Source organism: Desulfosalsimonas sp., assembly GCF_055149105.1.
This window is the reverse complement of the sequence record NZ_JBSRLA010000020.1, coordinates 1-50225: the sequence shown is the minus strand read 5'-3', so window position 1 is coordinate 50225 and position 50225 is coordinate 1. Positions and strand designations below refer to the sequence as shown.

Here is a 50225-nt window from a genome sequence, read left to right as displayed (position 1 = left end):
TAAAAAGTCTTTTTTACAGGCAGTGTTAAGTTTTAAGTGATTAAGTATTAAGTAAAATCAATAAGTTGTCTCTTTAGTGGTTGACGGTGATATCCGTTTTAGGACTTTTTACGGCACCATCAGACCTTAAATCCGGTGAAAATTTTTATGAAAAACCGTTTGATTGCAATTGCCTGGTTCAGTTTTGTGGGTATTACCTCGGTAATCTTTTTTCTGGCCGCACTTGTCATCAAGGTCACCACCGTGGCCTTTGACCGGCGGCTGGTGATTCTCCAGCAGTTTACCTGCTTTTGGGGCGCGCTTTACACCTGGATTATCCCGGCATGGAAAATCCGCATCCAGGGCCGGGAGCACATCGACTCCAAAAAGGCCCGGGTGGTGGTTTCCAACCATCAGTCCCTGCTCGACATCCTGGTGCTGTTCAATCTGTTTTGCCACTTCAAGTTTGTGTCCAAAAGCGAAATTTTCAAGGTTCCTCTGATCGGCTGGAACATGCGGTTTAACCGCTATATTGAATTAAAACGCGGAGACAAGCGAAGCATTGCAAAAATGATGCAGGACTGCAAGAAAGCCCTGGACGAAGGAAGTTCCGTGCTGATTTTCCCGGAAGGCACCCGGTCGCCTGACGGCAATGTCCGAAATTTCAAGTCTGGCGCTTTTATCCTGGCTACAGAGCATCAGGCCCCGATTCAGCCCATCGTGATCTCAGGCACCAACAAGGCCCTGCCAAAGCACAGCATCAACTTTCACGGGAGATGCGACATCCGGGTGCGGATCTTGCCCGAAATCCCGTATGAACAATTCAGCCACCTGACCTCTGAGGAAACCGCCCTGATGGTGCGCGAAAAAATCATCCAAGAACTGGAAGATATAGAAAAACAGCAGACAGCCGACAGCTAGGCCGCGGCGGCCTGCACCAAATCCTGCCATTGTTTTTCCATTAATGCGGCCAGGGCGCCGTCTTCAACTTCATAGTATTTTTCAAGCCGCTGAATCTGGCCCTCAGAGGCTACCCGAACGCCTTTTTCCATTTCACTGTAGCGCGACTGTGGAATGCCCACAGCCTGTGCCACCTGCCCTGTGCTCACCTGTTTTTTCTGCCGCAGTTCCTTGAGTTCATCTCCAAATACAGGCATGGATGGATCTCCTTTTTCTTGTGTTCTGATTTTTCATCAACGCATGTTGCATAATTTTATAGGAAAAACAAGCCGAAGAAATCAAGGGGAAAAGATTTTGCATACCGTCTTTTCTCTTTCCGGCAGGACTGACAGTCTCGCAAAAACCTTTCAAATCATCCCATGTTTCTCAGGAAGAAAGCCTCTCGGCCGGGGCCAAAGAAATGATCAGTAACCTTTGTAAACGTCTTTCTTGACAGCCGCCCCCTGTGCCGGTAAATTGGCAAAACCGCCGTAACAGCAATCCCCGCAGTTCCTGGCGTTTGGCAGGAAACGGGATTTTTATGAAGCCGGACAGGATTTTATGAAATCTGAAGACACCGACAGAATCTGTGAAGTGAAATTCACCGTCCCGTTCCATGACCTGGACCCCATGGAAGTGGTATGGCACGGGAATTACTTCAAATACTTTGACATCACCCGCGATGCCCTGTTCCGGAAACTGGGCGTGGACTTATACCGGGTCTACAACGATACCCAACACATTTTCCCCATCATCCGCACCAGCATCAAGCACGTGTTTCCCCTGCGGTTCCGCGACGAGTTTGTCTGCCGGGCCAAACTCACGGCAGTGGACTACAAAATCGGCGTGGACTTTATCATCCGCCTCACAGAAGACAACCGGGTCATTGCCAAAGGCAAAAGCCAGCAGGCAGCCGTCAAGATCCCGGAGATGGAAACCCTGTTTAAAATTCCGGATCCCATCCGGCACGCACTCGGATTTGAATAACATGACAGCAGAATTTCACCAGGCCCTTTTAACCGGCTATGAGCGGCTGGCCGCATGGTCGGCGGTCCTTGACCGGATCAACGTATTTCCGGTGGCAGACGGGGATACGGGCCGAAACCTCATGATCACCCTGGCCCCCCTCAGAAATATTTCCGCCCGGGGCCCGGAAAAAACCGGACACCAGATTCTGTTTGCCGCAAGGGGCAATTCCGGCAACATTGCAGCCCGTTTTGTCAATGATCTTCTGGCCGCAAACGGCTTAAAAACCCTTTACCAGTGTGCCCAAACCGGTGCGCAAAACGCCCGCAGCGCAATTTCCAGACCCCGGGCCGGCACCATGCTCACCGTTATTGATGCTTTTGCCGAAACCATAGCCGCCCTGCCCGACCCGAAAAACCCCAAAAACGGCCTTAAAACCGTCACAGATGCCATGCAGTCCGCAGTTGACAGCAGCACCGGCCAGATCCGGGAGCTGAGCGCCGCCAAGGTTGTGGATGCCGGCGCCCTTGGCATGTTCGTGTTTCTGGAAGGCTTTTTTACCGATTTTTGCGGACAAGGCCGCCCCTTTCTCCCCATCCACGAAATCTTTGCCGGCCGGCTCAAAATTGATCCGGATTATGCCGCATCCGCGGAAAACGGCTTTTGCGTGGATGCAGTGGTGGAGGTAAACGAGAACTCCGGCACACAAGGCCCGGCAGCCGCAGAAGACCACGACAGTCTGACGGTTTTTCACTCCGGCGGGTACGCCAAAATTCACCTGCACACCGCAGACCGCTCTGCCGCGCGAAAACAGCTCGGCCAGATGGGCCGCATTGTTTCCTGGAACGAAGACGACATGGCCGAGCAGGCCGCGGCCTTCAGGCTGCCGGCCGCCGCAGGGCCGGTGCACGTTGTCACGGATGCGGCCGGCTCCATATCCCGGCACCTGGCCGGCCTGCTGGGCATCACCCTTCTGGAAAGCTATGTCACCGTGGGCGACCGCTGCATCCCGGAAACATGCATGGACCCGGAGGAACTTTACCAGGCCATGCGCCGGGGCGTGCGGGCTTCAACCTCCCAGGCCTCGGATTTTGAGCGCCATCAGCATTACGCCCGGCTTCTGTCCCAGCACGACCGGGTGGTTTACCTGTGCGTGGGCTCGGTCTACACCGGCAATTACCAAGCAGCCATGGACTGGAAAGCGGAAAACGACCCGGAAGACCGGTTTTGGATCATTGACACCGGCGCTGCCTCGGGCCGCCTGGCGGCCATAGCCGCGGCCACGGCCCGGTATGCAGCCGGCGCTCAAAGCGCAGACCAGGTGATCGCATTTGCCCGTAACATTGTTGAGCGCTGCGGGGAATACATCTTTCTCGACGAGCTCAAATACCTGGCCGCAGGGGGCCGAATGTCGAAAACCGGGGCCTTTTTCGGCGACATGCTCCACATGAAACCGGTGATCAGCCCCCTTTCCCACGGGGCGGTAAAAGTCGGCATCGTGCGAAACGCCGAAGCCCAGATCAAATTTGCCGAACAAAAGCTGCCGCAGGACGTAAACCACGCCAAAGCCCCGTTTTTGCTGCTGGAATATTCCGATAACCGGCAATGGGTGGCCGGCCCGGTCAAAGAACGCATGGCCGGGATTTTTCCAGAAGCTGAAATCCTGCTCCAGCCCATGTCCATGACCTCCGGGGTCCACATCGGCCCGGGCGCCTGGGCCGTGGCCTGGTGCTGGGACAACCCGCGGAAACATGACTCCCAAGACCCCCTGCATGTCCATGAATCCTGAATCCGGCCCCAAAACAAGTCCGGCGCAAAAGCGGCCGCAAAAGCACCGGTTTGCCATCGTAATCCCGGTCTACAATCACGGTGCAGCCCTAGAAGCGGTCATATCCCGGGCAAAGGGGCTTGGTGCAGATATTATCGTGGTAAACGACGGATCAACAGATGACACCGCTGCCCGGCTCAGGCGGATTTCAGATATCTCCGTGATCACCCATGACCGCAACGCCGGCAAGGGCGCGGCCCTTCAAACCGGCCTGGCAGAGGCGGCGCAAATGGCCGACTATGCCGTGACCATAGACGCAGACGGCCAGCATGACCCGGCAGACGCCCCGGACCTGATGGCGGCTGCGACCGATTCCGGCCGCGCTCTGATCGTGGGCTGCCGCACGGGAATGGAACAATCCCATATCCGATACGGCTCCCGGATGGGCCGCCGGTTTTCCAACTTCTGGGTTTGGGTATGCGGCGGCCCCAAACTCTCGGATTCCCAGAGCGGATTCCGGGCCTATCCCCTGCCCGGGGCCCTGCACTGGGGGGCGGTGTGCAACCGGTTTGACTTTGAGGTGGAGATCCTGGTGCGGGCCCGCCGCCATGGTGTTGCCGTAATTGAAGTACCGGTAAACGTCCATTACCTGCCGGCTGACCAGCGCATCTCCCATTTCCGCCCGGGCCTGGATTTTCTTCGCAATGCAGGGATTTTTACCCGGCTTTTGGGACAGCGGTTTGTTGGTTTTCTAAGAAAATCGGCAAGGAGCGGCGGCCATTGACACAAACCAGGGTTACAAAAAAATCCATGCTGGCCCGGGGCCTCCTTCTTGCCTTGGTTGCCGGGGCAATGGCATTTTTCGCCTTTTCTGCCTCGGGCCTCCGGATTGAAACCAACATCCTGCATTCCCTGCCCACAGGCAACCCGGTCATGGCAGACAGCCATGAAGTCATTTTAAACCACCCCTACCAAAACCGGGTATTGATCGACCTGGGCCTTAAACCCGCAGACCCGGAGCTGCTTTCTGAGGCCGCAGGGCGGCTGGAGGCGCATCTGGAGGCCACCGGGCTTTTTAATTCCGTGGGTATCAAAGACGCCGGACAGATTTTTTCCGCCCTGGATCTTTATGCGGCACAGCATCTGCCGGCGCTGCTCACGGCCCGGGACCTTGAAAGAAAAGTAACCCCTTTGCTGGAAAAAGGGGTGCTGGAAAAACGGGTCAGGCAAAACCTGTCCCGGCTATACACCATGGAAAGCACCGGCCGGGCCCGGGCCATTGTGGCCGATCCAGCGGGCCTGCGCGATGTGGTCCTGGAAAAAACCCGGGCCCTGATGCCGGCGGAAAACATCGAATTTCAAAAGGGCCGGCTGTTTTCCAGGGACCTGGACCATGTATTAATTATAGCCGATCCAGGCCGGGCGGCAACCGGATCAGAAGCCGCCAGAGAGATCGCCACGGCCATTGACCAGGCCAGGCAGGCGCTGGCCAAAGACTTTGACACCCGGGGCGCGGACCTGACACTGACCGCAGCCGGCGCCTACCGGGCGGTGATCGATAATGAAACCGCGGCCAAAAGCGACGCCAGACAGGCGGTGTTTCTTTCCGCCCTGGGCATTGCCGCGCTGCTCATGCTGGCCTTTCCCAGGCCCGCAATCGGGCTTTTGGCATTTGTGCCCGCAGTGTTCGGCACCCTGGCCGCCCTGGTGGTATACGCCCTGTTCCACGAATCCATCACCATCATGGCCCTGGGTTTCGGCGGGGCCATCGTGGCCATTACGGTTGACCACGGCATTTCCTATCTGCTGTTTGCAGACCGGCCCCATGAAACAACCGGCAGACACGCCTCCAGGGAAGTGTGGGCAGTGGCCCTTGCAGCGGCGCTGACCTCGGCGGGGGCCTTTTTTCTGCTGGTTTTCAGCGGATTTCCCATACTGGCGGAAATCGGGCAGTTTGCCGCTTTGGGCATTTTGTTTTCCTTTTTGTTCGTGCATACCGGCTTTCCCCTGCTCATGCCCGGGCTTAAAGGCGCCCGGAGAAAGCACCGGCTGCTGCTGCAAACCGCGGTGGACCATGCAGTGCTGTCCGGCAAAAAGCCCAAGCTGGTTTTCGCCCTTCTGGCAGCCGGAATTCTGGCCTTTTTTGCCCGGCCCGATTTCTGCGTGGATATTTCCGCCATCAATACCGTGAGCAAAGACACCCTTGCCGCAGAACAGCAGATCGCAGACACCTGGGGAAACCAAATGCATAACCGGGTCCATGTCATGGCCCGGGCGGAAAACAAAGAAAAACTCCAGCAGGCAAGCGACCGGCTTGCCGCCGAAATCGAAGACCAGATGGCTGAAAACCGCATTTCAGAGGCCTTTTTGCCCTCCATGCTGTTTCCCGGCCCAAAGCGCTGCCGCACCAACATCAATGCATGGCAACAATTCTGGCAGGATGCCGGGCAAAAGCAAGTGGTTTCCCGCATCATGGATCAGGCCGCGGCCCTGGGGATGAACCCGGAAAATTTTGCAGACGTGTATAAAAGCCAAACCACGGACTGCGCCTCAGGGCAAATGCACTTTGACAAACGTTTTTTTGATTTTCTGGGCATTCATTCCGAAAAGACCGGAGACGGGCGCATCCTGTTTGCCTCCCTTGTGCCCGGAGAAAATTATGATCCGGCCCGGTTTTTTGACACGATTTCATCGGGCCGGCCGGAAATCTCCGTGCTGGACACCAATTATTACTCACAAAACCTGGGCATGCTGCTGTCGGATACCTTTGTGCGGATGTTTGCCATTGTGGCCGCGGGCGTGGCCGTGCTGCTGGTGATATTTTTTGCCGATCTCACCCTTGCGGCGGTCTCGCTTCTGCCACTGGGCTTTGCCATGGTCTGCACCCTGGGGCTTTTGCACCTGCTGGGCCAGCCGTTAAACATCCCCGGCCTGATGCTCTCTGTGGTGGTTTTCGGCATGGGCCTGGATTATTCCCTTTATTTCGTCCGGGCCTACCAGCGCTACGGCACAGCAGCCCATCCGCATTTCGCCCACATCCGAATGACCGTGTTTCTGGCCGCGGCCTCCACCTTTATTGGATTTGCCGCCCTGGCCGCAGGAGAACACCTGCTCATGAAAAGCCTGGGCCTGATTCTGGCCCCTGCGGTGCTGTTTGTGGCCGCCGGAACCTTCTGCCTGCTGCCGGCCATTCTGGATTTCCTATTTCAGCCCGCAGTCCCGGGCCAGGGTGTTGCAGCGCCAGGCTCTGCAGAGCACAAAAAACGCCTGGCCCGCATCTACCGGCACACCGAGGCCTATCCCCGGATTTTTGCCGCAGTCAAGCGCCGGATGGATCCCATGTTTGCCGAACTTCCCGGTTTTCTGGACAGGCCGGCCGCGGTTTTGGATATCGGGTGCGGCTACGGCATCACCGCCGGATGGCTGCTGGCCATGGACCCCGAAATCCGGATCCACGGCATGGACCCGGATGCTGAACGGGTTCGGTTTGCCCGCCGCATCACGGCTGATCAGGGAGCCATATGGCAGGCCGCGGCCCCGGACCTGCCGGCGACGGACCATCCTGCAGACACCGCGCTGATGATCGACATGCTCCATTACCTATCAGATGACGCTGCCGCCCAAACCCTGGCCGCGGCAAAAGACCGCCTTGAACCGGGCGGCCGGCTGATCATGCGCGCGGCCGTGCTCAGAGATTCAAAACCTTCCTTTCTGCGGCGGGTTGAAATCCTTCGCTTAAAAATCCGGAAAATTCAACGCCATGACCGAACCGAGGCCCAAATCCGGGATCTGTTGACATCTACGGGCTTTGAAATCCGCCATGTGCAGGACTCGGGCCGGGGCCGCGAGGAAAAATGGTTTGTGGCCAGAAAACCCCAAAGTTATGGTGAAACCCGATGATCCGCCTGTTTTACCAAATCCTGGTATATTGCTCTGAAAAATACGGGCTTTGGGTTTTTTATGCAGCCGTGCGCACCATTGCAGCCGGCTATTTTCTGTTTTTCCCGCCACGGGTGGCCGTGAGCGTTCGCTTTTACAGAACCCTTTTTCCCGGCCGGCCGGCATGGTATCATATCTGGTGTGTGTGGCGGCAGTTTCACAGCTTTACCCATCTTTACGTGGACCGCTACCTGCTGGAACACAAAAACCGCATCACCTACACCACCCACGGCCTGGAGCATCTAAAGGCCTGCATAAAAGCCGGCACCGGCGGGATTTTGCTCATGAGCCACGTGGGCAACTGGGAGGTGGCCGCCCGGCTGCTAAAAGAGCAGGGCGTGCCCCTGCTTCTGGTCATGGGAGAAAAACAGAACGAGCAGATCGAGGGCACACAGAAACAAAGCCTGCGAAAAAGCGGGGTAAGGGTGATTGCCGGCCAAAACCGTCAGGGTTCGCCCATGGAAATCATCGAGGCAATGGCATATTTGCGAAAGGGCTGGATTCTGTCCATGGCCGGAGACAGGTTCCGGGACCCGGGCCAGGCATATGTGGAGACCATTTTTTTCAACCGCCCGGTGCGGCTGCCCAGGGCCCCCTTTGCACTGGCCGCAGCCACCAGAACACCGATTTACGTATTTTTTGCCGTTCGCACGGGCGCGCATCATTACAGCTTTATCATTCACCCGCCCATTTCGCCGGCCCGGAAAAAAGGCCCGGGCCGCGACCGGCAGATAGCTGATGCCGTCCGGCAATACACCCGCCTGCTGGAGCAGGCGGTACTGGCACACCCCTGCCAGTGGCATCATTTTGAACCCTTTATTCGCTAAGGGTTGGTCACAAAATAAGTTGGGCAAATTTGGCGCCGGAATTTTTTCCGTCTTCGAGGCGCGAGAAGGGAGAATAGCAAGCTATTTGACCGACGCAGCAACAAAGAAGACGGGAAAAAGAACAAGCCAACTGTTCAAGTTATTTTGTGACCAACCCTAAGGACCCGGTATTTTGACAGGCATTTACATCACCGGCATTGCAATGATCACGCCCATGGGAGACACCCGGCAGACCATGGCCGCACTGGAAAAAAACCGGATTTGTGCCGCCCCCCTGACCCTGTTTGCCCATCCAGACCCGCCAGTGGCCGGGCAGGTAAGCATGGACCTGCCTGTCATTGATGAGGGCCGGACCCACACGCTCACAGATGCCGCGGTCAGACAGATCATGGCCCAATGTCCGGGCGATGTGCCAGACGCGCTGGTCATGGGCGTGACCACCGGCGGAATGCCCGAATCCGAAGTATTGATCAAAAACCATGTCACAGACCCCCGGGCCTATGCCGGCCACGGTCTGGACACGGTGGCCCGGCATGCGGCCGGGGTCTGCGGATGCACCGGACCGGTGTTGACAGTCTCCACTGCCTGCTCCTCCGGGACTGCGGCCATTGCCCTGGCCGCCCGGATGATTGGCTGCGGCATGGCCCAAACCGTGCTGGCCGGGGGCGCTGATGCCCTGTGCCGGCTGACCTGCCACGGATTTGCCTCCCTGCAGTTAATCGACCCGGAGGGCGCCCGGCCCTTTGACGCGCACAGAAAAGGCATGCACCTTTCCGAGGCCGCGGCCCTGGTGCTGCTCAAAGGCGGTCAAACGTCCCCGGAAAACGCAATTGCCCGGGTCCTGGGCGCCGGCCTTTCCTGTGACGCCCACCACGCCACGTCCCCGCACCCGGAAGGCCTGGGCGCGGCCCGGGCCATGGAAGCCGCCTTAAAAGATGCCGGGATAGGCCCTGCAGACATTGACTACATCAATTTACACGGCACCGGCACCATCGGCAATGACGCAGCCGAAGCCCGGGCCGTGCATACGGTATTCGGAGACAACCCGCCGGCACTGTCCTCTGTCAAGGGCGCTTTGGGCCACAGCCTTGCAACGGCCGGGGCCATGGAGGCGGGCATCTGCGCCCGGGCCGCGGCAGACGGCTTTCTGCCCGCAAACGCCGGCATGCGCACCCCGGACCCGGATCTCGACATCCAGCCCCTGACCCGGCCGGAGCACAGAAAAATCAAAACCGTGCTGTCCAATTCCTTCGGGTTCGGGGGCAACAATGCCGCCCTGGTCATTGGCGGCATTCAAAACAAAAACACGGGCAAAGCCGGAAAGCACGGGCATTGCACAGAACCTCCCCATGTCACAGGCGTTTTAACCGGCATGTGCATCACCGGTGCAGGCGGCACAGAGGCCAGTCTGCAGGCATTTTACAACAATCTTTCCTGCGCCGGGATATTGTCCAACACAGATCTGTCTGCTGACCTGGATACAAAAGCCGTCCGGCGGTTAAAGCGGCTTTCCAGAATGGCGGTAAACCTGGCCGGCCAGGCGGTATCCCGCACAAATATGGAAAATCAGATTTCAGACCTGTTTTTCGGCACCGGCTGGGGGGCTCTTACAGAAACCCATGCTTTTCTCACCCGGCTGTTTGCCAACCAGGAGCGGCTTTCCAGCCCCATGGATTTTGCCGGATCCGTACACAACGCCCCTGCCGGCCAGGCCGCACTCATGCTCGGGGCCAGGGGTGCAAACATGACACTCACAGGACAGGACGACGCCTTTGAACAGGCTTTGATCGCAGCCCGGCTCATGGGAAACAACCATGCCCCGTGTCTGGTCATGGGCGCAGACGAAGCCCATGATCCGCTGGTCCGCCGGTTTGATCCGTCAGCCGCCCTGGCCGGCACTCCGGCCGACGGCGGGGGCGGACTGATGCTCACATCCGCCAACACCGGCATCGGCATTGGTCCTGTATTTGTCCTTGGCGGCGATGATCCGGACAAAACCGCCGGCACCCTGGTAAAAAAACTGGGCGGTGCAAAAGCCGTTTCAGCAAGAATCGGCGTGATCTTTGCCGGCATTCCCGCAGCCCGGGCGGATTTTTCCCGCCAGGTGATCAACGCGTTTTGCCGGGCCCTTGACACAAACCTGCCAATGGTGGATTACCGGAAATATACCGGCGAGTTTGCCACGGCCTCTGCCGCGGCCGCAGGCCTGGCTGCCGGGTGCATGGAAAAAGGATTTCTCCCGGCCGGCCCGGCCGGAGACACGGAAATCGATCTGCGCGCCAGGGGAATTTTGATGATCAATGCCGGAAAACCCGTTACAGCAGTGGAGATGATGCACACATGAAGGTTTTGCTGATCTCGCCCAACACCGAAACCCGTCCCTACCCGGTCTACCCTCTGGGGCTGGACTACGTGGCCGGGGCCATCAAGGACCGCCATCAGGTGTGGATCGCAGATATCAATGAACCCGGCGGCGCAGATACCCTTTTGGCCCGGGTGGCGCAGACCGATCCGGATATCATCGGCATTTCCATCCGCAACGTGGACACCACTGATGCGGTCAACCCGGGCACCTATCTCTGGCAGAGCCGGGAACTTGTGGAGCGAATCCGCAAAATCAGCCAGGCTCCGGTCATTATCGGCGGCAGCGGGCTTAACATGTTTCCAGGGGACATTTTGACGCACCTGGGGGCGGATTATGCCCTGACCGGCGAAGGCGAGCGCCTGGCCGCGTTTCTGGACCGGCTTTCCCAAAACAAACCGGTAGCCGATCTGCCCGGGGTGATCACCCCAAACAGCCCGGCCGAAGCCCTCACACCGCCGACGCCCCTGGATAACTTAACAAAGCGCTCGTTTCTGGCCAACCGTCCGCACGTGGATTATTACCTGCGCCACGGCGGCATGCTCAACCTGCAGACCAAGCGGGGGTGCTGTTTTCAGTGCATTTACTGCACCTATCCCGACATCGAGGGCAGGCGCATGCGCCTGTTTGACCCCGCGGAAGTGGCCAAACAGGCCCGACAGCTCCAGGATGCCGGGGCCGCGTTTTTGTTTATCACGGATTCGGCATTCAATGCAGACCCGGATCACAGCCTGGCCGTGGCCCGGGCCTTTGAGCGCGCGCAGATCACCATTCCCTGGGGCGCCTACATCGCCCCGGCGCAGATGCCGGCAGGCTATTTTGCCGGCCTTGCAAAAGCCGGCATGACCCATGCGGAATTCGGCACAGACGCGTTCTGCGATTCCATCCTGGCCCAATACCGCAAACCCTTTACCTGCGCAGATATCTTCGCCGCCCACCAGGCCGCCCTGGATGCGGGAATCCATGCAGCCCATTTTTTTCTGCTGGGCGCACCGGACGAATCTGAAAAAACTCTGGAAACAACACTGGACAATGCCGCAGCCCTGGAGAAAACCGTCTGCTTTTTTTTCACCGGCATCCGCATTTATCCGGGTACCCGGGTGCGGCAGATGGCCGTGGAACGAGGACTGATCCAGACAAACGCAGATCTTCTTGAACCCGTGTTTTACAGCCCCGCACACATCAGCGCCCAACAAATACAGGCCCGGGTCCTGGAAAAGGCCCAAGACCGCATCAACTGGATTGTTGGCAGCGGCGGGGACAAAAGCGCGCAGATCATCTCCCGGCTCCATGCCCGGGGCCATACCGGGCCCCTGTGGGAGCACCTGGTCAGATGAAGGCCGGCTTTGGCATAGCCCCTGCCTGGCTTGCCGCAGCCGGCGCCTTTTTCGCGGCCGCGGCGGTTTTTTTCATCCACCCGTATTTTTCCGCGGCCGTGCTTGCCGCCTTTGTGATCATGTGCGCGGCAGGGGCGGTTTTGGGCCAGTGCGGGTTTTTTCTGCCCGTGACCTGCAAAGGCCCCAAAAACAGCAACAGCGTTGCCCTTACATTTGACGACGGCCCTCACCCGGAAACCACCCCGGCCCTGCTGGAACTGCTGGGGCGCTGGAATGCGCCGGCCACATTTTTTGTCACCGGCCAAAAGGCGGAAAAACATCCGGAAATTATCCAGCAAATCCTTGCCGCCGGCCACTGCATCGGCAATCACACATACAGCCACGACGTGTTTGTCATGCTCAAGCCCGCGGGAAAACTGGATGCGGAAATCGCAAAAACCCAAGACATCCTGGGCCGCTTCAACATCCGGCCCGCCGCCTTCCGCCCCCCGGCCGGGGTGGTCAACCCGAAGCTCAAGACCATACTTGAAAAATACAAAATGCGCTGTATTCTTTATTCATGCCGGGGACCGGACGTGGGAAACCGGAAAATCAACGGCCTGGCCGCGCGCATCGGCAGAAAAGTGCAAAGCGGAGACATCATCCTGCTCCATGACGGCCACCCGGGAACCGCTGGGTTTGATCCGCGGCAATGGCTTGCGGAAATGGAGAAAATTCTTATCATCCTTTCTGAAAAAGGCCTTGTGATCCGGTCTGTCTCCGGGCTCACGGGCCTGCCCGTGATGCACCAATCCATCCGGCCGAAAAAAAGCCGGCAATGACAAAACAAATGAAAGGACATTGCCATGAACCCGAAAACCCCTCTCAAGTGCCTGTTTGCCGCCCTGATTTTGATGCTGGCCTTTCTGGTCTGCGCCGGGCCGGCCGCTGCTGAATCCGGGAATCAAACCTCTGGTGAAAAAGTCAAGCAGGACATTGCCGAGGCCATTGAAAGCCTTAAGCAGTACTCGGCAGCCAAACAGGAAGAAATGGCCAAAAGGGCAAAAGAAGAAATCCAGCGCATGGACGAGCGCATCAATGAGCTGGAGCGCCGGTATGAAAAGGAAAAATCGGAAATGAGCAAAGAGATGAAGGAAAAAACCCGCTCCACCCTCGAAACCCTGCGGGAAAAACGCGAAGATCTTCAAAAATGGGCGGAAAAATTCAAAAACAGTTCAGGAGAGGCCTGGGAGGAAACCAAAAAGGGATTTTCCAGGGCGTGGCGTGATTTTCAGCGTTCTCTGGAAGACACCGAGGACAAAGCCCCAAACGAGACCCGGATCTGAAAAAAACCGATCACGGCAGATTTGCAGAATCCGGGTTCTGCTCGATGCGCTCAAGGTCCAGCCGGTAGCCCAAAACGCCGTGACGCTCAATCACGATGGTGTCTGCCGGCCTGAGGCCGGCTTCACCCGACGCCGGCGCCCGGGTAAGGGAAACGGTCTGAGTCTTTTTTCTGCCCGGGTTGTATTCAATGATTTGCACATGGTTCGGGCCGGACTGCACCACGTCCAGAAAACCGCCCTCGTCTAACAAATAACGACACACCGGGTGGTTGTCGGGATTTTTTCCCGCGGCAACCATCAGGCCCCGGGGGGGTAAAAACACCTGCCGGATATCGGCAAACAGGCGCTCTGCGAATTTTTCGCTGTCAAACGGACCGATGGCGCGCTCAACCCGGATCTCGCCATTGGCCTTGCCTGAAAACAGCACCAAGCCCTCGATGCTCATGATCACGCACTTGATCCGGCCGGCTTCCGGCGACACCCGGGTAACGGAAATGCCCTGGTAAATCTCGTCATTGGGCATCCGTGCGGTCATGGAATGCACGACCTGCCGGGGGGTGTCTGAAAACACTTCCCGGCAGGCCGTTTTCACCCGGGACTCAGCAACAGGGCCTTCCAGCCGGATTTCCGGCAGTCCGGCACATCCGGCTGCCATGAAAACCATAAAAACCAGAATCAGTACCGGCCGGGCAATCCGCAAGCCCCTGCAGGATGTATATTTGCGATTATTCAACTTTTTCCAGGTTCATGGGCATGCCGTTTTCCTGGGCCAGGTCGTCGTCATTAAAATAATTGCCCCGGAGCACGCCCTTTTCCTTCATTTCCAGCCGGGCCGTGTAATAGACCGAGCCGCCGGAGAGAAACACCAGGTAGACATTGTTGCCGCTGACCCTTCCGGTAATGTTGTAGTTGCCGATGTGGCCCTCAATTCTGCCATTTGTCTGCTCCAGCATGCCCTTGCCCCATCCAAACGGGGTGTTGGGATCCACATCCGCGTCCTGCCATTTGCCTTCCACATTGACGGCAGGGGCTCTGCTGCCGGAAATGTCGGCCAGCCATGGATCAATCTCATTTTTTTTCAAGCCTGCGGCGCAGGAAATCAGTGCCACGCTCATCAACACCAGAAAACCGCCGTAAATCCATTGTTTCATCATCAACCCCCTTTTACGGAAAAATTTGGATTTGGCCTGCTGCAAACAACATGTTCGCACGAACCGGAATCTGAAATAAAATATTATTCCAAATCAGCAGGGTGCAAACGATTTGTCAGCCCTTCTCTATCCGGCCTGCTCAAATACGCTGTCTGCAATCTTCGGGTTGATCTCTGTGTCATGAAACACAATGCGGGTATAAGAGGTTTCATCCTCATAAATAAAAGCAGACTCGATCACGCCCGGGGTGTCGGTGAGCTGGAGTTCGATTTTTTCGATTACTGCAGCGATGTTATTGTCCGCAGGGGTCAGCACCACCCGGCGCCCTTTTTTGAGTTCTGCGGAAAAAGCGGTGTTTTGCTCAAACCCGCCGCGGATCCATTGGCCCACCTGCTCCAGAAAAACGCGCATGGCCTCCAGATCCCTGCCCTGCCGGGCCTGCATGCCGTCTTCGCCCATGGCGTACTGGCGGATTTGGTCGCGGTTCATCACCAGAATGCTTTTTACGGGATCGGTGTATTCCCAGCGCAGGGAATCCGGGGCCCGGAAATACAGCTCGCCCTTGGATATCAGGGGGTTGTCGAGCATTTCCAAATGCTTTTCCTGGACAAACCGCGCTTTGACCGCCCGGATATCGGCTGCCTGAACTCCGATCTCCTCCATGGTGTCGGCCCAGCCGGCAAAAAACGGGACAGCACACAGCAGCGCGGCAAAAAAACCAAACCGGTAAAAAATCCTGCGCATGAAGGCAATGCCGGCCATCAGCCCATCCCCCCGTCCACACTGATCACCGCGCCGGTGATATAAGAGGCATCTTCCGAGCACAAAAACCGCACCACCTTTGCCACTTCCTCGGGCCGGCCGATGCGGGCCATGGGAATCATCTGCTTGATGAAATCCACAGGCGCCTCCTGGATCATTTCGGTTTCAATCAGACCCGGGGCCACAACATTGACCCGGATGCCCAGGCGCGCCACTTCGGCTGAAACCGCCTTGCTTGCCCCGATCAGGCCGGCCTTGGCAGCCGAGTAATTGGCCTGGCCCCGGTTGCCACGGATGCCGGAGAGCGAGGAAAGGGTCACCACAGACCCCCGTTTTTTGCGCATCATCTGCTTTAACACCGGTTTGGTGACATTGTAGAATCCTGAAAGGGCCGTGTTGATCACATTGTGCCAGTCTTTTTCCGGCATCATCACAAACAGCCCGTCTGCGGTAATACCGGCATTGTTGACCAACACCCCGATGTCATGGCCTGCGGCAATCTCTGCCACCGCCTCTTTGGCTGCAGCGGCATCCGTGATATCAAAACCCATGATTTCCGCGGCCCCGCCCGCGCTGCGGATCTCGTCCCGGGTCTGCCCGGCCGCATCCCGGTCGGATCGGTAATTGATGATCACAAAATAGCCGCAGGCAGCCAGTTCCAGACAAATCGCCCGCCCGATGCCGCGTCCTCCGCCGGTTACAACCGCTGTCTGTTGCTCCATAAATCTGCTTTCTCCTAACCCAAACGTTTCAACCAAATAAACAACTCTCTGATTTTATTTTTTTGAACCTTGAACCTTGAACCTTGAACTTTGAACCTTGAACTTTGAACTTTAAACGAAGTTAAAACGCCGTAAAAAATTCACCCGGTCCGCAGCACCTGAATAAAAGCCCGGCCCAGAGCTTGACCGTTCATGGTGCAGGTACCTTCGAACTCGGCGTAATTCATGTGCTTGGAGACCTTGACCGCGCAGGTTTCAATCTCCGCATCCAGGGGGATTTGCCCACAAAAGAATTCCGCCTCCTTGATGCCCACGATAAACCCGCCGCCGGAATGGCTCGCCGGGTCTTTTTCCAGCTCACTCCACCGGATCTGAATACCGGAAGTCTGGGCCACCAGCTCAATTAACACCACCGGATGGATACAACCATCCATGTGCATGGGCCATCCCAGGGAAGTTTTGGACCTCGCCACAGCCTTTTGCACGTCTGCGGCCACGATGCTGTCCACAAGCTTCATGGCATCGCGCTGGATCAAGTATTCTTCTGTATCGGACAAATCCTGACTCATGAACAGGCACCAATGACGCGGCCCGGGCATGGATGCACGGGCAGAAGCGATTCATATGCGAAAGAAGATTGACTTTGCAGGGGACGGCTGGTAATTTCAATCATTTCAGGGTTCCGGAGAAGTTCAGAATACGGTAATAGGTGATGTTTTCAGGCTCGCTCAGGTTTTCAACATAGAATAAATTTACTGGTTTGACAAGGTCATTTCAATGCAGCAGCTCATTGACGAACTCAAGACAAAGATCATTGATACACTGTATCTCGAGGATATCACGCCCGAAGAAATCGACGAGAACGCCCCCCTGGTGGGCGGAGATCTGGGCATTGACTCCATTGACATCCTTGAGCTGGTAATGATGGTGGAACAGGACTACGGCGTTGTCATTGACAACAAGGAGGTCGGGGAAAAAGTCTTTGCCTCTGTTGCCGCCCTGGCCGAATATATCCGGGACAACCGGCCTCAGACAGCAGACATGTCCGGATAAACCAGTCATGAAATTCAAACTCATCTATCCCAGGTGGGCCAAGCTGGCCCGCCAGACCGAATTTCACCTCCCCCCCCACGGGCCGGTGGTATTTGCCGCAAGCCTTCCCGAAGACGTGGAAGTCACATTCGTGGATGAAAACCTCCAGGACATTGATTTTGATGAATCCGTGGACATGGTGGGCATTTCCATGATGCTCACCATCCAGGTGAAACGGGGCTGGCAGATCGCGGACTTTTACCGCAAAAAAGGAATCTGCGTGATTTTCGGCGGCATTGCCGCAACCCTTCATGCCGAGGAAACCGCACAGCACGCCGACGCCGTGTTTCTGGGCGAGGCCGAAGGCAAAATGGAACAGGTCATTGAAGATTTCCGCAACAACCGGCTGCAGAAATTCTACAACGCCCTGGAAGCTCCCCCGGCCATTGAAACCGTGGGCCCGGCCCGCAGGGATATTTTAAACAAGAGCCTGTACAATTACCGGGGCATCCAGATGGTGGACCTGGTGCACGCCTCCCGGGGATGCCGGTTTAACTGCTATCCATGCGCAGTTGCCTACCTGGGCGGCCGCCGGTTCCGGCCGCGGCCCGTTGACCGGGCAATCGAGGAAATCGCCGGCATTGACAACAACCGCCTGTTTCTGGTGGACAATTCTCTTGCCCAGGATACTCAATGGGAAAAGGACTTGTTTGCCGAAATGATCCCTTTGAAAAAAAACTGGTGCAGCCATCCCATCGAAGACGACCCCGCAGTCCTGGACCTGGCCGCCCAGGCCGGGGCCTGGTTTGTTTACCAGGCGGTGTTTGACACCTCGGATTACATCCGGGAGCGCATCCAGCGCTATCACGATCACGGCATTGCCGTGGAAGGCACCATTTTGCTGGGCCTTGACCGGCATACCGAAGATTTTATCAAACGGCTGGTGGACTTTTTGCTGGAAATCGAACTGGACCTGGCCGAATTTACCGTGCTCACCCCGTTTCCCCACACCCGGGCCTGGGACCGGCTCCACAAGGAAAACCGGATTTTCTCCTATGACTGGGACGATTACACCGCAGACAAGGTGGTCTACCACCCAAAACAGATGAGCGCCGAACGCCTGCAGGAACTGCTGTTTTACGCATGGGATAGCTTTTACGCGGACAAGCCCCAGCAGGTGCGCATGTTTGAGCTTTTCCAGAAGGTCATCCGCAAGGAAAAGGCAAACGGCACGTTTCAGCCCAGAGACCGCAATCTGATCAACCAGGCATTCGGCCGGCCGGTGAAACGATAGACCCGCACCAGAAGCCTGCACCCCTTTTTGCGCATTTAGACTAGAAGGGCCAAAGAGGCGTGCAAAACAGCAGACACCGCAAGCAGGATTCCGGTTTTCCGGTGGGTACGCGGCGATATCCGGATCACATGCAGTCCGGTTGCCAGCTGCCAGGCCACCAGCACCAGGTTGACAATCCCCAAAGCCAGAATCATATCCGCCTCCCTAAGGTTCCTGTCTATTCAGCCGCTTCGTCCGGGGCATCATTGGGTTCCACCGACACGTTCATGACATCTGTGTTGCGGCTGCCGTGCATGTTGCACACAGCACGGGCGCTGATCGTAAAATCCTGATCTGCGGTGTGAAAATAGCGAACGGTAAATTCTTCGGCAGGCGGCTTGCTGAAATTGGAATACTCCCATTTCTCAACCAATTCATCGTTGATACCCAGCTCCACCAACTCCGTGTAATGAATAAAATTGTTGCCGGAATGCGACACATGCACCAGAATCTCCACCTCCTGGCCGGACCGAACCGACTCCGGAGCCTCGATGCGCACCGCAGACTCGTTTGCAAAAGCCGTTGTCAATGTCACCCAAAACAAGACCAGAGCCGCCATCCCCACAATCCTGCCAATTTTCATTTTCTTTTCCCCTTTGCGTCAATCCTTGATTTTTTCTTCCAAAACTGCTTCCACCAAACCCATAAAATAACCCCGTTCCACAAAAATCGCCACCCAAAACCATCCCTGTCCGGTTTTTCAAGCAGCTATAACCCAGACATTTTCAAATTTTTAAAGTTTTGTTTCCCTATTACCTTATTGGTCCCGGGGTTTGGCCAGAGAAGACCGCTGCCAAGGAAGTTCTGCGGTCGGGGGCTGTTTTTGAAGCGACATTGAGCGTTTTTACGGAAAAATTCAGCAAATGCCGAAGCGTGAAAATTTCAAACTGTCTGAGGCCGACAGGCCGAGTTTTTGAAATTTCAGCGAAGGCATTTGCTGAATCCGTAAAAACGGTCAGGAGCGAAAAAACTGACCCTGACCGCAGGACTTCCTTCCCACAAACTTTACCCCATACGGCAAAACCGAATGCGCAAGCAAAAGTTTTCTGGTATAAAAAAAGACAAAACAATAAGCCGAAAATGCTATTTTAAACTCAAAGAAAGGTGCCGGCCATGGAAATCAAGCTGCCCTGGGGGCAATCGCTGACAACGCTTCAACTGCCCGATACCTGGCATGTGCACATGCCCGAACGCGTCGACATCTCCGGCCAAAGCCGCCAAAGCAGCGCAGACATCGTGGAAGCCGCCCTGACCAACCCGGAAGGCGCCAACCCCCTTTCCCAAAGAAACCTTTCACAAAAGCGCATCCTGATCATCGTGGATGACAACACCCGCCCCACCCCGGCCCATGAATTTTTCCACCTGATTTTCCAGCATGTGCAGCAGGCCGGCGCAGATGCCGAAAATATCCATGTCATGCCCGCACTGGGCATTCACACCGCCATGAGCCAAAAAGAGATGGCAGAAAAAATCGGGGAAGAAAATTTAAACAAAGTCAACTGGTCCAACCCGGACGCCTTTGATCCGGCCACACACCATGATTTCGGCACAACCGGCAGGGGCACCCCGGTTCGTCTAAACAGGGAGGTGGCCGCGGCAGACCTGATTGTTCTGGTGGGCATGATCGAACCGCACCTGTGGGCGGGATTCGGCGGGGGCATGAAAAACCTGTTTCCCGGCGTGGCCGCGGCAGAGGCCATCGGCGCCCACCACGGCATGATCGCAGAGCCGCCATACCTTTTTAACCGGGTGGGAATGGCCCCGGATGAAAACACCTTCCGCCGGGACCTGGAAGAAACAAGGGATCTGGTCCCGGGAGAAATATTTGTTGTCAACGTGCTGCTTGACGAAAGCCAGCAGATCGCGGCCGCCTTTGCCGGCGACGCCCTGGCCGCGCACAGAAAAGGCATCGAATTTAACAAGAAAACCGCCGGCATAGACCTGCCGCATCTCATGGACGCGGTGATTGTAAACTCCCATCCCATGGACATCAACTTCAAACAGAGCATGAAATGCGTTGGCAACGCCCTTCCCGCCCTTGCACCGGGAGGGGTGATCATGGGATTTTTAAGGGCAGCCCGGGGCCTTGACGATATCCCGCTGCCGGATAAGCCGCCGCCGCTTTTTGTGCTGCGCACCATCCTGAAACTGGTGGGCAAATCCAATGTAATGGGGTTTTTAAACGTGATAAAAAAGGGGCTTAACGTGGAGGAGCGGTTTTTGACCTATTACTCCATGCGCCTGATCCGGGAATACAGGATGTTTTTTCATGCGCCGTCGCTGTCAGAAAAAGAAATCCGGCATCTGGGGTTTTTTCATGCGTGCGGCCGGCCGCAGGAGGTAATTGACCGGGGAGCGGCCAAATTGAAAAAAAACGCACACGTGGCCGTATTCCCGGACGGCGGGGCAACCTTTCCGATCATGAAATAAGGCCGGAAACAGTTTTTAAAGCCACATTGGGCGAAAAAACTGTTCCCGGCCGCAGAACTTGATGGCATCGTAAAAAATCTGATTTCAGATGGCGACGTAAAAGTTCAAGATCAAGGCTTGCGCAATTTCGAAGAATGCAGCGTACTTATCCGTACGTGAAATTCTGAGAAATTGCGCGCAACGCAGATATTGGACTTTTTACGGCGCCATCAGAACTTGGCTTCCTGAGAAACATCAGGATGAGCAGCTTTAGACGATCTCCTGGAGAGTGATCTCAAATTTGAGATCCTTGCCGGCCAGGGGATGGTTGGCGTCCAGGGTGACTTTTTCGTCGCCAATGTTGGTCACCGTGACCGTGACCTTCTGGCCGTCGGGCTGCTGGAGTTCCAGCTGCTGGCCGGGCTCGGGATCAATGTGTTCGGGAAACTGGGTCTTTTCCACCTCGATGACCATATCATCGCGGTATTCGCCGTAGCCTTTTTCCGGCGGAATTGTGGCTTCCTTTGTTTCCTCGGGCTGCATGCCCACAACAGCTTCTTCCACCCCGGTGATAATGTTGCCGGAACCGATCTCGAACTCCAGGGGGTCTCGGCCTTCGCTGGAATCAAATACCGAGCCGTCATCGAATTTGCCCTTGTAATGAATCTTGACGGTATCGCCTGATTTCGCTTGTGTCATGAATGCTCCTTTTGATTTGAAAATTAAACAATTTTATATTTCGTGTACCATAAGAAGACTTGGCCGGCTACGCAACCCCTGAAACCGGTTTTTCTTTTCAGCAACAACACAACTTCCGAACAACCTTCCGGAATCACGGAAAATACACTTCCATCACATCCGGATATCATTGACAGGAAGATTCAATTCAATCATTATTATATTTTTAATCACCTGAAACAAGAGCCTGTTACGGAGCCGCAAATGGCCGAAGCTGAAAACACAACCGATCCGGCGTCCGGAATACGCCGCTTCTTTGACGTTCACCCCCCGGTATTCTGGCCCACGGTGATTTTGCTCGTTGTTTTCATCTCCATTACCCTTGGGGTGGGCAAACCCATGGAGCGGATCTTTTCCGCCATCCAGACAAATGTATCCGATTATTTCGGGTGGTTTCTGATCCTTTCGGTGAACTGCTATCTTTTGATCATGCTCTATATCGCCCTGGGCAAATACGGCAGCATCCGCCTGGGGGGCAAAAACGCGGTGCCGGAGTTTTCCCGCACCGCCTGGTTTGCCATGCTGTTTTCTGCGGGCATGGGCATCGGCATTTTGTTCTGGAGCGTGGCCGAACCCATCTACCATTTCACCAACCCGGATTTCCGCGGGGCCGATACCATGGAGGCCGCGGGCAATGCCATGCAGGTGACCTTTCTGCACTGGGGACTGCACCCCTGGGGTATTTACGCCCTGGTGGGCATGTCGCTTGCCTTTTTCAGCTTTAACAGAAACAAGCCCCTGGCCATCCGCTCGGTTTTCTATCCCCTGCTCGGCGAACGGGTCTACGGCCCCATGGGCGATGCCATTGACGTGCTGGCCGTGCTTTCCACCATGTTCGGCCTGGCCACCTCTCTGGGCTTCGGGGTCCAGCAGATCAATGCAGGGCTGCACCATTTGTTCGGCCTGCCCGATACCATTTACATCCAGATGGTGCTTGTGGCCGTGATCACAAGCGCGGCTGCCATGTCCGTGGCCTCGGGGCTCGACCAGGGGGTCAAGCGATTGTCCGAGCTCAACATGAACCTGGGTGCCGTGCTTTTGGTTTTTGTGCTCATTGCCGGCCCGACGCTTTTTATCCTGGACACCTACGTGGAAAACATCGGGGTGTATCTGAATGATTTTTTCAAAATCAGCTTCTGGGCCGAGGGCTACCGGGGATCGGACTGGCAGAACTCCTGGACCATATTTTACTGGTCCTGGTGGATTTCCTGGTCGCCGTTTGTGGGTATGTTCATCGCCCGGATCTCCAGGGGGCGAACCTTGCGCGAATTTGTGCTTAGCGTGCTCATCGTCCCGTCGCTGCTCACGTTTTTATGGCTCACCACTTTCGGCGGCTCCGCCCTGTTTCTGGAACTCAACGAAGCTGGAACCATGGCCGCGGCCGTCAAGGAAAACATTGCCATTTCCATCTATGAACTTTTGGGCAACTTCCCGTTTGCCATTGTTGCCAATTTTGCCGCCATCCTGCTGGTGGTCAGCTTTTTTGTCACCTCGTCGGATTCCGGGTCCCTGGTGGTGGATACCTTTACCTCGGGCGGCAAGCTGTCATCTCCCGTGACCCAGCGGATTTTCTGGGCGTTTCTGCAAGGGGCCGTGGCTGCGGTGCTGCTGTTCGGCGGGGGATTGGACGCGCTTCAGACCGCCTCGATCACCACGGGCCTGCCCTTTGCCGTGGTGCTTTTGCTCATGGGATGGAGTTTGACAAAGGGCCTGGAAAAAGAATACCAGGCCGAGCGCATCCGCGCCCGGGATATGGAGCGGGAAAGCTACCAGCAGCTCATCCAGGATCTGGTCGAAAAAAAAGCCGCCGGCAGGGCCGGCTCGGAAAATCAAAACCCGAAAAATCCAAACAGGGAAGGCCAATAACCCATGAAAACCATCAAGCATATTCTGGTGTGCCTGGATTTAACGGATATTGACAAGCACCTGATCCCTTACGCTTCCCTGGCCGCACGGGTATTTCACGCAGACGCAGTGACATTTATCCACGTGATCCAGGCCTATGATCTTCCCAATAAAAGCAGCAAGTCGTTTCCGGATGTCAAAAGCTCACTCAATGCCATGATCCGGGAGGAACTCGACAGCAGAATCGATGAAAAATTCCGCAATAGCGTCTCCACCCGGATCGAAACCCGGGTGGCTGAAGAAGACGCGGCAGAGGAGATACTGTCCTTTGCCGGAGAAATGGATGCGGACTTGCTGCTCATAGGGCAGAAATACGGCGAAGACCGGCAGAAACGATACGGCGGCGAGCTGTCTGCGAAATCGGAATGCGATATCGTATTCGTACCCGAAGACCCGCCCCTGGAAATTGCCCGGGTGCTTTGCGCAATCGATTATTCCAAGGCGTCAAAGGCGGCCTTTGACAGGGCCCTGCACCTGCATCGCCAGCAAAATGCACATCTTGTTTGCTATTACATCCAGGACAGCACCCGCAGCTATTTTCCGTCCTCCACCCAAAAAAGCGCAAGCCAGAACCTAACCCGGGCACAAACCCTTCACCAGGAACTCATGGCGGAATTCGGCCAGGACCCGGAGGCCTTTCCGTGCAGAATCGACGCATCCGAGGCCCTCACCAGCGAAGGGGAAAAGCTCTACAATGCCGCAGAGGATGACAACGCGGATCTGATCATCGTGGGGGCGGCCGGGGATACGGCCACCGAAACCTCGCTTCTGGGCAACATTACCGAAACCCTTCGGCGCATGGAAAAAGCAATCCCGGTCATGATCGTCAAAGACCGGGATAACAAAAAGTTTTTCGCTCAGCTGCTTTCGTGAAAAAGCGCTCACATCCAAATCTGTCCGGCAGGCCTCGTCTTCGCCCGGGGATTTGCGAAAAAAATAAAATCCCAAAGCAATCAGGGGAATGGCCACGACCAGGCCGAACAGGGGCAGCACGGTAAATCCGATAATCAAAAATACCAGGCCCAGGGCCAGGAAAAAAATGCCAAGCACGCGGCCGAATGTTTTTTCATCCCGGCAGGCCCGGCTCAATTGTGCAAATTTGCCCATTTCACTTCCTCCTATTGTGGTTGCAGGCGCTGCTGCCGTCAGGGCAGCAGCCAGGCTGTTTCAATCCTTCTTATCTGCAAAGATAATCCCGCGGCCTGCTGCGTCAAGCAACCGGCTTGCGAAAACGCACACAATTCCGCCCGCCGCCCCCACTCTGCGGTTGACGAAAAACCACAAAATCCTGTATGTTTAAAAACCTATGGCCAACTCAATCATCATCACAATACCGCATTGTTCCGCCAGGGTGCCGGGAGAGATACGGGAGCAGATGGCGCTTTCTGAGGCGGAGATCCAGGATGCCGAGGATTTCGGCACTGCGGAAATCTTCGGGGCCATGCCGGTAAAGACGATTCTCCCGGCTGAATGGAGCCGGCTGGTGGCGGATTTGAACCGGGCGCCCGACAGCCGGGGGCCCAAGGGCATCGTGGCCGAAACCGACTACAGGGGCCGGCCGATATACCGGCCCGGCCGATACCCGGACGCAGACGCCGTGGAAGAGCGCATCCGGAAATATTACAAGCCCTGGCATGAAAAACTGGCCCGCGCGGTATCCGACCCGGACGTCAAATGCCTGTTCGACTGCCATTCCCTAAACGGCACCGCCCCGGCAGACGCCCCGGACGCCGGAAAAAAACGAAAAGACATCATCATCAGCAACAACGGCGACACCAGGGGCAGACCCCGCCCGGGCCGCGGCCCGGTCTCCTGCCCGGCCGAAATCATGGATCAAATCCGATTTTCCCTGGAAGCAGCCGGTTTTTCCGTGGCGGTCAACAACCCCTACCAGGGCGGCTACATCACGGTACACTACGGAAAACAGCTCATGGCCCGCGGCGGCTTTGCCGTCCAGATCGAAATGAACCAGGACCTGTACATGGCCCCGGGCGCCGAGCGCCCGGATAGGGATAAAGTGGATGAAATAAGACGGAAATTTGAAAAAATGGTAATGATTAATGGGTGATGGGTAATGGGTGACGAGAGACCCATTACTCATTACCCATCACTCATTACTCATCACCCGCGACATTAAACCTTGAACCTTGAACATTGAACCTTGAACATCCTAAAAACCCTAACCGATTACCTAACCTCCCTCCGGGCCGAAGCCGAAAACGCCCACAACGCCCCTCCTGCGCTCCGGCCCGGGCCCTGTGAGGCGGCCGCAAGCCAGGCCTGGATCGGCGTGGATCTTGACGGCACCCTGGCCTGCTATGACCAGTGCATAACCCTTGCCGAAATCGGCCCGCCCGTGGCTCCGATGATGGAACGGGTCCGGGAGATGCTGGCAGACGGCTGGCGGGTGAAAATATTTACCGCCCGGGCCGCAGACCCGGAGCAATTGGTGCTGATCCAGCAATGGCTCCGCAGCCACGGACTGCCGCCCCTGGAAATCACCAATGCAAAGGATTTTAACATGGTCCGGCTCTATGACGACAGGTGCGTGCAGGTGGAGCCCAATACCGGCAGGATCATTGCCGGCGATGACCCGCAGCAAACAAATGAGACTGACAAATGAGATATTTATACTACATCCTCGGCATATTCATCCTTGCCACGGCCGTATTTGTTGCCTTCATCGGCCGGGACCGGGCCTCTGTGGAAGTCTCCAGACCGGCTCTGGTGATCAACGACCGGATCATTACCCAAACCGAATTAAACGAGCGCCTGACTGACAAGCCCCATGACATGACGGAAGAGCAGTACATTGATTCCCTGATCATGCAGGAGCTCTTGATCCAGGAGGCCCTGGACCGGGACATCCACCAGGAGGAATCCTTCCGCAGATCCGTGGAAAGCTTTTACGAGCAATCCCTGGTCAAAATCCTGCTGGACCGGAAATACCAGGATTTCAATCCGGAAGTCACAGACAAAGAAGTGGAAGAATACAAGCGTCTGTCGGGCATGGAGATTCAATTTACCCGGCGCACCTACGAAACCCGCAATAACGCGCAAAACAACCAAAACCCGTCTGATGTCCAAACAAAAACCTCGCCTTTTGTTTTTCTGTCAGACAATCTGCGGTTTATTTTTTTGAGCCTGGAGCCCGGGCAGACATCCGGACCCCGGCAGACAGACGAGGGCTATGTCACATACCGGCTCGATCAAACCCGGCCCCTAAAAAACCCCGCGCCAGCAGCCGATATGGATACACAGCGCATCAGAAATCTCATTGCCGACCAGAAGCAGGAACAGCTCTATGATAAGTGGGCGGCAAACCTCAGACAGCAGGCAGATATACGGAGGCCCAGATGAACGCGACCCGGTACCGAAGACGCAACTATTTCATCAACAAGGAATACCAGGGCCGGACCATTTTCCATTACTTTCTGCTGATTTTGGCCGGCAGTATCCTGTTTTCCCTGGTTTTCAGCTTTTTTTCATCCAACACCATATCCATTGTCTATGAGGACTATCACCTGAAGCTGGGCACCACCCCGGGCATCCTGATGGACCGGATCTTCAGCGCCCAGTGGTTTTTCATCGTGGTCTGCGGCATGGCCGTGATTTTCATCACCCTGTTTTTGACCCACCGGGTGGCCGGGCCGTTTTACCGGTTTGAAAAAAGCCTGGATACCATGCTGGAAAAAGACATTTCCGGAAACATCCATCTGCGGAAAAAAGACGAGGGAAAGGGCGTGGCCGAGCGAATAAACCGGTTTAACACCATGCTGGCCAAGGATTTAAGCCAGGTCGAAGCGCTCAACCACGAAATTTCCTGGCTGGCCAAAAACCAGAATCATCCCGACGCCCAGACACTTGAACGCATCAGCGAAAACAGCCGAAAGATTCAGGCGCTGATCAACGAATTTACCTTTACCCGCCAATAGGCGGCCGGGGCCGGACCCGCCCATGAAACCACTGATCTCCACCATTGCGCTTGTGCTGCTCTGCCTGGCCGCCTGGCCGCCCCAGGCGCACACCGAAGAAATCCGCAGCCGGTTTGCAGCGGTTGAATACGACGACCGCGACGCGCTAAAGGATTTCAATTACGCGCTATACATGGGCAGGCTCAAAAACCGGATCAAAACAGGAGATACCATAGAAGACGAAGTTGCGGGCAAGATGGATTTCATCGTCAACCGGGTCATGCAGATACTGGAAATGCATTTGCACGACCTGGATTTCAAAATCGTGATCCGCGGCTCCAAAAGCGGAGTTCAGGCGGATTTCAAGAGCCTGTACAACAGGGATGTCAAATACATCGCCTTTTACTCGCCTTCGGAAAACACCGTGTTTTTTTCCGCCAAAAACGCAAAGCTCACTGTTGTGGCCCATGAAATCGGCCACGTGGTGGCAGAGCATTATTTTGACGTCTCCCCGCCGCCCAGGATCCACGAAGTCATGGCCCAGTACGCGGAAAAACACATCAGCGACTGAGCCGCTCCAGCCGGTTTTTCACCCCCTGGTTGTCCGGGTCTATGACCAGGGCGGCCTCGTATTTTTCCTCTGCCTTGTAGAAAATGCCCTGATCCCGGTACAAATCCCCGAGCAGAATGCGGATTCTGGCATCTTCTGGCAGCAGGGACGCCGCCCTTTCCAGCACGTCCATGGCCTGGCGGGTTTGGCCATGCCTGTTAAAAAACCGGTAAACATTATACACATGCCCTCGCTGAAACGACCGGCCCTGCTCCATCAAATCCAGGGCCCGGCGGTATTGCGCGGCAGCCTTGCCGGTTTTTCCCATATCCGCCAAAAAACCGGCATAGCGGATCACGGCTCCCGGCTGATCCGGCACGGCTTCAGCGGCCTGTTCCGGAGATATTCCCTGGGTGGAAAGGGTGGCCAGCACCGCGTCCATCACCGCATCATCTAACTGCACCGCCTTTTTCAGCATTTCAATGCCCTCGGCCCGCCTGCCGACAGATACCAGCAAAGCGCCGTATTCCAGGGCGTTATCCGGATTGACCGGGCCATGGGCCACGCTTCTTTCAAGCACGTGCAAAGCTTCCTGCCGGCGGCCGGCCTGGGCCAGAAACAACCCATAACGTTTGTAGTAAACCGATTTTACAGGATTTTTGGAAATGGCGGCCAGAAACGCGGATTCTGCCCGCCTGCGCTCATCGAGCAGCCATGCCGCATCTGCCCGGGCAAAATCATACCGGGCATTAAAAGGATCAAACATGGCCGCCAGCCCGGCCACCCGGGCAAATTTTTCCAGATCCGCCGCGGGCATGTCCGTACGAATGTTGTGTTCCTTGATATGTCCGTAGTAAAAGCTGCCAAGAACGGCAGAGACGTTAAACGCCGCTGTCAGCACCAGAACGCCTCCCACACCGGCTGCCACGGCCCGCCCCGTTGACGCGGAAAAGCTTTTGGACTTCAGCAAGGTGGCATCCCCGGCCATCTGGAGCCGCGTATGTGCGGCAGACACAGCCAGTGCCAGCAAAAAGAAAAACCACAGCCCGTTTGCCCCGATCTGCAGGTTGAAATCCGAAAAACTGTGAAACAGCAGGGCTATAATGCCCGTGACACTGCCGATACAGATATAGACCGCATACGGATCTCTTCTGCGGACATAGGCGCGGAAAATTTTGTGAAAAACCGCGGCCATGAATCCCAACACCAGCACCAGTCCGATCACCCCGCCCTCGGCCGCAAGCTCCAGGTAGTCATTGTGGGCGTGGTCCACGAAATGATTTTCCCCGATGCTCTGATAGGGCCGGTAAATGTCGGCAAACGTGCCAAAACCCGCCCCTGCGGCGGTATAGTCGCCAATGATTTCCCCGGTGTCGCGCCAGTAATCCAGCCGGGTGTTATCCACCCGGCCCTGGGCGTTTTGCAGCTCGGCAAACCGTTCAAAAATCATGTCCCAGCCAAACCAGGACACCGACAGGCATACCAGAATCACCACCAGCACCGTTAGCGGGGTGCCGCCCCTGGAAATCCTGCGCTTGGAAAGCAGATAGGCAAAAAGGAAAAACGCCAGGCAAGTGCTGATAATCCCGCCGCGGGACAGGCTCAGAAAAATCGAGGAAGCGATCAAAAGGGCTGCCGCACCGATCAGAATATGGATGTTGCCCTTCTGCCGTCCGAAAATTTCAAGCAGATCCTTGACAACAGAGCCGTTTCCCAGCCGGGGCCGGTAAAAGAAAAACAAGGCCAGCACCACCGGAAAGATCATCTCCATTAATCCGGCATAATGATTGTGGCAGACATAAGGCCCCACAATCATGGAATTCACCGGCACATGGCGCACCCACAGCGCCATGTCTTCTGTGAGATACAACTGAAGAATCGAGGAAAAGGCCAGCAGTGCACCGAAAACCGTTACAACAAAAACCGTTTTTTTGAGCAAAGCCTTGCGTGTGAGCAGCTGCACGGCCAGGACATAAAAGGCCGCGTATGCGGCATACCGGAAAAAAGCCTGGACCGTGGCCCGGGGATGGACCGAAAGGGTCATCCAGGCGCCATCTCCCCTGGCAAAAGCGGCCTGCTGCTGGATTTCAAAGGAAGCCGGCGAAATCAGACCCACCAGGGCCGGCGGCATGGGCACGGCCTGCAGCAGAATGAAAAAAAGCAGCAGTCCCAGCCATACAAGCCCCGGCACCTGGTAAACCGGGCTTTGGGTTTTGACCGCATGGAAAAAAAACAAAAAAAGCGCCGCAAAAACAGCGCTTTCCATAACCGCATACGACCATGGCTCAACCGTCCCAAAAGCCAGAGGCGTAAAAATCAGCACAAAAAAAAACAGCCGCGTACAGTATTTATCCACCCGAATCAACAGCCACCAATCCAAAAAAAGTTTTAAGTGTTAAGTGTTAAGTGTTAAGTGTTAAGTGTTAAGTTTTAAGTGTTAAGTGTTAAGTTTTAAGTGTTAAGATTTAAGTGTTAAGATTTAAGTGTTAAGATTTTAGGTGTTGATTCCATTATAGAAGTTCAGAAACTTCTGTAACCGACAACCAATAAAAAAATAAATTCCTGATTTTACTTAAAACTTAACACTTAACACTTAACACTTTCTAAACTTAACACTTTGCTACGCCGACGAATAGTAATAATCGCTGTAATTGTAGTAATATCCGCTCTTTTTCGCATCAAAACCGTTTAACACAATGCCGGTAATGTTTGCCGACACTTCACCGAGCTTTTTGATCCCCTTGTCCAGCATTTCATAGCGGGTCTCGCCGGCTTTGGCCAGCAGCATGACCCCGTCGGCCTTTCGGCTCAGGATCATGGCATCAGCCACCCCGAGCGGCGGGGCATCCATGATGACCATGTCGTATTTTTCCTTTACTTTTTCCAGCAGGACATCGAGCCGGCCGGAAGACAAAAGCTCGGAAGGATTGGGCGGCACAGGACCGGAGGTCAGAATATCCAGATTGGAAACCACTTGCCGGGTGATCAGATCCTTGGATGCATTGCCGGCAAGATAGGCGCTTAGGCCTGTATTGTTTTCAATCTGAAAATAGGCATGCACCTGGGGCCGGCGCATGTCGCCGTCTATCAACAGCACCTTTAACCCGTTTCTGGCCATGGACACGGCCAAACACGAGGCCACGGTGGACTTGCCCTCTTTTGCGCCCATGCTCGTGACCAGCAGCGAACGGGGCGGGCCGTCTGCGGCAGACAGGAGAATGGAAGTGCGCAGATTCTTGAAACTCTCTGAAAGCCCGGAGCTTTCCTGGGCAAGCACAAAATCCACCACAGAGGTGTTTTTGTCCCTGTGCCGGTCAATGGCCCCGAGCACCGGCAGCTCAAAGCGCTCCTCAATATCTTCCGGGCTTTTTGCCGTGTTGTCCAGGTATTCAAAGAAAAACGCCAGGCCCACCCCGCCAAACATCCCCAGGATCAGACCGAGCAGAACGTTTCGCTTTTTTCCCTGGGGTACGGGCATTTCCGGCATTTTGGCTTTTTCAATGACCCATACGTTTACCGACTGGTTTCTCTCGGTGAGCCCCTTTTCCTCCATGCGCTTGATCAGAGCGTCATAGAGATATTTGTTGGTCTCAACCTTTCTTTTGAGAATATCGAGCTGGATGGAACGCTCATTTAGCCGGGCGGTCTCAAACTTGGTCTGCTCCAGCATGTTTCGAAGCTGCTCTTCCTGGGCCTTTGCGAGCAGATATTCGTTTTCCACGGTTTTCACCGCTTTTTGCAGCTCTTTCTGCTTGACCCGCTCCAGTTCCATCAACTCGTTTTGGGCCGCGATCATCCGGGGGTGCTTGGGTCCGAATTTTTTGGACAGCTCTGATATTTTCTGCCTGGATTCCAGGATCTTCTCGTTTATGGAATCCACGGACGCGTCATCTGCAATCACGGAAATGGATTCAAGTTCTGCCGGGCTTTTGCCCTTTACCTGGTTGTAAATGGTTTCCAGCTCTTTGCGGCGGGCTTCTGCGCGGGTCAGCTTTTCGGAAAACTCGGCCAGGCGCTGGGGCAATATAGCCAGGCGGTCTTCGATGGTGACAATGTTGTGCTTCCTTTTGTACTCATGCAGGGCCTGTTCGGATTCTTCCAGCTTTTTGCGCTGCTCCTCGGCCTTTTTTTTCATCCATTCGATACTGTGATTCGACATCTCCATGCGCATGTCCAGGAGCTGGTCAATATAGGCCTGGGCCACGTTATTGGCGATCTTCATGGCCAGCACCGGATTGGGGCTGGCATAGCTAATCGATACCACACGGGTGTTTTCAATGGGCGTGACCGAAATGCTCTGGCGCACAATGGACTGCATGATATCGGCCTTGGAGGGCGGACTGGCGGCCTGATGCGCGGCCTGCGCAGAAGACGGCTCCTGCTTGCCGGACAGCAGGGCCTCGATGCCGATAACCTCCTTAAACGACTGGTATGCACCGGCAACCCAGCTTCGCACCGCCTGGCCGATGGAGCGGTCTTCCTCCCTTCCTTCCGGGAAATAAGCCTCATACATCTGCTCAGCGCCGATGGCGTCCACGACTTTTTCAGCCACGCCCTGGCTTTTGATAATCTGGGTCTGGGTATGCAAAAACTCCGGGTCATAGCCGGAATAGCCGTCATAGCGATGCCCGGTCAGGGAATAGGCCACATTGCGCTCGATCACCGCCCGGGCGGCTGCCTGGTACACGGGCCTGGATGTGGCGGTATACGTGGCCAGCACGGTAACCAGCACGGTAATGACAAAAAAGGTGATCACCGTGCTTTTGCGCCGGGCCACCACACGCAGATAATCGCGAAGATGAATTTCTTTTTCAGTCATAATGATAAACTATGCGCTCGTAAAAAATGAATTTTCAGATGGCGCTGTAAAAAGCAGATATTCGACTTTTTGCAGCGCCATCAGAAAAAACTCTCGGGTACCACGATGACATCCCCGGCCTGGACCTGCTCATCCATGCTCACGTTTTCCAGCACGGTCTTTTCCCCGTCAATTTCACGGATGATCCGGACCTTACTCTTGTTGGCAATATCGGAAAACCCCTCTGCCCTGGCAATGGCCTTGATCACGGTCATGTCGGATTCGAGCTGGTAGGCATTGGGCTTGGCCACCTCACCGGTGACGTAAAAGGAGTCGGCCTTGGAAATATAGATGTTGTCGCGGTCCTGGATTTGAATATTAAGGGAAGTGTCGCCTTTTTTGATCAACCGGTCCAGGTCAATGACGATCCGGTCCCGGCCGTCTTCGGACGGGATGTCGCGCTTGATCACGGCCGTGCTGCCCACATCCTTTGTCAGACCGCCGGCCTTGGAGACAAATTCCAGAAAAGTCACCGGCCCCCTTAACTCATACTGGCCGGGCTTGTTGACCTGGCCGAGGATGATGGCGTTTTTGCTCCGGTATTCCTCGATGAACACGTCCACCTGGGGACTGACAAGATAACCGTCTGCCAGCAGGTCCTGGAGCTTCTGAGCCACTTTGGAGACCGACATTTCCGCCACATCGACCCGCCCCAAAAGCGGCATCCGGATGGTATCATCGGCGCTCACCCGGACGGTGGTGCTCAGGTCCGGATTCTCATAGACATTGATTTTCAAAACATCACCGCTGCCGACCCTGTATTCGTCGACAGACTCCACCGGCCCCGGTCCCTCGGCTGTCAGCACGGCCGGCACCAACAGCAGGACAAACAGGTAAAACAATTTTCTTTTCATAAATGGCAATACTATAAAGTCAGTTCAATGGATAATGAGACCGTGTTGTTTTCAAAGTCAAACACTTCAAAATTGGAGTCCCGTTTGGAGAAATAATAGCCCAGAGACACTTGCATCCAGTCCCTGGGTTCAAAAATCAAGGACGGACCGATGCGGTAAGTGTCGTCTTCCCGCTCCCGGGTCACGCCGGCAATGGTGAATTCACCCTGGTATTCGTCCCGGTAATAGAGCATGTTCATGGTGGCCGACCACTTGGGCGTAAAACGCTGCATGAGCGAAAAATTGCTTCCGGTGGTCAGCACGGCAAAAGCCGTGTCAATGGAGGATTCCGTGTACCGGTGATAAGCGGTCAAAGAGGCGTTCCGCTTGGGACTGAAGCTGTGGAGCATCTGCAGTTCCGCGGAAAAACCGTCTTCTTCGCCAAACTCGCTGTTATCAAAATCCTTTTCCATGTAACCCAGCTTGACCCGGCCCCGGCTGTCTGCGGTAATATCCCAGTCCGCACCGATGTAGTACCGGTGCTCCTTGCTGTCAAACAGGCTGTTTTCGTCATATTCGATATCGGCAAATTCATACTGCACAAACATCGAAGTCTTGGGCCGGACCTTATAAAACGCATAAAGGGCAACAGAGTTGTCCATGCGGTTGCGAAACTGGTTTGCCCGGTCATCGTAATCCAGCCAGTAATTGGTATAATCCACCCGGAACTTGAACTTCTCCGAGGGCTGGTAGCTCAGCAGGAGGCTGGCCACGTTGTCGTAGTATTCATCCAGCCGCTCCTGGGCGTTGTTGTTGATTTCATAACGGTTGTTAAACTGGTCCATCAGATCCACGGAAAGGCCCATGTCCATGTTATACTGAAACAGGCCCTCGGCCCGGTGGGCGATATGGTCGTGCTCGGAGTTGTCCCCGTAATACACCACAGAAGGCGAGTACATGAAATAGGACTGCATGCGCCGGGTGCTTTGGGGTTTCATCCGGCTGACCTGGAGACCTCCCGGGGATGTGGGCGAGGTATTGACCTCCAGCAGCTTTTCCCGGTTGGCGGGCATGGCCAGCCATATGCCGGGAGCGATGCTGGTGATAAAATCACTTTCTTCATTGTCGTTGGTGTAATAGAGATTATCCGTGTACTTGGTTTCCATGAACAAAAACGGGTGCACATAACCGCCCTGCCGGCCGAAAACCTCGGCTCCGATCCGCCCGCCGGCATCTTCTGCCTGGCCCTCGGGTATCCGGGGCGTGTCGGTCTGGCCCCGGGGGATATCCTGGGCGAAAGCACCCTGACAAAAAAACCACGCCGACAGTACCAATACTGAAACCAATAACACAAAAAGCTTTCTTGTCATCTTTCTTCTCCTCTGTCCGCTTGCCGAAACAATGCCGGCGCGTTTGAATTGTCCGAATTCAACGCGAGGAAAACCCCAAACCCCTGCCAGGTGCAAATCTTATGGCGTGGACACCGAATCCGGAGGAACCGGGTCGGGGGGATTCGGCTGGGGCGGGGGCTGGGCCTGAACCTGGGTATACGGCAGTCCTTCCTGCAGGCACTGGCACTGGGCGACTTCATCCTGGCTGTAGGCCGGCTGTCCGCCGGGTCCGGCCGCGCTGGTGGCCGCCTGGGCAATCACGGCCTTGCTGACACCCTGCTCGGTTGCGCACATGCAGACTTCATCCAGGCTCACCGAACCCCGGCTGTAAATGCTCAACAGCACCGGGTAGGGGTTGAAATCCATATCCACGGCCATTTTCATGACCTGGCAGCCGCCTCCGCCCTGGGCCATGGCATTGCCGATGGCCTCATCGAGCATATCTTCCAGGGAAGGGGTGTAGCCCAAACCGTCGCCGGGCTCGCCTGCCTGGGCGGCTTCCTGAATTTCGGCGAGCGCCCGGCTGAACTCCTCCTCCCAGCTCTGGGCGGCCGCACTGCCGGCTGATGCCAGACAAAAACAGGCAGCCAGGGATAAAATTCCCGTTACCAACAGCAATTGTTTTTTCATTTTCGCCCCCCCATTTAAACAAACAGTTTTAAGTGTTAAGTGTTAAGTTTTAAGTGTTAAGTGTTAGGTAAAATCAGTAAGTTATTTTTAGATGGCGCTGTAGAATCGAATGTCAGGCAACCTCTGTTTCCGGGCTGTATGCGCTTTCAAGGCGCTTTATGGCATCCAGGGCTTCCGGCGGGTTCTCATTTTTGCGGTTTCCGTAAGGCGCAAAAGAAATGCCGGCCTGATACGGATAGCTGGCCTCATGATTGCGGCCCGCCCATCGGACCACCCCGGAGAGTTCCAGGATCTGATCGATTTCGGGAATATGAACCCGGATATCAATTTCCATGCCCACCCTGGGCCGTTGATCTGAAAGAAACTTGGCCCCGCCCCGGCTCAGGTTCAGAACCGGAAACAGATCCTCGCTGTAGGCATTTTTACGCAGCAGTCCGGGTTTTTTTCGGTAGCACAGGGTTGCGCCGGGCACATTGAATCGTATACAGCTTCGTTTCTGTAACAAAACCCCCCCCAGGCAGGAAAGAAGACAAAATTATAGAACTTGAAAAGTCCTTTTTACGCATTTTTATCCCCACCAGTCAACCTTTTTCTATAACACCAAATCCAAAACCCATCCCCCGCCCCCCCATCACCATCCTTTACGCCCACCATCCCCCGCCCCCCATCACCATCCTTTACGCCCACCGTCACCCGTCACCATTCTTTACGTCACCCGTCACCCGTCACCCGTCACCATCTTTTATGTCACCTGTCACCTGTCACCTTGAACTTTGAACCTTGAACTTCCAACAAACTTTGTTCTATAACCTTCCCATGCAAACACAAACCCCCGACCCCACCCGTCAAAAAATCAAATCCATCCTCCAGCTCAACCGGACCCTGGCGTTTGTGTGGCGGGCGTCGCCCGGCGCAGCCCTGGTTTCGGCCGCCCTGGTAATGATCCAGGGACTTTTTCCCCTGGCGCTGTTGTATCTGATCAAACTCATCGTGGATGAGGCCTCTGCTGCCATTTCCGCACCCGGCACCGGCGATCTGGCCTGGCTGCTGACCCTGGTGGCCGCAGCCGGAGCCATCAGCCTTGCCCGGACCGTCTGCCGGCAGGCCGCAAGCCTGGCCAATGAAACCCTTTCCATGAAGGTCTCGGACTACATCTACGATCTTCTCCACCGCAAGTCCCTGCAGGTGGGCCTGGCATTTTACGAAAACCCCGCTTATTTTGACACCCTGCACCGGGCCCAGATGGAAGGCCCGCACCGGCCGGCCAAGATCGTCAACACCCTGGTCAATATCGGCAGAGACGGGGTATCGCTGACAGCCGTGACCGGCCTGCTTTTTTATTTTCACTGGGCCGTGCCCCTGATCCTTCTGGCCTCGGTGATTCCCGGGGTATGGGTCAAGATCCGGTTTTCCAAAAAAATGTATCAATGGCAGAAAAGCCGAACACAGACGCAGCGCGAAGCGTCTTATCTCAACTGGCTGATCACCGGCTATATCCATGCCAAGGAAATCCGGCTTTTCGGGCTGGGAGACATGTTTGGCAGGCGTTTTTCACAACTGCGCCAAATCATCCGGGACGAAAAACTCCGGATTGAAAAAAACCGCGTCATAGCCGTGGTTTTCGCTGAAATGGCCTCTGTTGCCGCCATGTTCGGGGCACTGGGGTTTATCGTGTACCGCGCGGTGCTGGGCCTGATTTCCATCGGGGATCTGGTGATGTATTATCAGGCCATCCAGCGGGGCCTGGGATTTTTCCAGGGGCTGTTAAACGGGCTGTCGGGCCTGTATGAAGACAACCTGTTTATCTCGTATTTTTACGAATTCATGGATGTGGAGGAAACCGTCACGGATCCGGCCGCACCCAAAGCCCTGCCCTCTCCGGTAAAACACGGAATCTCTCTGGAAAACGTGGATTTTGCCTACCCCGGCGCACCGCAAAAAACCCTGACAAACATCACTTTCAGCATTGCCCCGGGCGAGGTGGTGGCCCTGGTGGGGGAAAACGGTGCCGGAAAATCGACACTGGCCAAGCTTTTGTGCCGGCTTTATGACCCGGACGCCGGCCGCATTACGGTTGACGGCACGGATATCCGGCAATTTGCCTTAAAAGAATTCAGAGGCCGCATCGGGGTGATGTTCCAGGATTTTGCCAGGTATCATTTCACCGCCCGCAGAAACATCCACCTGGGCAACATCGATTTGCCGGCAGACAGCCCGCAAATCCAAAAAGCTGCGCAAAACGCGGGCGCCCATGATTTTATCACCCGCCTGCCCCATGGCTATGACACCACCCTGGGCAAGATGTTTGAAAACGGAGAGGAGCTAAGCGGCGGCCAGTGGCAGAAAATCGCATTGGCCCGGGCGTTTATGCGCGATGCCGAACTGGTGATCTTAGATGAGCCGGCCAGTTCCCTGGACGCGGACAGCGAATATGAAATCTTTGAAAATTTTAAAAAACTGCTTGGAGACAAAAGCGCCGTGCTCATCAGCCACCGGTTTTCCACGGTCAAAATGGCCGACAAAATCATCGTGCTGCAAAACGGCCAAATCACCGAGCAGGGCCCCCACCAAACCCTTCTGGCTCAAAACAACGCTTACGCCCAATGGTTTGAAAAACAATCCCGGGTCAACAACTGAATTACCTGAATCGGGAAAGCTATTTTTGATTCAGAAACTCATCCGGGCCGATACTGGCTTGCTTAAGAATGGCTCTTAATGTACCCTCCGGCAGATCGCCAGGGTGGTTGGGAATGGACGTGTAAAGATTTTTTTGTTTGTTGTACCAAATTTCATGACTTCCAGCGGCCTGACGATCAAATTCAAATCCGAATTTCTTCATGCGCTTTACAATTTCTCGATATCGAAAACCAGCCAAGCGACCCATGGTGATCTATCTCAGGCGTTTACAATCAGAGGGTAGTCAAAGGAGTCTTCCAATGAAGGGAGGGCAAGATTGCCTGAACGTTCAGCCTGGGCTTCCATAAGCTTTCTGGCGACATCCCTGGCGATTTCCAGGACTTCAGAAACCGTTCTACCTTGCGCCACCAATCCCTGAACATCTTCTGATGTTGCCAGATACGGACCTTCAGGCAGTTTTTCGATATGTATTTTGACCACTTTTTCCATGCGCCAGTTCCCTTATTTGCATTTTTCAGGTCTTTCTTATATTTTTATTTTAGCTATGGTCGTGTTAGATGTCAACCTGGGAAACATGTGATATAGGGAAAAAGTGCGACAAGATCATCGTGCTGCAAAACGGCCAAATCACCGAGCAGGGCCCCCACAAAACCCTTTTGTCCCAAAACAACGCTTACGCCCAATGGTTTGAAAAACAATCCCTGGTCAACAACTGAACCGCGCAATTCCCATTGACAACCCATCCTTTGTATCCCATATTTAAAAAAACCATTAAAACACAGTGTATGCAAACCATACAAAAGGCAAGGGCATGTTATGACCCGGGATTTTTACGTAATTATTGAAAAGGATGAAGACGGCTTTTTGGTCGGGGAAGTCCCCGGGTTAAAAGGTTGCTACTCTCAGGGACACTCCATTGAAGAACTTTTAAAAAATATGCGGGAAGTCATCGAATTGTGCCTCGAAGAAGAGCACACCGTTTAAAAGGTCTTCTACGAAAGATACTCAGAGACACTGAGCTGTCAATTGAAGACTTGCTGAGACACCAAAAATAACCACCAACTCATCACTCAAAAAATGCGTTGGAAATATCGCCCAGGTATTTACCCGTCGATAAAAGGGATTTGTCCGAAAAAATCGGAACAATTTCCAAAGAACGGCTTTCCCTGGTATTGGCCGGGTTAAAGCTGCTCATAGACTGCGAGCCGCAGAAATTGGTATACCCCTGTCTTAATTTCCCGTTATGAATCCATAGTTGTACTGCAGCCTGCATGGTTTGTACTGCCGGTGGCATGACAATGGCTATTGCCCGGTCCGCCAATATAGGCCTCATTATTCTTGCAGGCTACCAGAACAGCCTCTTGCTGTTTACCCCTGGCCAAGATCCGGAGTTCCGGCTTGACCCAAGCCCGTTTTTTGCCGTGCTCTTGCTCCTTCATAATTCCACCTTACACATAATTCTCTATTTCTGATTGCTTGACTGTGACTTCACAGAAACAAAAGCAATTTTTATGCCTTTTTAAACCCAAACCCGGTTCAGTCGAAAATCAGAAAAGCGGCCTGCCGCTGCAACAACCGGCAACACCGCTTTAAATTGAATAAAACAAAGATATTACAGGACGAACAGATACATCAAAGGCAGGATGATAAAACTTTTATGAAACATTGTTGATGAGCCTGTAAAAAGTCTTTTTTACAGGCAGTGTTAAGTTTTAAGTGATTAAGTGCTAAGTAAAATCAATAAGTTATTTGTTTATTGGTTGGCGGTTATCTCCGATTTGAGACTTTTTACGATTCCATCATTGTTGAGACAGAAAAAAAAAGAGACCAACCTGAGACACACAAGAAGCACAGGGAAACTGTCAAATTATTGTCATGTGATACGCCAGTGGACTTCCAGCCCCAAAAACCGGAAAATAGCAATGGCAAACATCACAAAAAAAAAAATTGGTACGTGCCCCCCCAATTCCCGAATTCTCAGGGAGACTTCAAGCAAATTCCAGTATCAAGAGCTTACGTTCATATAGCAATAAGGTTCAACCCCTCCCTCAGATGGGGTGTTCAGGCAAGACTGAGAACCTTCTGGGCCAGGAGAGTCTTGTAGATAAGCTTTACAGTTAGAAAGCACCGCCTCCTGAGAATCTGATCTCATCAACACTTTCAACACCGGCTTCTTCCACCCTTTTTTCATCAACCACCTCACATGCTTTATGTTAGTTGGAAAAATTCTATATAAATCTATGAAACTTGGATTTTTCTGTCAAGATTTTTTTCAATATTCTTACCCCTTTCCACCGCCACCTCGCAAAAATAATCACACGGCTGATCCATGCGCCCGGTCTCCAGCCAGGCGTGAGCCGGGCACCATAGGCAAAGATTGATCAAAGAACATTTGGCGCAATGGGTTAAAAATTTTGGATCATCCGATGTCATGGACCTGACTTTTGGCACAAGCGACTCACGGGCATGTTTTACCGTACCGTTTTTCAGGTCATACATGCACTCCGGATGCCACAAAGACGAGCACAGCCGGAAATACCCGTCATAAGAGACCACAAAATCCGATATCCCCGCACCGCAGCCAAACAAAAACGACCGCTCGTGCTCCGGGGCCTCTGGCATAATCAGCTTATCACAGTTTTTTTCCAAGGCCGCATGCCGTTTTTCATCCTCCCGCTCCAGACACGCAATCTGATCCGGGGTCAACCGCTGCTGCCGGATCTCGGCGTTTTTTTGCTCATCGCGGTCAAAGCGCAGATGAATCAGCGGATCAAACCGAAACGGCCGGCTGGTGCGCTTTCTGCAAAATTCCGCAATTTGGCTGTATTCCCCCAGGTTGGCCTGAATGGGCACGGCCTTTAAATTCGTGTTCACCCCGGCATCCAAAAGCCGCTCAACCCCGCTGCCAAACGCCTCAAACAAGTCCGGCCGCCGGGTCACCCGCCCATAGGTCTGCTTTGTCACCCCGTAAACCGTAATCTCCAAATCCCTCGGGGGATATTTTTTAAACAGCTCCACGTGATGGCTGTCCACCAGCGTGCCATTGGTAAACACGCTCACAAGCAGGCCCTTTTTCTTGAGATACAAATACATGTCCTCAAAATCATCGCGCAACAGCGGCTCCCCGCCGGTGATCAGACACCACACCGCCCCCAGGTCCACTGCCTGATCGGCAATATCTTTGATCTGCGCCAGGGACAATTCATTGGCCCGGGCCCCGGCATCGGCCTCGGGCAGATTGATATAGCAGTGACGGCAGTTGTTGTTGCACCTGGCGGTCACTTCCAGGGTAAAGGAGAAAAGCGCGCCTTTCTCCCTTCTTTTTTCCCAAAGAGAAAAATCCGGAAGCGACTGCTCCATAATAAACGATTCAGCCATAAAGCATCCCTCAAAATAAGGATTTTTAACACTTTGAACTTTGAACCTTGAACATTGAACATTTATCTCAACCTGCCCCGCCCAAACACCCTCACAAAAATCCCACGAAACAGGTATATTCCCCTATTTACCCCCCTATTTATTCCGCTCCTGGATAAAAACGCAGCCACCCGCTTTTCCGGACCGCCCGCATACCAAACAGCCCCGTTATTGCGCCTGACCCCGCAAACCACCCCGATGATCCGGCTCCTGTCAAAAACCCCGTCCGCATCAGCGCAGTTGTCCCCTTTTAAAACAAATCCCTGGTTTTTTCTGCCCACAATCCGGTGCACAATCACCGTACCGGTCTTCGGATGAACCACTGCGGCCACATCCCCCACCGCAGGCCCGCCCTTCACCGCTGCCACGGTGATCACATCATGGTCCCGGATAAACGGGGTCATGCTAAATCCCCGTGCCTTAAACCGGAACCGCGCGTTTTTTTCCAGCACCGCCTGCATCAGCCCGGCCAGATCCCCGCCGGACAAAGAAATTTCATTTAACCTGCCCGAATCCGCAGCCATCCTATTGCCGCGCTTCCACCATGTTAAGCCGTTCCAGCTCACCCACCAGGCCGCACACATCCTGTTGGATCTCATCCGCGTCCGCGTCATACTCCCCGCACAATTCGGCCACCAGATCCGCCAGAGTCTTTTGCCCGTCAAGCCGGTTCCAGATCTCCCGGCCGGTTTCATTCAGGGTGTAAAGGGCATCTTCCATATCCCCGATACCCGATGCAATGGGCACCAGCAGAAACTCCTCCTCAATCTCCCGCGCCACCACATCCTCCGACCGCGCATACACCCGATCCATCTTCATATCTCTACCCCACTCCTTCTCTTTTCCACTCTCAACTCTCAACTCAATGTCATTAACTTTAGCTTCTTAAAAATTTAAATTTTTCTTGAAATTATAAATAATTATGATATATTCTTTCTCAATATTGATGCTCAAATCCGTAGAAAGGAGAGTATTATGTCAGAAAAAATTCAAAATTCTAAAGAAGTTGGCATGGAAACTGCTTTGCCATAACTGTGCCAAGATTTTGAATTACCTCAAAAAAATTCTTCGCTCGCCAGAATTTGTCGAAAAACACCGCAATTCAAGCAGGGCCTTCACGCGAAACCGCAAACTCCCTTTCCATTTGCTTTTCTGCTTTATCATTAACTTCGTTAAAGGTTCTTATCAGGCTGAACTGGACCGTTTTTTTCAAGCGATTACGTCTTCCAGCATCGCAAAGCGCGCGGTGTCTAAAGCGGCCTTTGCCAAAGCCAGAATGAAGCTGAAATACGAAGCCTTTATTGAATTGAACCAGTGTCTGGTGAATGAATTTTACGCCGTTTTCAGATGCCGCACTTGGCATGGTTTCCACTTGCTTGCTATTGACGGAACCACGCTTACCTTGCCAAAAATATCAGAAATCAGCGAGCATTTCGGTGTATGGAATGGCCGCCAGGGAGACCCCTGTCCGAAAGCCAGGGCATCCCAGCTTTATGATCCCTTAAATCATCTTACCGTCAACGCTGTGATCAACCCCAAAGGCATAGGCGAACGGCAACAAGCCAAGCATCTTTTACCCGAAGTCCTTGTCAACTCCTTAATCCTTTTAGACAGAGGCTATCCTGCATTTTGGCTGTTTAAGCTGATCCATTGCCGGCATGGCCAATTCTGTGCCAGAATATCACGGCAGTGGAAGGAGGTCCGGCATTTTGTCAATTCCGGGAAAAGTGAAAAAGTCATCGAATTCAAAGCCGGCGCAGCTGCTAAAGACTGCAAGGAACTGGGGCTTGACATAGAACCGATGAAGCTGCGTTTAATCCGTGTTGAACTCAGCAGCGGCGAAACCGAGGTTCTGATCACCTCTCTTATTGATAAAGCCACTTATCCTCACAGCATATTTTGTAATCTCTACCATTCGCGGTGGCCCGTGGAAGAAGATTACAAGACCATGAAATGCCGGATCGAAATGGAAGCCTTTACCGGAAAAACCGTTCTTTCAGTGTACCAGGACTTTTACGCGAATGTGTTTGCAAAGAATCTCGTGGCAATGCTCTCCTATCCGGCGCGTGTTGCATTGGACACTGCTGGGGCCAAAGAAAAGCATGTCCATCAGATCAATTTTACACAGGCCCTTGGCAAGGCCAAGAACCTTGTGGCGTTATTATTTCAAAGAACAAGCCGTACAATAAAAAAGCTGATTCAGGAGTTTATAGCCATCGTATTGCAAACAACCGAACCTGTTAGGCCCGGGCGTAAATACCCGCGAAATATAAGGATTGTGAAAAAAGCATACTATCAGAACTACAAACCCATTTGTTAAGTTAATGGCATTGACTCTCAACTCTCAACCTTCAACTTTGAACCCTGCGCCTTCAACATTGAACATTGAACCTTGAACCTTGAACAAACCGATCAACCCTTCCCCTCCAATCCTCCACCTCCCAAGCTTTCTCCCCCTCCCCGATCAACCCCAGCCACCTCGCCTGCACATGCGCTGCATCGCACAAATACGCCACCCGGCCGTCAAGCACCCCGTGCTCCATCCACGAATGGGCCGGGCACTGCTCGCACAGCCCGTGCAGAAAACATTTTGCGCATGTTTCCAGATAATCGGGATCAGTTGCCTGCATCTTTCGCATCTCCGGGAAAAACCGCTCCAAGGCATCCCGGATACTGCCGTCAGCCAGATCATAGACCGTGTCCGGATGCCGCATCAACAGACACGGCTGCAGCCGGCCGAAGGCATCCACAGCCCCGCCCTTGCCGCACCCGCAGGAAAACAGATCAATGCCCGCAGGCCCCATGAACTTTTGGGCAAACGCCTTCTTATCCCGGATATAGGCCTCGGGCTCCCGGGTCAGCACGGCCAGGGTCTGCTCCGGGGTGGCGCGCAGCCGCCGTATGCGCGCATTTTTTTCCTCACTGTCGCGCCGGGCCCGCAGATTAAAATTCATGGAAAACGAAACCCGGTCATCCCGCCCGGTTTTTTCCCGGGCAAATTCTTCCATTTCCCTGGCATCGTCACTGCTTTCCTCCAGGTAAATCCCCTTGATCCGAAAACCAATCCCGTAATCAGCCAAAAGCCCGATTCCGGCCATGGCCGCATCAAAACTGCCCGGCACCCGGGATACGGCCTCATAGCGCTCCCTGCGCATCCCATACAAGGTCACTTCAACAGGCTCGCCCGGCGGATACCGCTTCAGCAGCCCGGCAATCTCCGGGGTGATCCGGGTAGCATTGGTAAACAACATCACCTTGATCCCCAGCCGCCGCGCAGCCATGTAGATTTCCGGAAAATCATCGCGCAACAGCGGCTCCCCGCCGGTAAACCGCACGGTCAGACACCCGCACCCGGCCGCCTCCTCCAAAATCCGGCCGATCCGATCAGTGGACATTTCCGCGGCCTTCAGCTCCCGGTCATCGGCTGCCTGATTGATATAGCAGTGAATGCAGTTGTTGTTGCACCGCTCGGTGACCTCCATATCCAGCCGCCCCAAAAGCGGCCCCCCGCCCTGCCACAGCCGCGCCTTATGATACTCCTGCCGGACCAGATAACTACTGGAATCTTTTTCCATCAATACAGCCCTGATTTCTGATTTCATCCGGCATTTTAGCTTCCGCCCGAATCCAGTGTTTTTAAAATTGTTAACAATTCTAAAGGGGCGCATACCGGCAGACTGGATTTCTCAAATCCTTTTGCATCTCTTGTCACAATCACCTCGGCACCGGCATGGCAGGCGGCTTGGTGGATGACCGCATCTTCAAAATCCCCGAACTCCGAATCCAGAGCATTGTGGATCACCATGCGGTTCACAGAAGCGATTTCAAACAGATCAACAAGCTCCCGGATACTGCCCCTGGCACCGGACTCCCCGAGAACCCGGGAGGACAAATAATGAATGGTTGTCACGGTAGTGGCGCAGATGCAGCCGGCAATTTCCTCTTTTTCCACAAGGGACAGCAAAAGGGATGCCGGCTCGGAAAACGGTGCCCTGTCCAGCAGGACATCAAGAATCACGTTGGTATCAAACAGCACCTTCATAAGTATTTGTCTTCCAGGTACTGCTTGTAGTCGGCTTCATCGAGCCCCGAATCCTTCAGCGATCCCTTCAGCCGCCGGACTACAGGGGTCAGCGGCACCTGCGGCTGCCCACCGGCTTTATCAATTATGTAAAAATAATCCGCCACCATCTTTGAAAGCGATTTTCCGCTTCTGTTTGCGTGATTCTTGGCAGACTCGATGAGTTCCTTGTCCATCCGCAATGTAAGCTTGGTATTCATGTGTCACCTGAAATATGCATTGCTTGCCGTATATTCACATTAAAACAATACGTCAACCCATCAAACCTGTCAACCCGGAAAACCTTCCCACATCCCCTTAAAACCCAACCCTTAAAACCTTCAACCTTCAACCTCGAACCTCGAACCTTGAACCTTGAACCTTCAACCTTGAACCTTGAACCTTGAACCTCGAACCACCTCCCCAACCCCCCCGCTCTGATCAAACCTTAACCGATAACACGGCACATCCCTTGCCAAGTCTTCTACAAGAGAAAGCATCTTTTCCCACCACTGAACATTCACCATGGGCTTGATCAAACAGCCCAGGAGCATGGAAATGGCCGCCATACGGCTTTCCACCGGCACAATCCGGTTCTCATCCGCTTTTTCCAGAAAAAAAACAGCCTCAAGCGGCGCATCCCCGGCCGATACCACCGGCATGGTGCCGTGGCTCCAGTTGCCGTGAATCCGCCACCCATTATCCCACTTGCGCACAATCATCCGGTCATCGCACAAAATCTCGGACTTGTCCGCCAACTGCCGGGCAATGGTGGATTTTCCCGCACCGGAATGGCCCACAAACAAAAACCCCCGGCCGTCCATGTCCACCCCGTCGGAATGCAGGTAACACCCGCCCCGGTCAGCCAGCAGCCGCGCCAGCAGGATCTGGTCTGTGGGCGCCATGGTCAGCGCCCCCAGCCCGCCTTTTTCATAGGCCTGCCGGATAAGCCCGCCGTTGTAAATCTCCGCCCGGGTGTGATCGGCACTCACAAAACTGATCTGCCGCACCTGTTTTTCCGCCGGATCCGGCGAGGTCTCCAGAACATAGACCCACTGATCCCCGTTTTGATAAATCACCCAGGGCGAGCGGCAATAAACCTGCCGCCCCAGGTCCCGATCCATATCCGGCAGCCCAAACCGGTGCACCAGATGCACATTGTCCTCACCCGGCCCGCTGACCTCAAAAAGCTTAAACTTTTCAGCAAACGTATTGTCTCTAATGGGCAGCTCAGAATCACACCGCATGGTCATCCCGGCCACCTCATAATACCGCGTATACACCATCTACCTCCCCACCCCAATCACCACCGCCCCAATCATCCCAAACCCCGGATCCTGAACGTTGAACATTTCTCTCAGGACAACTCCTTTAACCGCTCGGCGATCCAGATTTTAATGATGGATTGCCTTGGCACCCCCAATCGCCTGGCTTCCTTATCCAGGCTATGGATCATCCATTCAGGAAAATCAACATTGACGCGCCTGTGCTCCCGACCGGGACGCCGGGCCCTGGCCAAATCCAGAAACTCAGTCACATCATCGCCTTTATCAAACTTCTTATCCAGGTCTTCAGCTTTCATAAATTTGCACTTCCTCTTTACGCGATCTTCTGGCCGATATAATCCGAATTCGATTTTCCCGGTAGGTAATAATAACGGACCAATGGACGTGTAACAATTTACCGATCACAACAAATCTGTTTTCATCGACAGTTTTTGCCGGAATTTCAATTCGATCCGGGTCTTCCCAAAGCGACTGGATGAGGATTTAGACGAAGACATCAGCGTACAAGGCCTGCTTGCAGGAAAACATCACCAATTTAAAGAACGCCACACCAGCTGCAAAAAAATCTCCAACCTCCCCAACCCCCCGCCCCCAAAAAGCACTTAAAACTTAACACTTAACACTTAACACTTTCTACCTCCCCGCCCCCATCAACACCGCCTTCACCGTCTTAAACAAAATCAAAAAATCCAGCCGCAGCGACCACTGATCAATATAGGCCAGATCCATTTCCACCCACTTGCAAAACGGCAGATCATTTCTGCACGGCTCCACCTGCCACAAACACGTAATGCCCGGCTTCATGGACAGCCGCCTGCGCTGCCAGGTCTCATACTCATTGACCTCAGCGGGAATCGGCGGCCGCGGCCCCACCAGGCTCATATCCCCGCGCAGCACATTGACCAACTGGGGCAGCTCGTCAATGCTGGTTTTTCGCAGCACCGTGCCCACCACCGGAATAATGCGCGGATCCCTGCGGATCTTAAACACCGGCCCGTCACACTCATTCATCTGCCGCACTTCATCAATATGCTTGTCCGCCCCGTCCTTCATGGTCCGGAACTTGAGCATATCAAACCGCCGGCCGTTTTTGCCCAGCCGCTCCTGGCGGTAAAACACCGGGCCAGGCGACGATGCCTTAACCGCCGCAGCCGCCGCCAAAAACACCGGCAGACTCAACACCAGCAGCACCGCCCCGGCCGAATAATCCACCAAGGCCTTTAAAAACAGCTTGCCCTGGCTTTTGGGCGTGGATTTGAGGGTCAGCGTCTGCACCCCGTAAAAACTGCTCACAGAAATCCCGGCCACAATGGGCTGATAGGCCAGGTGATGGAGCTGCCAGTCCGGCACAATCCGCGCGGTAATCCCCATTTCCTCTGCCACGGCCAGGCACCGGTCCCCACCCGGCAGCTTTTTAATGGGCATGGCCACAATGAGCTCATCCACCACATTGTCCTGCAAAAACCCCTCAAGTGCCTCCATGGTGCCCAGCACCGGATATTTTCCCGCAACCCGGAATTCAGCCCGATCCGGATCCGGATCAAAACAGCCCAAAATATGCACATTGTTCTGATAATGGTTTTCAATGGCAGAAACCACATCCCCGGCCCGGTCCCGGCTGCCCACGATCACCACATGGGCGGCGTTGCACGCCCGGGTGTCCATCCGGCGCACCACAGCCGCGGCCACCGCCCGAAACGCAATTAACGCCCCAACATCGAGCACAACAAAAATGCCGATCATCAATCGACTGACCGGCATCTTGGATGCATACAAAACAAAGCTTAAAATCAAAAGCCCCAGCCCGTTGGCCTTGAGCACGTCCCACATCTGGGTGGCGGCCCCGCTGTTTCGGGGATCCTTATACGCCCAGATGGCATTTAAACTGATATACCAGATGATAATGACCAGCAGCAGCACCACATAATAGCTGGGCTCCTGGGTCAGGCCCCGAAAGGGCTCGGGCAGGTAATGCTTTTTTAAAAAATAGGCCAGAACAAAGCATGCCGCTGTCAGCAGCATATCCATGGCGCGCATGCATCGAACAATGATTCGATTCAGTTCCATGTTGACCGGGCTTTGTGGCAATACGTGGGAGAAAGGGATCTCTGCAAACCAAACATCAGTAAATTACGCCATTATCAAATAAGCATTTTCCGGTCAATGAAAAACCAATTCACCCTGCCCATAAAATTCCGGGGCAAACATTTTTCCATCCTCTCTTGCAAAATCCGCAAATTTATAATAAATTCTTTTTTTTACCAGTTGTTTCTTTTGCCCAACAATTCGCCAATCCACCAATCCCCTGCCGGGTGCCCCACTGCCCCCGAAAGGGACGGAGTGCGTCTTATGAAACAAAGTTTTAAGTGTTAAGTGTTAAGTTTTAAGAAAGGGGATTGGCAATGGCTTATGCCTCTTTTGAGGATCTGGAGGTCTGGAAACGATCCTGCCGGCTGGCCGTGCAGGTTTATGAACTCCTGAAAGACTGCCGGGATTTTGGCTTAAAGGATCAACTCTGCAGATCCGCCGTATCTGTTCCCAGCAATATTGCAGAAGGTGCGGAAAGGGACTCAAAAATTGAATTTATCAGGTTTTTGCATATTGCCAAAGGCTCTGCCGCCGAACTCAGAACCCAGGTCTACATTGCCCAACGCATCGGCATACTGACCTCCTCAAGCCAAGACAAACTGATCCTGGAACTCAAACAAATCTCCGCCATGCTCCAGGGTCTCATCAACTCCCACAAAACATAACCCCCACAACCTCTTTTTTACTTAACACTTAAAACTTAAAACTTAACACTTAAAACTTAAAACTTAATTGACACCCCCGGGCTTATGCAATATTTTAAGTGTATAAACACCTATACATCTATGCATGAGGAGGCTGGCAATGATCCGATGGAATATTACAATTCCGGAAAAGACCAATCGTGCTGTTCGGACTTTTCTGGCGCGCACCGGTGGCAAAAAAGGCGACCTATCCCGCTTCGTGGACGAGGCGGTGCGCAAACGGGTTTTTGACCTTACTGTCAGCGAAATCAAGGGGCGCAATGCTGAATACGATCAGCAGCAGATTCTGGAGCTGATTGAACAAGAGGTGGATGCGGTTCATGCGGACCGTTCTTGATACCAACATCCTGATAGCTGCCCTGA

Annotated in this window: 55 protein-coding genes; 26 read left to right on the top strand and 29 right to left on the bottom strand. The window is 54.3% G+C overall.

Features of this window, described 5'->3' with window-relative positions:
- Positions 1–147 precede the first annotated feature (147 nt).
- Entirely contained in the window at positions 148–900 is a 753-nt protein-coding gene (locus ACTCIA_RS06970) for a lysophospholipid acyltransferase family protein (protein WP_463001083.1), read from the top strand.
- Here the strand turns inward: ACTCIA_RS06970 and ACTCIA_RS06965 are convergent.
- On the bottom strand, positions 897–1136 hold the full coding sequence (locus ACTCIA_RS06965; RefSeq protein WP_463001082.1) for a helix-turn-helix domain-containing protein: 240 nt from the start codon (positions 1134–1136) through the stop codon (positions 897–899). The genes ACTCIA_RS06970 and ACTCIA_RS06965 overlap by 4 nt on opposite strands.
- Positions 1137–1479: 343 nt before the next feature.
- On the opposite strand from ACTCIA_RS06965, the gene ACTCIA_RS06960 reads away from it, so the two are divergent.
- The 9 genes from ACTCIA_RS06960 to ACTCIA_RS06920 all read left to right on the top strand — a co-directional run bounded on the left by ACTCIA_RS06960 (position 1480) and on the right by ACTCIA_RS06920 (position 13442).
- Positions 1480–1905, top strand: coding sequence for an acyl-CoA thioesterase (locus tag ACTCIA_RS06960; protein WP_463001081.1), 426 nt, complete (start codon positions 1480–1482; stop codon positions 1903–1905).
- A gap of 1 nt (position 1906) precedes the next feature.
- On the top strand, positions 1907–3673 hold the full coding sequence (locus ACTCIA_RS06955; RefSeq protein ID WP_463001080.1) for a DegV family protein: 1767 nt from the start codon (positions 1907–1909) through the stop codon (positions 3671–3673).
- Positions 3636–4436, top strand: a complete 801-nt coding sequence (locus ACTCIA_RS06950; protein ID WP_463001079.1) for a glycosyltransferase family 2 protein — start codon at positions 3636–3638, stop codon at positions 4434–4436. Before ACTCIA_RS06955 ends, ACTCIA_RS06950 begins: the two co-directional genes overlap by 38 nt.
- Entirely contained in the window at positions 4433–7552 is a 3120-nt protein-coding gene (locus ACTCIA_RS06945; protein ID WP_463001078.1) for an MMPL family transporter, read from the top strand. The genes ACTCIA_RS06950 and ACTCIA_RS06945 overlap by 4 nt, the downstream gene beginning before the upstream one ends.
- Positions 7549–8418 (top strand): LpxL/LpxP family acyltransferase, encoded by an 870-nt coding sequence (locus tag ACTCIA_RS06940; protein ID WP_463001077.1) that lies wholly within the window; start codon positions 7549–7551, stop codon positions 8416–8418. Before ACTCIA_RS06945 ends, ACTCIA_RS06940 begins: the two co-directional genes overlap by 4 nt.
- Positions 8419–8590: 172 nt before the next feature.
- Complete coding sequence (locus tag ACTCIA_RS06935; protein WP_463001076.1) at positions 8591–10762, top strand: beta-ketoacyl synthase N-terminal-like domain-containing protein; 2172 nt, start codon at positions 8591–8593, stop codon at positions 10760–10762.
- Positions 10759–12117 carry a lipid biosynthesis B12-binding/radical SAM protein gene (locus ACTCIA_RS06930; protein WP_463001075.1) on the top strand — a complete coding sequence of 453 codons (1359 nt, stop codon included), beginning with the start codon at positions 10759–10761 and terminating at the stop codon, positions 12115–12117. Before ACTCIA_RS06935 ends, ACTCIA_RS06930 begins: the two co-directional genes overlap by 4 nt.
- Positions 12114–12938, top strand: coding sequence for a polysaccharide deacetylase family protein (locus ACTCIA_RS06925; protein WP_463001074.1), 825 nt, complete (start codon positions 12114–12116; stop codon positions 12936–12938). The genes ACTCIA_RS06930 and ACTCIA_RS06925 overlap by 4 nt, the downstream gene beginning before the upstream one ends.
- A 24-nt stretch (positions 12939–12962) precedes the next feature.
- Positions 12963–13442, top strand: a complete 480-nt coding sequence (locus tag ACTCIA_RS06920) for a sll1863 family stress response protein (protein WP_463001073.1) — start codon at positions 12963–12965, stop codon at positions 13440–13442.
- A 10-nt stretch (positions 13443–13452) separates the two neighbouring features.
- On the opposite strand, the gene ACTCIA_RS06915 is transcribed toward ACTCIA_RS06920, so the two are convergent.
- The 5 genes from ACTCIA_RS06915 to ACTCIA_RS06895 form a co-directional block, all read right to left on the bottom strand.
- The gene (locus ACTCIA_RS06915) at positions 13453–14175 is read right to left on the bottom strand and encodes a hypothetical protein (protein ID WP_463001072.1); all 723 of its coding nucleotides are present in this window, start codon (positions 14173–14175) and stop codon (positions 13453–13455) included.
- Positions 14168–14593, bottom strand: a complete 426-nt coding sequence (locus tag ACTCIA_RS06910; RefSeq protein WP_463001071.1) for a hypothetical protein — start codon at positions 14591–14593, stop codon at positions 14168–14170. Before ACTCIA_RS06910 ends, ACTCIA_RS06915 begins: the two co-directional genes overlap by 8 nt.
- A gap of 126 nt (positions 14594–14719) precedes the next feature.
- Positions 14720–15355, bottom strand: coding sequence for a LolA family protein (locus tag ACTCIA_RS06905; protein WP_463001070.1), 636 nt, complete (start codon positions 15353–15355; stop codon positions 14720–14722).
- Complete coding sequence (gene fabG, locus ACTCIA_RS06900) at positions 15355–16077, bottom strand: 3-oxoacyl-ACP reductase FabG (protein ID WP_463001069.1); 723 nt, start codon at positions 16075–16077, stop codon at positions 15355–15357. Before fabG ends, ACTCIA_RS06905 begins: the two co-directional genes overlap by 1 nt.
- Positions 16078–16217: 140 nt before the next feature.
- Entirely contained in the window at positions 16218–16646 is a 429-nt protein-coding gene (locus tag ACTCIA_RS06895; RefSeq protein WP_463001068.1) for a hypothetical protein, read from the bottom strand.
- 208 nt (positions 16647–16854) lie between these two features.
- On the opposite strand from ACTCIA_RS06895, the gene ACTCIA_RS06890 reads away from it, so the two are divergent.
- Positions 16855–17130: a phosphopantetheine-binding protein gene (locus ACTCIA_RS06890; protein ID WP_463001067.1), complete on the top strand. Its 276-nt coding sequence runs from the start codon at positions 16855–16857 to the stop codon at positions 17128–17130.
- Positions 17131–17137: 7 nt separating this feature from the next.
- On the top strand, positions 17138–18403 hold the full coding sequence (locus ACTCIA_RS06885; RefSeq protein WP_463001066.1) for a B12-binding domain-containing radical SAM protein: 1266 nt from the start codon (positions 17138–17140) through the stop codon (positions 18401–18403).
- A gap of 35 nt (positions 18404–18438) precedes the next feature.
- Here ACTCIA_RS06885 and ACTCIA_RS06880 read toward each other — a convergent pair whose 3' ends face one another.
- Both ACTCIA_RS06880 and ACTCIA_RS06875 read right to left on the bottom strand, forming a co-directional pair.
- A complete protein-coding gene (locus ACTCIA_RS06880) occupies positions 18439–18597 on the bottom strand; it encodes a hypothetical protein (RefSeq protein WP_463001065.1) in 159 nt (52 codons plus the stop codon).
- Positions 18598–18620: 23 nt separating this feature from the next.
- Positions 18621–19025: a desulfoferrodoxin family protein gene (locus ACTCIA_RS06875; RefSeq protein WP_463001064.1), complete on the bottom strand. Its 405-nt coding sequence runs from the start codon at positions 19023–19025 to the stop codon at positions 18621–18623.
- A 530-nt stretch (positions 19026–19555) separates the two neighbouring features.
- On the opposite strand from ACTCIA_RS06875, the gene ACTCIA_RS06870 reads away from it, so the two are divergent.
- Complete coding sequence (locus ACTCIA_RS06870) at positions 19556–20872, top strand: lactate racemase domain-containing protein (RefSeq protein ID WP_463001063.1); 1317 nt, start codon at positions 19556–19558, stop codon at positions 20870–20872.
- A gap of 249 nt (positions 20873–21121) precedes the next feature.
- Here ACTCIA_RS06870 and ACTCIA_RS06865 read toward each other — a convergent pair whose 3' ends face one another.
- On the bottom strand, positions 21122–21550 hold the full coding sequence (locus ACTCIA_RS06865) for an FKBP-type peptidyl-prolyl cis-trans isomerase (RefSeq protein ID WP_463001062.1): 429 nt from the start codon (positions 21548–21550) through the stop codon (positions 21122–21124).
- Between the two features lie 243 nt (positions 21551–21793).
- Here ACTCIA_RS06865 and ACTCIA_RS06860 point away from each other — a divergent pair, with 243 nt between their 5' ends.
- The 7 genes from ACTCIA_RS06860 (at position 21794) to ACTCIA_RS06830 (ending at position 27979) form a co-directional block, all read left to right on the top strand.
- Positions 21794–23455: a BCCT family transporter gene (locus tag ACTCIA_RS06860; RefSeq protein ID WP_463001061.1), complete on the top strand. Its 1662-nt coding sequence runs from the start codon at positions 21794–21796 to the stop codon at positions 23453–23455.
- A gap of 3 nt (positions 23456–23458) precedes the next feature.
- Positions 23459–24367, top strand: a complete 909-nt coding sequence (locus tag ACTCIA_RS06855) for a universal stress protein (RefSeq protein WP_463001060.1) — start codon at positions 23459–23461, stop codon at positions 24365–24367.
- A gap of 433 nt (positions 24368–24800) precedes the next feature.
- A complete protein-coding gene (locus ACTCIA_RS06850; RefSeq protein ID WP_463001059.1) occupies positions 24801–25562 on the top strand; it encodes an N-formylglutamate amidohydrolase in 762 nt (253 codons plus the stop codon).
- 93 nt (positions 25563–25655) lie between these two features.
- Positions 25656–26117, top strand: a complete 462-nt coding sequence (locus ACTCIA_RS06845) for a hypothetical protein (RefSeq protein WP_463001058.1) — start codon at positions 25656–25658, stop codon at positions 26115–26117.
- On the top strand, positions 26114–26854 hold the full coding sequence (locus tag ACTCIA_RS06840; protein WP_463001057.1) for a peptidylprolyl isomerase: 741 nt from the start codon (positions 26114–26116) through the stop codon (positions 26852–26854). Before ACTCIA_RS06845 ends, ACTCIA_RS06840 begins: the two co-directional genes overlap by 4 nt.
- Positions 26851–27429 (top strand): methyl-accepting chemotaxis protein, encoded by a 579-nt coding sequence (locus ACTCIA_RS06835; protein ID WP_463001056.1) that lies wholly within the window; start codon positions 26851–26853, stop codon positions 27427–27429. Before ACTCIA_RS06840 ends, ACTCIA_RS06835 begins: the two co-directional genes overlap by 4 nt.
- Before the next feature lie 22 nt (positions 27430–27451).
- Positions 27452–27979, top strand: coding sequence for a hypothetical protein (locus ACTCIA_RS06830; protein WP_463001055.1), 528 nt, complete (start codon positions 27452–27454; stop codon positions 27977–27979).
- Here ACTCIA_RS06830 and ACTCIA_RS06825 read toward each other — a convergent pair.
- The 6 genes from ACTCIA_RS06825 to ACTCIA_RS06800 all read right to left on the bottom strand — a co-directional run bounded on the left by ACTCIA_RS06825 (position 27969) and on the right by ACTCIA_RS06800 (position 36175).
- A complete protein-coding gene (locus tag ACTCIA_RS06825; RefSeq protein WP_463001054.1) occupies positions 27969–30224 on the bottom strand; it encodes an O-antigen ligase family protein in 2256 nt (751 codons plus the stop codon). The genes ACTCIA_RS06830 and ACTCIA_RS06825 overlap by 11 nt on opposite strands.
- A 354-nt stretch (positions 30225–30578) precedes the next feature.
- Positions 30579–32777, bottom strand: coding sequence for a GumC family protein (locus tag ACTCIA_RS06820; RefSeq protein WP_463001053.1), 2199 nt, complete (start codon positions 32775–32777; stop codon positions 30579–30581).
- An 80-nt stretch (positions 32778–32857) separates the two neighbouring features.
- Positions 32858–33670, bottom strand: a complete 813-nt coding sequence (locus tag ACTCIA_RS06815; protein ID WP_463001052.1) for a polysaccharide biosynthesis/export family protein — start codon at positions 33668–33670, stop codon at positions 32858–32860.
- Positions 33671–33681: 11 nt separating this feature from the next.
- Complete coding sequence (locus ACTCIA_RS06810) at positions 33682–35019, bottom strand: outer membrane beta-barrel protein (protein ID WP_463001051.1); 1338 nt, start codon at positions 35017–35019, stop codon at positions 33682–33684.
- Positions 35020–35118: 99 nt separating this feature from the next.
- A complete protein-coding gene (locus ACTCIA_RS06805; protein ID WP_463001050.1) occupies positions 35119–35670 on the bottom strand; it encodes a hypothetical protein in 552 nt (183 codons plus the stop codon).
- A 112-nt stretch (positions 35671–35782) separates the two neighbouring features.
- Positions 35783–36175 (bottom strand): PilZ domain-containing protein, encoded by a 393-nt coding sequence (locus tag ACTCIA_RS06800; RefSeq protein ID WP_463001049.1) that lies wholly within the window; start codon positions 36173–36175, stop codon positions 35783–35785.
- 311 nt (positions 36176–36486) lie between these two features.
- Here ACTCIA_RS06800 and ACTCIA_RS06795 point away from each other — a divergent pair, with 311 nt between their 5' ends.
- Entirely contained in the window at positions 36487–38307 is a 1821-nt protein-coding gene (locus ACTCIA_RS06795; protein WP_463001048.1) for an ABC transporter ATP-binding protein, read from the top strand.
- A 19-nt stretch (positions 38308–38326) separates the two neighbouring features.
- On the opposite strand, the gene ACTCIA_RS06790 is transcribed toward ACTCIA_RS06795, so the two are convergent.
- Both ACTCIA_RS06790 and ACTCIA_RS06785 read right to left on the bottom strand, forming a co-directional pair.
- Positions 38327–38554, bottom strand: coding sequence for a type II toxin-antitoxin system HicA family toxin (locus ACTCIA_RS06790; RefSeq protein WP_463001047.1), 228 nt, complete (start codon positions 38552–38554; stop codon positions 38327–38329).
- 11 nt (positions 38555–38565) lie between these two features.
- A complete protein-coding gene (locus ACTCIA_RS06785) occupies positions 38566–38796 on the bottom strand; it encodes a type II toxin-antitoxin system HicB family antitoxin (RefSeq protein ID WP_463001046.1) in 231 nt (76 codons plus the stop codon).
- 68 nt (positions 38797–38864) lie between these two features.
- Here ACTCIA_RS06785 and ACTCIA_RS06780 point away from each other — a divergent pair, with 68 nt between their 5' ends.
- Positions 38865–39023 carry a hypothetical protein gene (locus ACTCIA_RS06780; RefSeq protein ID WP_463001045.1) on the top strand — a complete coding sequence of 53 codons (159 nt, stop codon included), beginning with the start codon at positions 38865–38867 and terminating at the stop codon, positions 39021–39023.
- 100 nt (positions 39024–39123) lie between these two features.
- Positions 39124–39291, top strand: coding sequence for a type II toxin-antitoxin system HicB family antitoxin (locus tag ACTCIA_RS06775; RefSeq protein ID WP_463001044.1), 168 nt, complete (start codon positions 39124–39126; stop codon positions 39289–39291).
- Between the two features lie 82 nt (positions 39292–39373).
- On the opposite strand, the gene ACTCIA_RS06770 is transcribed toward ACTCIA_RS06775, so the two are convergent.
- The 4 genes from ACTCIA_RS06770 to ACTCIA_RS06755 form a co-directional block, all read right to left on the bottom strand.
- Complete coding sequence (locus tag ACTCIA_RS06770) at positions 39374–39628, bottom strand: hypothetical protein (protein ID WP_463001043.1); 255 nt, start codon at positions 39626–39628, stop codon at positions 39374–39376.
- 917 nt (positions 39629–40545) lie between these two features.
- Positions 40546–41685 (bottom strand): radical SAM protein, encoded by a 1140-nt coding sequence (locus ACTCIA_RS06765; RefSeq protein WP_463001042.1) that lies wholly within the window; start codon positions 41683–41685, stop codon positions 40546–40548.
- A gap of 62 nt (positions 41686–41747) precedes the next feature.
- Positions 41748–42248, bottom strand: a complete 501-nt coding sequence (locus ACTCIA_RS06760; RefSeq protein WP_463001041.1) for a S24/S26 family peptidase — start codon at positions 42246–42248, stop codon at positions 41748–41750.
- Between the two features lies 1 nt (position 42249).
- Positions 42250–42543, bottom strand: a complete 294-nt coding sequence (locus ACTCIA_RS06755; protein WP_463001040.1) for a PqqD family protein — start codon at positions 42541–42543, stop codon at positions 42250–42252.
- 187 nt (positions 42544–42730) lie between these two features.
- Between ACTCIA_RS06755 and ACTCIA_RS06750 the strand changes: the two genes are divergently transcribed.
- A complete protein-coding gene (locus tag ACTCIA_RS06750; RefSeq protein ID WP_463001039.1) occupies positions 42731–44044 on the top strand; it encodes an IS4 family transposase in 1314 nt (437 codons plus the stop codon).
- 52 nt (positions 44045–44096) lie between these two features.
- Here ACTCIA_RS06750 and ACTCIA_RS06745 read toward each other — a convergent pair whose 3' ends face one another.
- The 8 genes from ACTCIA_RS06745 to ACTCIA_RS06710 form a co-directional block, all read right to left on the bottom strand.
- Positions 44097–45326, bottom strand: a complete 1230-nt coding sequence (locus ACTCIA_RS06745; protein ID WP_463001038.1) for a radical SAM protein — start codon at positions 45324–45326, stop codon at positions 44097–44099.
- An 8-nt stretch (positions 45327–45334) separates the two neighbouring features.
- On the bottom strand, positions 45335–45766 hold the full coding sequence (locus tag ACTCIA_RS06740) for a type II toxin-antitoxin system VapC family toxin (protein ID WP_463001037.1): 432 nt from the start codon (positions 45764–45766) through the stop codon (positions 45335–45337).
- On the bottom strand, positions 45763–46005 hold the full coding sequence (locus ACTCIA_RS06735) for a DUF6364 family protein (protein ID WP_463001036.1): 243 nt from the start codon (positions 46003–46005) through the stop codon (positions 45763–45765). Before ACTCIA_RS06735 ends, ACTCIA_RS06740 begins: the two co-directional genes overlap by 4 nt.
- A gap of 162 nt (positions 46006–46167) precedes the next feature.
- Positions 46168–47070 (bottom strand): hypothetical protein, encoded by a 903-nt coding sequence (locus tag ACTCIA_RS06730; RefSeq protein WP_463001035.1) that lies wholly within the window; start codon positions 47068–47070, stop codon positions 46168–46170.
- 71 nt (positions 47071–47141) lie between these two features.
- Complete coding sequence (gene brnA / locus ACTCIA_RS06725; RefSeq protein ID WP_463001034.1) at positions 47142–47366, bottom strand: type II toxin-antitoxin system BrnA family antitoxin; 225 nt, start codon at positions 47364–47366, stop codon at positions 47142–47144.
- Complete coding sequence (locus tag ACTCIA_RS06720; RefSeq protein WP_463001084.1) at positions 47356–47547, bottom strand: BrnT family toxin; 192 nt, start codon at positions 47545–47547, stop codon at positions 47356–47358. The genes brnA and ACTCIA_RS06720 overlap by 11 nt, the downstream gene beginning before the upstream one ends.
- A 156-nt stretch (positions 47548–47703) precedes the next feature.
- Positions 47704–49137 (bottom strand): sugar transferase, encoded by a 1434-nt coding sequence (locus tag ACTCIA_RS06715; RefSeq protein ID WP_463001033.1) that lies wholly within the window; start codon positions 49135–49137, stop codon positions 47704–47706.
- Positions 49138–49230: 93 nt separating this feature from the next.
- Positions 49231–49368 (bottom strand): hypothetical protein, encoded by a 138-nt coding sequence (locus tag ACTCIA_RS06710; protein WP_463001032.1) that lies wholly within the window; start codon positions 49366–49368, stop codon positions 49231–49233.
- A 104-nt stretch (positions 49369–49472) separates the two neighbouring features.
- Between ACTCIA_RS06710 and ACTCIA_RS06705 the strand changes: the two genes are divergently transcribed.
- A complete protein-coding gene (locus ACTCIA_RS06705; protein ID WP_463001031.1) occupies positions 49473–49823 on the top strand; it encodes a four helix bundle protein in 351 nt (116 codons plus the stop codon).
- 139 nt (positions 49824–49962) lie between these two features.
- Complete coding sequence (locus ACTCIA_RS06700; RefSeq protein ID WP_463001030.1) at positions 49963–50199, top strand: ribbon-helix-helix domain-containing protein; 237 nt, start codon at positions 49963–49965, stop codon at positions 50197–50199.
- The last annotated feature ends 26 nt before the right edge of the window (positions 50200–50225 follow it).

Coding starts and splice junctions, on each gene's coding strand:
- ACTCIA_RS06970 (WP_463001083.1), top strand. CDS start 148: ATGAAAAACCGTTTGATTGCAATTGCCTGGTTCAGTTTTGTGGGTATT.
- ACTCIA_RS06965 (WP_463001082.1), bottom strand. CDS start 1,136: ATGCCTGTATTTGGAGATGAACTCAAGGAACTGCGGCAGAAAAAACAG.
- ACTCIA_RS06960 (WP_463001081.1), top strand. CDS start 1,480: ATGAAATCTGAAGACACCGACAGAATCTGTGAAGTGAAATTCACCGTC.
- ACTCIA_RS06955 (WP_463001080.1), top strand. CDS start 1,907: ATGACAGCAGAATTTCACCAGGCCCTTTTAACCGGCTATGAGCGGCTG.
- ACTCIA_RS06950 (WP_463001079.1), top strand. CDS start 3,636: ATGACTCCCAAGACCCCCTGCATGTCCATGAATCCTGAATCCGGCCCC.
- ACTCIA_RS06940 (WP_463001077.1), top strand. CDS start 7,549: ATGATCCGCCTGTTTTACCAAATCCTGGTATATTGCTCTGAAAAATAC.
- ACTCIA_RS06930 (WP_463001075.1), top strand. CDS start 10,759: ATGAAGGTTTTGCTGATCTCGCCCAACACCGAAACCCGTCCCTACCCG.
- ACTCIA_RS06925 (WP_463001074.1), top strand. CDS start 12,114: ATGAAGGCCGGCTTTGGCATAGCCCCTGCCTGGCTTGCCGCAGCCGGC.
- ACTCIA_RS06920 (WP_463001073.1), top strand. CDS start 12,963: ATGAACCCGAAAACCCCTCTCAAGTGCCTGTTTGCCGCCCTGATTTTG.
- ACTCIA_RS06910 (WP_463001071.1), bottom strand. CDS start 14,593: ATGAAACAATGGATTTACGGCGGTTTTCTGGTGTTGATGAGCGTGGCA.
- ACTCIA_RS06905 (WP_463001070.1), bottom strand. CDS start 15,355: ATGGCCGGCATTGCCTTCATGCGCAGGATTTTTTACCGGTTTGGTTTT.
- fabG (WP_463001069.1), bottom strand. CDS start 16,077: ATGGAGCAACAGACAGCGGTTGTAACCGGCGGAGGACGCGGCATCGGG.
- ACTCIA_RS06895 (WP_463001068.1), bottom strand. CDS start 16,646: ATGAGTCAGGATTTGTCCGATACAGAAGAATACTTGATCCAGCGCGAT.
- ACTCIA_RS06890 (WP_463001067.1), top strand. CDS start 16,855: ATGCAGCAGCTCATTGACGAACTCAAGACAAAGATCATTGATACACTG.
- ACTCIA_RS06885 (WP_463001066.1), top strand. CDS start 17,138: ATGAAATTCAAACTCATCTATCCCAGGTGGGCCAAGCTGGCCCGCCAG.
- ACTCIA_RS06880 (WP_463001065.1), bottom strand. CDS start 18,597: ATGATTCTGGCTTTGGGGATTGTCAACCTGGTGCTGGTGGCCTGGCAG.
- ACTCIA_RS06875 (WP_463001064.1), bottom strand. CDS start 19,025: ATGAAAATTGGCAGGATTGTGGGGATGGCGGCTCTGGTCTTGTTTTGG.
- ACTCIA_RS06870 (WP_463001063.1), top strand. CDS start 19,556: ATGGAAATCAAGCTGCCCTGGGGGCAATCGCTGACAACGCTTCAACTG.
- ACTCIA_RS06865 (WP_463001062.1), bottom strand. CDS start 21,550: ATGACACAAGCGAAATCAGGCGATACCGTCAAGATTCATTACAAGGGC.
- ACTCIA_RS06860 (WP_463001061.1), top strand. CDS start 21,794: ATGGCCGAAGCTGAAAACACAACCGATCCGGCGTCCGGAATACGCCGC.
- ACTCIA_RS06855 (WP_463001060.1), top strand. CDS start 23,459: ATGAAAACCATCAAGCATATTCTGGTGTGCCTGGATTTAACGGATATT.
- ACTCIA_RS06850 (WP_463001059.1), top strand. CDS start 24,801: ATGGCCAACTCAATCATCATCACAATACCGCATTGTTCCGCCAGGGTG.
- ACTCIA_RS06840 (WP_463001057.1), top strand. CDS start 26,114: ATGAGATATTTATACTACATCCTCGGCATATTCATCCTTGCCACGGCC.
- ACTCIA_RS06835 (WP_463001056.1), top strand. CDS start 26,851: ATGAACGCGACCCGGTACCGAAGACGCAACTATTTCATCAACAAGGAA.
- ACTCIA_RS06830 (WP_463001055.1), top strand. CDS start 27,452: ATGAAACCACTGATCTCCACCATTGCGCTTGTGCTGCTCTGCCTGGCC.
- ACTCIA_RS06825 (WP_463001054.1), bottom strand. CDS start 30,224: ATGGAAAGCGCTGTTTTTGCGGCGCTTTTTTTGTTTTTTTTCCATGCG.
- ACTCIA_RS06820 (WP_463001053.1), bottom strand. CDS start 32,777: ATGACTGAAAAAGAAATTCATCTTCGCGATTATCTGCGTGTGGTGGCC.
- ACTCIA_RS06815 (WP_463001052.1), bottom strand. CDS start 33,670: ATGAAAAGAAAATTGTTTTACCTGTTTGTCCTGCTGTTGGTGCCGGCC.
- ACTCIA_RS06810 (WP_463001051.1), bottom strand. CDS start 35,019: ATGACAAGAAAGCTTTTTGTGTTATTGGTTTCAGTATTGGTACTGTCG.
- ACTCIA_RS06805 (WP_463001050.1), bottom strand. CDS start 35,670: ATGAAAAAACAATTGCTGTTGGTAACGGGAATTTTATCCCTGGCTGCC.
- ACTCIA_RS06795 (WP_463001048.1), top strand. CDS start 36,487: ATGCAAACACAAACCCCCGACCCCACCCGTCAAAAAATCAAATCCATC.
- ACTCIA_RS06790 (WP_463001047.1), bottom strand. CDS start 38,554: ATGGGTCGCTTGGCTGGTTTTCGATATCGAGAAATTGTAAAGCGCATG.
- ACTCIA_RS06785 (WP_463001046.1), bottom strand. CDS start 38,796: ATGGAAAAAGTGGTCAAAATACATATCGAAAAACTGCCTGAAGGTCCG.
- ACTCIA_RS06780 (WP_463001045.1), top strand. CDS start 38,865: ATGTCAACCTGGGAAACATGTGATATAGGGAAAAAGTGCGACAAGATC.
- ACTCIA_RS06775 (WP_463001044.1), top strand. CDS start 39,124: ATGACCCGGGATTTTTACGTAATTATTGAAAAGGATGAAGACGGCTTT.
- ACTCIA_RS06765 (WP_463001042.1), bottom strand. CDS start 41,685: ATGGCTGAATCGTTTATTATGGAGCAGTCGCTTCCGGATTTTTCTCTT.
- ACTCIA_RS06760 (WP_463001041.1), bottom strand. CDS start 42,248: ATGGCTGCGGATTCGGGCAGGTTAAATGAAATTTCTTTGTCCGGCGGG.
- ACTCIA_RS06755 (WP_463001040.1), bottom strand. CDS start 42,543: ATGAAGATGGATCGGGTGTATGCGCGGTCGGAGGATGTGGTGGCGCGG.
- ACTCIA_RS06745 (WP_463001038.1), bottom strand. CDS start 45,326: ATGAAATCAGAAATCAGGGCTGTATTGATGGAAAAAGATTCCAGTAGT.
- ACTCIA_RS06740 (WP_463001037.1), bottom strand. CDS start 45,766: ATGAAGGTGCTGTTTGATACCAACGTGATTCTTGATGTCCTGCTGGAC.
- ACTCIA_RS06735 (WP_463001036.1), bottom strand. CDS start 46,005: ATGAATACCAAGCTTACATTGCGGATGGACAAGGAACTCATCGAGTCT.
- ACTCIA_RS06730 (WP_463001035.1), bottom strand. CDS start 47,070: ATGGTGTATACGCGGTATTATGAGGTGGCCGGGATGACCATGCGGTGT.
- brnA (WP_463001034.1), bottom strand. CDS start 47,366: ATGAAAGCTGAAGACCTGGATAAGAAGTTTGATAAAGGCGATGATGTG.
- ACTCIA_RS06715 (WP_463001033.1), bottom strand. CDS start 49,137: ATGGAACTGAATCGAATCATTGTTCGATGCATGCGCGCCATGGATATG.
- ACTCIA_RS06705 (WP_463001031.1), top strand. CDS start 49,473: ATGGCTTATGCCTCTTTTGAGGATCTGGAGGTCTGGAAACGATCCTGC.
- ACTCIA_RS06700 (WP_463001030.1), top strand. CDS start 49,963: ATGATCCGATGGAATATTACAATTCCGGAAAAGACCAATCGTGCTGTT.